Origin of the sequence: Pseudomaricurvus alkylphenolicus (genome assembly GCF_011683955.1) — a bacterium.
GTDB lineage: Bacteria > Pseudomonadota > Gammaproteobacteria > Pseudomonadales > Cellvibrionaceae > Pseudomaricurvus > Pseudomaricurvus alkylphenolicus.
Map to the genome: position 1 here is coordinate 171,751 of NZ_JAAQPI010000008.1, position 55,919 is coordinate 227,669.

At 55.7% G+C, this 55,919-nt stretch carries 60 protein-coding genes (2 of these 60 only partly in view); 37 read left to right on the plus strand and 23 right to left on the minus strand.

The genetic code is table 11. The features are described 5' to 3' along the window. From HBA55_RS20225 to sbcB, 16 genes are all read left to right on the plus strand, one after another. Nucleotides 1-1,152, plus strand: partial view of an argininosuccinate synthase gene (locus HBA55_RS20225; RefSeq protein WP_166995163.1) — the 3' portion only. It extends 72 nt beyond the left edge of the window; 1,152 of the gene's 1,224 nt are visible here — the last part of the coding sequence; the start codon falls outside the window, past its left edge; its stop codon occupies nt 1,150-1,152. A gap of 281 nt (nt 1,153-1,433) precedes the next feature. After that, complete coding sequence (gene ccoN, locus HBA55_RS20230) at nt 1,434-2,876, plus strand: cytochrome-c oxidase, cbb3-type subunit I (protein ID WP_166995165.1); 1,443 nt, start codon at nt 1,434-1,436, stop codon at nt 2,874-2,876. Between the two features lie 11 nt (nt 2,877-2,887). Continuing rightward, nucleotides 2,888-3,499 (plus strand): cytochrome-c oxidase, cbb3-type subunit II, encoded by a 612-nt coding sequence (gene ccoO, locus HBA55_RS20235; protein WP_166995167.1) that lies wholly within the window; start codon nt 2,888-2,890, stop codon nt 3,497-3,499. Nucleotides 3,500-3,527: 28 nt separating this feature from the next. Beyond that, entirely contained in the window at nt 3,528-3,722 is a 195-nt protein-coding gene (locus HBA55_RS20240; RefSeq protein ID WP_166995170.1) for a cbb3-type cytochrome oxidase subunit 3, read from the plus strand. A 3-nt stretch (nt 3,723-3,725) separates the two neighbouring features. Continuing rightward, complete coding sequence (ccoP, locus tag HBA55_RS20245) at nt 3,726-4,625, plus strand: cytochrome-c oxidase, cbb3-type subunit III (protein ID WP_206019890.1); 900 nt, start codon at nt 3,726-3,728, stop codon at nt 4,623-4,625. A 272-nt stretch (nt 4,626-4,897) separates the two neighbouring features. Then, nucleotides 4,898-6,340, plus strand: a complete 1,443-nt coding sequence (gene ccoG / locus HBA55_RS20250) for a cytochrome c oxidase accessory protein CcoG (RefSeq protein ID WP_166995172.1) — start codon at nt 4,898-4,900, stop codon at nt 6,338-6,340. Between the two features lie 66 nt (nt 6,341-6,406). Beyond that, nucleotides 6,407-6,970 (plus strand): FixH family protein, encoded by a 564-nt coding sequence (locus tag HBA55_RS20255; protein WP_166995175.1) that lies wholly within the window; start codon nt 6,407-6,409, stop codon nt 6,968-6,970. After that, nucleotides 6,967-9,375, plus strand: coding sequence for a heavy metal translocating P-type ATPase metal-binding domain-containing protein (locus HBA55_RS20260; protein ID WP_166995177.1), 2,409 nt, complete (start codon nt 6,967-6,969; stop codon nt 9,373-9,375). The genes HBA55_RS20255 and HBA55_RS20260 overlap by 4 nt, the downstream gene beginning before the upstream one ends. Nucleotides 9,376-9,465: 90 nt before the next feature. Continuing rightward, nucleotides 9,466-9,663, plus strand: coding sequence for a cbb3-type cytochrome oxidase assembly protein CcoS (gene ccoS / locus HBA55_RS20265; RefSeq protein ID WP_166995179.1), 198 nt, complete (start codon nt 9,466-9,468; stop codon nt 9,661-9,663). A 53-nt stretch (nt 9,664-9,716) separates the two neighbouring features. Further along, complete coding sequence (locus HBA55_RS20270; protein ID WP_240946185.1) at nt 9,717-10,508, plus strand: sulfite exporter TauE/SafE family protein; 792 nt, start codon at nt 9,717-9,719, stop codon at nt 10,506-10,508. A gap of 28 nt (nt 10,509-10,536) precedes the next feature. Then, complete coding sequence (gene gloA, locus HBA55_RS20275; RefSeq protein WP_240946200.1) at nt 10,537-10,920, plus strand: lactoylglutathione lyase; 384 nt, start codon at nt 10,537-10,539, stop codon at nt 10,918-10,920. A 163-nt stretch (nt 10,921-11,083) separates the two neighbouring features. Beyond that, nucleotides 11,084-11,608, plus strand: a complete 525-nt coding sequence (locus tag HBA55_RS20280; RefSeq protein WP_166995183.1) for a cyclic nucleotide-binding domain-containing protein — start codon at nt 11,084-11,086, stop codon at nt 11,606-11,608. 142 nt (nt 11,609-11,750) lie between these two features. Beyond that, nucleotides 11,751-12,398 carry a ParA family protein gene (locus HBA55_RS20285; protein WP_166995185.1) on the plus strand — a complete coding sequence of 216 codons (648 nt, stop codon included), beginning with the start codon at nt 11,751-11,753 and terminating at the stop codon, nt 12,396-12,398. Between the two features lie 187 nt (nt 12,399-12,585). Next, the gene (locus tag HBA55_RS20290; protein ID WP_166995187.1) at nt 12,586-14,151 is read left to right on the plus strand and encodes a SulP family inorganic anion transporter; all 1,566 of its coding nucleotides are present in this window, start codon (nt 12,586-12,588) and stop codon (nt 14,149-14,151) included. 157 nt (nt 14,152-14,308) lie between these two features. Next, nucleotides 14,309-14,812 carry an aminoacyl-tRNA deacylase gene (locus tag HBA55_RS20295; RefSeq protein ID WP_166995189.1) on the plus strand — a complete coding sequence of 168 codons (504 nt, stop codon included), beginning with the start codon at nt 14,309-14,311 and terminating at the stop codon, nt 14,810-14,812. Nucleotides 14,813-14,896: 84 nt separating this feature from the next. Continuing rightward, nucleotides 14,897-16,318 carry an exodeoxyribonuclease I gene (gene sbcB, locus HBA55_RS20300; RefSeq protein WP_166995191.1) on the plus strand — a complete coding sequence of 474 codons (1,422 nt, stop codon included), beginning with the start codon at nt 14,897-14,899 and terminating at the stop codon, nt 16,316-16,318. 17 nt (nt 16,319-16,335) lie between these two features. Here sbcB and HBA55_RS20305 read toward each other — a convergent pair whose 3' ends face one another. Next, nucleotides 16,336-17,244, minus strand: coding sequence for a DUF2971 domain-containing protein (locus HBA55_RS20305; protein WP_166995193.1), 909 nt, complete (start codon nt 17,242-17,244; stop codon nt 16,336-16,338). Nucleotides 17,245-17,468: 224 nt separating this feature from the next. On the opposite strand from HBA55_RS20305, the gene HBA55_RS20310 reads away from it, so the two are divergent. Then, the gene (locus tag HBA55_RS20310; protein WP_166995195.1) at nt 17,469-18,479 is read left to right on the plus strand and encodes an aspartate carbamoyltransferase; all 1,011 of its coding nucleotides are present in this window, start codon (nt 17,469-17,471) and stop codon (nt 18,477-18,479) included. Nucleotides 18,480-18,568: 89 nt separating this feature from the next. Here HBA55_RS20310 and HBA55_RS20315 read toward each other — a convergent pair whose 3' ends face one another. The 4 genes from HBA55_RS20315 to HBA55_RS20330 form a co-directional block, all read right to left on the minus strand. Beyond that, entirely contained in the window at nt 18,569-19,075 is a 507-nt protein-coding gene (locus tag HBA55_RS20315) for an EF-hand domain-containing protein (protein WP_240946186.1), read from the minus strand. Between the two features lie 162 nt (nt 19,076-19,237). Beyond that, nucleotides 19,238-20,518, minus strand: coding sequence for a response regulator (locus tag HBA55_RS20320; protein ID WP_166995197.1), 1,281 nt, complete (start codon nt 20,516-20,518; stop codon nt 19,238-19,240). Between the two features lie 81 nt (nt 20,519-20,599). Further along, entirely contained in the window at nt 20,600-21,682 is a 1,083-nt protein-coding gene (locus HBA55_RS20325) for a DUF3549 family protein (protein ID WP_166995199.1), read from the minus strand. A 95-nt stretch (nt 21,683-21,777) separates the two neighbouring features. After that, nucleotides 21,778-22,311, minus strand: a complete 534-nt coding sequence (locus tag HBA55_RS20330; protein WP_166995201.1) for a YchJ family protein — start codon at nt 22,309-22,311, stop codon at nt 21,778-21,780. Nucleotides 22,312-22,489: 178 nt separating this feature from the next. On the opposite strand from HBA55_RS20330, the gene HBA55_RS20335 reads away from it, so the two are divergent. From HBA55_RS20335 to HBA55_RS20345, 3 genes are all read left to right on the plus strand, one after another. Next, entirely contained in the window at nt 22,490-23,674 is a 1,185-nt protein-coding gene (locus HBA55_RS20335) for a 1-acyl-sn-glycerol-3-phosphate acyltransferase (protein ID WP_166995203.1), read from the plus strand. A gap of 147 nt (nt 23,675-23,821) precedes the next feature. Next, complete coding sequence (locus HBA55_RS20340) at nt 23,822-24,991, plus strand: acyl-CoA dehydrogenase family protein (RefSeq protein WP_166995205.1); 1,170 nt, start codon at nt 23,822-23,824, stop codon at nt 24,989-24,991. A 26-nt stretch (nt 24,992-25,017) separates the two neighbouring features. Next, nucleotides 25,018-26,145: an acyl-CoA dehydrogenase family protein gene (locus tag HBA55_RS20345; protein ID WP_166995207.1), complete on the plus strand. Its 1,128-nt coding sequence runs from the start codon at nt 25,018-25,020 to the stop codon at nt 26,143-26,145. A gap of 20 nt (nt 26,146-26,165) precedes the next feature. Here the strand turns inward: HBA55_RS20345 and HBA55_RS20350 are convergent, their stop codons facing one another. The 6 genes from HBA55_RS20350 to HBA55_RS20375 all read right to left on the minus strand — a co-directional run bounded on the left by HBA55_RS20350 (nt 26,166) and on the right by HBA55_RS20375 (nt 32,899). After that, entirely contained in the window at nt 26,166-27,080 is a 915-nt protein-coding gene (locus HBA55_RS20350; protein WP_166995209.1) for a GGDEF domain-containing response regulator, read from the minus strand. Between the two features lie 120 nt (nt 27,081-27,200). Continuing rightward, on the minus strand, nt 27,201-27,602 hold the full coding sequence (locus HBA55_RS20355; protein WP_166995211.1) for a nucleotidyltransferase-like protein: 402 nt from the start codon (nt 27,600-27,602) through the stop codon (nt 27,201-27,203). A gap of 41 nt (nt 27,603-27,643) precedes the next feature. Then, entirely contained in the window at nt 27,644-27,820 is a 177-nt protein-coding gene (locus tag HBA55_RS20360) for a hypothetical protein (RefSeq protein WP_166995213.1), read from the minus strand. Nucleotides 27,821-28,025: 205 nt separating this feature from the next. Further along, nucleotides 28,026-29,333: a ribonucleotide-diphosphate reductase subunit beta gene (locus HBA55_RS20365; RefSeq protein WP_166995215.1), complete on the minus strand. Its 1,308-nt coding sequence runs from the start codon at nt 29,331-29,333 to the stop codon at nt 28,026-28,028. A 71-nt stretch (nt 29,334-29,404) separates the two neighbouring features. Continuing rightward, nucleotides 29,405-32,305 (minus strand): ribonucleoside-diphosphate reductase subunit alpha, encoded by a 2,901-nt coding sequence (locus HBA55_RS20370; protein WP_166995217.1) that lies wholly within the window; start codon nt 32,303-32,305, stop codon nt 29,405-29,407. A 384-nt stretch (nt 32,306-32,689) separates the two neighbouring features. Next, nucleotides 32,690-32,899 carry a hypothetical protein gene (locus HBA55_RS20375; RefSeq protein WP_166995219.1) on the minus strand — a complete coding sequence of 70 codons (210 nt, stop codon included), beginning with the start codon at nt 32,897-32,899 and terminating at the stop codon, nt 32,690-32,692. 31 nt (nt 32,900-32,930) lie between these two features. Here HBA55_RS20375 and HBA55_RS20380 point away from each other — a divergent pair, with 31 nt between their 5' ends. Next, the gene (locus HBA55_RS20380; RefSeq protein WP_166995221.1) at nt 32,931-33,116 is read left to right on the plus strand and encodes a hypothetical protein; all 186 of its coding nucleotides are present in this window, start codon (nt 32,931-32,933) and stop codon (nt 33,114-33,116) included. 11 nt (nt 33,117-33,127) lie between these two features. Here HBA55_RS20380 and HBA55_RS20385 read toward each other — a convergent pair whose 3' ends face one another. The 4 genes from HBA55_RS20385 to purM are packed head-to-tail and all read right to left on the minus strand — an operon-like array spanning nt 33,128 to nt 36,154. Continuing rightward, on the minus strand, nt 33,128-33,616 hold the full coding sequence (locus HBA55_RS20385) for an FKBP-type peptidyl-prolyl cis-trans isomerase (protein WP_166995223.1): 489 nt from the start codon (nt 33,614-33,616) through the stop codon (nt 33,128-33,130). 25 nt (nt 33,617-33,641) lie between these two features. Then, the gene (locus HBA55_RS20390) at nt 33,642-34,385 is read right to left on the minus strand and encodes a DUF3108 domain-containing protein (protein ID WP_166995225.1); all 744 of its coding nucleotides are present in this window, start codon (nt 34,383-34,385) and stop codon (nt 33,642-33,644) included. 32 nt (nt 34,386-34,417) lie between these two features. Beyond that, nucleotides 34,418-35,077 carry a phosphoribosylglycinamide formyltransferase gene (gene purN, locus HBA55_RS20395; protein WP_166995227.1) on the minus strand — a complete coding sequence of 220 codons (660 nt, stop codon included), beginning with the start codon at nt 35,075-35,077 and terminating at the stop codon, nt 34,418-34,420. Between the two features lie 3 nt (nt 35,078-35,080). Continuing rightward, nucleotides 35,081-36,154, minus strand: coding sequence for a phosphoribosylformylglycinamidine cyclo-ligase (purM, locus tag HBA55_RS20400; protein ID WP_166995232.1), 1,074 nt, complete (start codon nt 36,152-36,154; stop codon nt 35,081-35,083). 172 nt (nt 36,155-36,326) lie between these two features. Here purM and HBA55_RS20405 point away from each other — a divergent pair, with 172 nt between their 5' ends. Further along, complete coding sequence (locus HBA55_RS20405; RefSeq protein ID WP_166995234.1) at nt 36,327-37,451, plus strand: DUF2066 domain-containing protein; 1,125 nt, start codon at nt 36,327-36,329, stop codon at nt 37,449-37,451. 54 nt (nt 37,452-37,505) lie between these two features. Next, nucleotides 37,506-38,234, plus strand: a complete 729-nt coding sequence (hda, locus tag HBA55_RS20410; RefSeq protein WP_166995236.1) for a DnaA regulatory inactivator Hda — start codon at nt 37,506-37,508, stop codon at nt 38,232-38,234. 12 nt (nt 38,235-38,246) lie between these two features. On the opposite strand, the gene sppA is transcribed toward hda, so the two are convergent. The 4 genes from sppA to arsC are packed head-to-tail and all read right to left on the minus strand — an operon-like array spanning nt 38,247 to nt 41,445. Then, nucleotides 38,247-40,094: a signal peptide peptidase SppA gene (sppA, locus tag HBA55_RS20415; protein ID WP_166995238.1), complete on the minus strand. Its 1,848-nt coding sequence runs from the start codon at nt 40,092-40,094 to the stop codon at nt 38,247-38,249. Further along, the gene (locus tag HBA55_RS20420; RefSeq protein WP_166995240.1) at nt 40,091-40,480 is read right to left on the minus strand and encodes a DUF2069 domain-containing protein; all 390 of its coding nucleotides are present in this window, start codon (nt 40,478-40,480) and stop codon (nt 40,091-40,093) included. Before HBA55_RS20420 ends, sppA begins: the two co-directional genes overlap by 4 nt. Before the next feature lie 11 nt (nt 40,481-40,491). After that, the gene (gene wrbA / locus HBA55_RS20425; protein ID WP_166995242.1) at nt 40,492-41,097 is read right to left on the minus strand and encodes an NAD(P)H:quinone oxidoreductase; all 606 of its coding nucleotides are present in this window, start codon (nt 41,095-41,097) and stop codon (nt 40,492-40,494) included. Between the two features lie 3 nt (nt 41,098-41,100). Beyond that, the gene (gene arsC, locus HBA55_RS20430) at nt 41,101-41,445 is read right to left on the minus strand and encodes an arsenate reductase (glutaredoxin) (protein ID WP_166995244.1); all 345 of its coding nucleotides are present in this window, start codon (nt 41,443-41,445) and stop codon (nt 41,101-41,103) included. A gap of 45 nt (nt 41,446-41,490) precedes the next feature. Between arsC and HBA55_RS20435 the strand changes: the two genes are divergently transcribed. From HBA55_RS20435 to HBA55_RS20445, 3 genes are read left to right on the plus strand one after another with little or no spacing between them, the layout of a single operon-like run. Then, nucleotides 41,491-42,825: a YihY family inner membrane protein gene (locus tag HBA55_RS20435; protein ID WP_166995247.1), complete on the plus strand. Its 1,335-nt coding sequence runs from the start codon at nt 41,491-41,493 to the stop codon at nt 42,823-42,825. Continuing rightward, nucleotides 42,791-43,285, plus strand: a complete 495-nt coding sequence (locus HBA55_RS20440) for a TlpA family protein disulfide reductase (protein WP_166995249.1) — start codon at nt 42,791-42,793, stop codon at nt 43,283-43,285. Before HBA55_RS20435 ends, HBA55_RS20440 begins: the two co-directional genes overlap by 35 nt. Continuing rightward, nucleotides 43,278-43,547: an acylphosphatase gene (locus tag HBA55_RS20445; RefSeq protein ID WP_166995251.1), complete on the plus strand. Its 270-nt coding sequence runs from the start codon at nt 43,278-43,280 to the stop codon at nt 43,545-43,547. The genes HBA55_RS20440 and HBA55_RS20445 overlap by 8 nt, the downstream gene beginning before the upstream one ends. A gap of 10 nt (nt 43,548-43,557) precedes the next feature. Here HBA55_RS20445 and HBA55_RS20450 read toward each other — a convergent pair whose 3' ends face one another. After that, nucleotides 43,558-44,169 (minus strand): lytic transglycosylase domain-containing protein, encoded by a 612-nt coding sequence (locus HBA55_RS20450; protein WP_166995253.1) that lies wholly within the window; start codon nt 44,167-44,169, stop codon nt 43,558-43,560. 24 nt (nt 44,170-44,193) lie between these two features. Next, complete coding sequence (locus tag HBA55_RS20455) at nt 44,194-45,921, minus strand: proline--tRNA ligase (protein ID WP_166995255.1); 1,728 nt, start codon at nt 45,919-45,921, stop codon at nt 44,194-44,196. A gap of 127 nt (nt 45,922-46,048) precedes the next feature. Here HBA55_RS20455 and HBA55_RS20460 point away from each other — a divergent pair, with 127 nt between their 5' ends. Next, nucleotides 46,049-46,498 (plus strand): HIT domain-containing protein, encoded by a 450-nt coding sequence (locus HBA55_RS20460; protein ID WP_166995257.1) that lies wholly within the window; start codon nt 46,049-46,051, stop codon nt 46,496-46,498. Between the two features lie 144 nt (nt 46,499-46,642). On the opposite strand, the gene HBA55_RS20465 is transcribed toward HBA55_RS20460, so the two are convergent. Together HBA55_RS20465 and HBA55_RS20470 are read right to left on the minus strand one after the other, a co-directional pair. After that, complete coding sequence (locus HBA55_RS20465; protein WP_166995259.1) at nt 46,643-47,074, minus strand: HU family DNA-binding protein; 432 nt, start codon at nt 47,072-47,074, stop codon at nt 46,643-46,645. A gap of 273 nt (nt 47,075-47,347) precedes the next feature. Then, entirely contained in the window at nt 47,348-48,463 is a 1,116-nt protein-coding gene (locus tag HBA55_RS20470; protein ID WP_166995261.1) for an HD domain-containing phosphohydrolase, read from the minus strand. A gap of 185 nt (nt 48,464-48,648) precedes the next feature. Between HBA55_RS20470 and HBA55_RS20475 the strand changes: the two genes are divergently transcribed. The 10 genes from HBA55_RS20475 to tolA form a co-directional block, all read left to right on the plus strand. Further along, nucleotides 48,649-48,906 (plus strand): FmdB family zinc ribbon protein, encoded by a 258-nt coding sequence (locus HBA55_RS20475; RefSeq protein WP_166995263.1) that lies wholly within the window; start codon nt 48,649-48,651, stop codon nt 48,904-48,906. A 74-nt stretch (nt 48,907-48,980) separates the two neighbouring features. After that, nucleotides 48,981-50,744, plus strand: coding sequence for an aspartate--tRNA ligase (gene aspS, locus HBA55_RS20480; RefSeq protein ID WP_166995265.1), 1,764 nt, complete (start codon nt 48,981-48,983; stop codon nt 50,742-50,744). 27 nt (nt 50,745-50,771) lie between these two features. Further along, the gene (locus HBA55_RS20485; protein ID WP_166995267.1) at nt 50,772-51,503 is read left to right on the plus strand and encodes a YebC/PmpR family DNA-binding transcriptional regulator; all 732 of its coding nucleotides are present in this window, start codon (nt 50,772-50,774) and stop codon (nt 51,501-51,503) included. A gap of 164 nt (nt 51,504-51,667) precedes the next feature. After that, nucleotides 51,668-52,186: a crossover junction endodeoxyribonuclease RuvC gene (gene ruvC / locus HBA55_RS20490; RefSeq protein ID WP_166995269.1), complete on the plus strand. Its 519-nt coding sequence runs from the start codon at nt 51,668-51,670 to the stop codon at nt 52,184-52,186. Nucleotides 52,187-52,270: 84 nt separating this feature from the next. Beyond that, complete coding sequence (ruvA, locus tag HBA55_RS20495) at nt 52,271-52,900, plus strand: Holliday junction branch migration protein RuvA (RefSeq protein WP_166995271.1); 630 nt, start codon at nt 52,271-52,273, stop codon at nt 52,898-52,900. A 49-nt stretch (nt 52,901-52,949) separates the two neighbouring features. Beyond that, nucleotides 52,950-53,990, plus strand: coding sequence for a Holliday junction branch migration DNA helicase RuvB (gene ruvB, locus HBA55_RS20500; RefSeq protein WP_166995273.1), 1,041 nt, complete (start codon nt 52,950-52,952; stop codon nt 53,988-53,990). A 51-nt stretch (nt 53,991-54,041) separates the two neighbouring features. After that, nucleotides 54,042-54,455, plus strand: a complete 414-nt coding sequence (gene ybgC / locus HBA55_RS20505) for a tol-pal system-associated acyl-CoA thioesterase (protein WP_166995275.1) — start codon at nt 54,042-54,044, stop codon at nt 54,453-54,455. A 4-nt stretch (nt 54,456-54,459) separates the two neighbouring features. Further along, nucleotides 54,460-55,146 carry a protein TolQ gene (gene tolQ, locus HBA55_RS20510; protein ID WP_166995277.1) on the plus strand — a complete coding sequence of 229 codons (687 nt, stop codon included), beginning with the start codon at nt 54,460-54,462 and terminating at the stop codon, nt 55,144-55,146. A 12-nt stretch (nt 55,147-55,158) separates the two neighbouring features. Further along, nucleotides 55,159-55,584, plus strand: coding sequence for a protein TolR (tolR, locus tag HBA55_RS20515; protein WP_166995280.1), 426 nt, complete (start codon nt 55,159-55,161; stop codon nt 55,582-55,584). 7 nt (nt 55,585-55,591) lie between these two features. Further along, a protein-coding gene (gene tolA, locus HBA55_RS20520; protein WP_166995282.1) for a cell envelope integrity protein TolA crosses the window boundary here: on the plus strand, nt 55,592-55,919 show its 5' portion. It continues 518 nt past the right edge of the window; 328 of the gene's 846 nt are visible here — the first part of the coding sequence; the start codon lies at nt 55,592-55,594; the stop codon falls past the right edge of the window.

The following is a 55,919-nucleotide window of genomic DNA, read 5'->3' on the forward strand; positions in this document are numbered from 1 at the left end:
CAAGAGACCTACAACTGTGAGGTTGTGACCTTTACCGCCGATATCGGCCAGGGCGAAGAGGTTGAGCCAGCTCGCGCCAAAGCCGAGGCCATGGGCATTAAAGAGATCTACATTGACGATCTGCGCGAAGAGTTTGCCCGCGACTTTGTTTTCCCCATGTTCCGTGCCAATGCCATTTACGAAGGTGAGTACCTGTTGGGTACTTCCATCGCGCGCCCACTGATCTCCAAGCGCCTGATTGAAATTGTCAATGAGACTGGTGCAGACGCCATCTCGCATGGCGCTACTGGCAAGGGTAACGATCAGGTACGTTTCGAGCTGGGTGCCTATGCACTCAAGCCTGGTATTCAGGTGATCGCCCCCTGGCGGGAGTGGGATCTGACCTCCCGCGAGACCCTGATGAAGTATTGTGAGGATCACCAGATCCCGGTGGACTACGCCAGTAGCAAGAAAAAATCCCCTTATTCCATGGACGCCAACCTGCTGCACATCTCATACGAGGGCGGCAATCTGGAAGACCCATGGTGGGAAGCGGAAGATCCGGAAATGTGGCGCTGGACCGTCGCTCCGGAAGAGGCTCCGGATGCTCCGACTTATCTGGAGCTGACCTACGAAAAAGGCGACATCGTCGCCATCGACGGCAAGGCCATGAGCCCTGCCGAGGTCATGGAATACTTGAACAAAGTGGCCGGCGCCAATGGCGTGGGTCGATTGGATATCGTTGAAAACCGTTACGTGGGCATGAAGTCCCGCGGTTGTTACGAAACCCCAGCGGGTACCGTGATGCTGAAAGCACACCGCGCTATTGAGTCCCTGACTCTGGACCGTGAAGCCGCGCACCTGAAAGACGAACTCATGCCCAAATACGCCAAGCTGGTTTATAACGGCTACTGGTGGAGCCCCGAGCGCAAGATGCTGCAGGCGGCCATCGATGAGTCCCAGCAGGTGGTGAACGGCGATGTGCGTGTGAAACTGTATAAGGGCTCTGTCAGCGTCGTCGGACGTCGCTCCGAAGACAGCCTCTTTGACGAAAAGATTGCTACCTTTGAAGACGATGCCGGTGCTTATGATCAGCAAGACGCCGCCGGCTTTATCAAGCTTAACGCGCTGCGCATGCGCATCGCCGCCAATAAAGGTCGCGACCTGAGCTGAAAACCGTAACAAGCGTAGTGTAAAAACCGGATAGGAAGCTGTTGTGCGAGGTATCCCCGTGAAGGTGCCTCGCCCGGAGCCAACCCTCCCCACCTTGTGGATACGACTTTAGTACCACCCAGGACCTAACTTGGGTGTGACTTGATTCGTATCAAACACTTGTGGGGTAGAGGTCGGCACAATAGCGCCCGAGCTTGGGGTGGGCCGTGTCCGGATGAGCCGAGTAGCCAGAATTCAGAAACTAAACTTCCTCACTATTACAACCATTTAGGATCGTCACTATGAGTAGTAACCTGTCGACGGCTGCCGAGCAGCCGACATATGACTACAAGATAGTACGCCAATTTGCTGTCATGACCGTCGTTTGGGGCGTGGTCGGGATGGCTGTAGGGGTACTGATTGCCGCCCAGCTGGTTTGGCCGGACTTGAATGATATCTTGCAGCCATACACACACTTTGGACGCCTGCGTCCCCTGCACACCAACGCGGTGATCTTTGCGTTTGGTGGTTGTGCTCTGTTTGCCACGTCTTACTATGTGGTTCAGCGCACCTGCCAGACGCCGCTGTTCGGTGGCATCCTGGTGCCGTTTACCTTCTGGGGCTGGCAGCTGGTGATTGTGCTGGCGGCTATTACCCTGCCACTGGGCTACACCTCCGCCAAGGAGTACGCTGAGCTGGAGTGGCCGATTGATATCCTCATCACCGTAGTGTGGGTGTCTTACGCGATTGTGTTCTTTGGCACCATCGTCAAGCGTAAAACCTCCCACATCTATGTGGCCAACTGGTTCTACGGCGCCTTTATCGTGGTGATTGCGCTGCTGCACGTGGTTAACTCCATGGCGGTACCAGTCAGCTTCACCAAGTCCTACTCCATGTACTCCGGTGCCATGGATGCGATGATCCAGTGGTGGTACGGCCACAACGCGGTGGGCTTCTTCCTGACCGCCGGCTTCCTGGGCATGATGTACTACTTTGTACCCAAGCAGGCAGGTCGCCCGGTTTATTCTTACCAGCTGTCCATCGTTCACTTCTGGGCGCTGATCTCTCTGTATATCTGGGCCGGTGCTCACCACCTGCACTACTCTGCGCTGCCTGATTGGGCCCAGAGTCTGGGTATGGTGATGTCCCTGATCCTGCTGGCACCTTCCTGGGGCGGTATGATCAACGGCATCATGACGTTGTCCGGCGCCTGGCATAAGCTGCGCACGGATCCGACCCTGCGCTTCCTGGTGGTGTCTCTGTCCTTCTACGGTATGTCCACCTTTGAAGGCCCGATGATGTCCATCAAGACCGTTAACGCCCTGTCCCACAACACCGACTGGACCGTGGGTCACGTACACTCCGGTGCCCTGGGTTGGGTTGCCATGATCTCCATCGGTGCGGTTTACCACTTGTTACCGGTACTGAGCGGCCGCAAGGAAATGTGGAGCGTTCGCCTGATCAATACTCACTTCTGGCTGGCCACCATCGGTACGGTTCTGTACATCGCCGCCATGTGGGTGAACGGCATTATGCAGGGTCTGATGTGGCGCGCCTTTAACGCCGATGGCACCCTGACCTACAGCTTCGCCGAAGCGGTTGAGGCCAGCTACCCCGGTTACTTTGTGCGGGTTCTTGGCGGCGCCTTCTTCCTGTTGGGTATGCTGTTGATGGCCTATAACACCTATCGCACTGTGGTTGAGTCCGAGGACGAAGCCGCCGACGCACAGCCGGCCGCCGCCTAAGGAGAGACACTGTGAAGAATCATGACATTGTAGAAAAGAACATTGGCCTGATGGTGCTGCTGGCAATTGTTGCTATCAGCTTCGGTGGCCTGGTGGAAATCGTGCCGCAGTTTTTCCTCAAGGAAACCACGGAACCGGTTGAGGGTCTCAAGCCCTGGACCGCAGTGGAACTGGAAGGCCGCGACATTTATATCCGTGAGGGTTGCCACGTCTGCCACACACAGATGATCCGTCCTCTGCGCGCCGAGGTGGAACGTTACGGTCACTACTCCGTTGCCGGTGAGTCCGTATACGATCACCCCTTCCTGTGGGGCTCCAAGCGCACCGGTCCGGACCTGGCCCGTGTCGGTGGTCGTTACTCCGATGAGTGGCACAAGGCTCACCTGTACAACCCGCGCAACGTCGTGCCTGAGTCAAACATGCCGGAATTCCCCTGGCTGTTCGACAACATTCTCGATGGCAAAGACACCGGTAAGAAAATGGCCGCACTGCGTTCCGTTGGCGTGCCTTATACCGATACCGACATCGAGGGTGCAGAAGCCGCGGTTAAGGGTGTGACCGAAATGGATGCACTGGTGGCTTACTTGCAGCAGCTGGGTACCCTGCTGCAGCAGAAGCGCTAATTAAAGCCTGAACATAGCGAGAGACGTCATGGACTTAAATACACTGAAAGGTTTGTCCACGGTTTTTGTGATGATTGCCTTTATCGGCATCTGCTGGTGGGCGTTCGCCCCCAGCCGCAAAAAGCAGTTCCGCGACGCGGCCAACTTGCCCTTCGCCGATGACGTCGAAGCCAATCAATCGAAGCTTCATCGTGAAGACGATGAAGACAAAAAGGCAGGATAAATTATGAGTACTTTTTGGAGTCTTTGGATCATCGTCCTGACTTCGGTCAACCTGGCGCTGATCTTCTGGGTACTGATGGCCAACCGCAAGGTAGCGGTCAGTGACGAAGCCGATCCGGAAAACAAAACCACCGGCCACGTTTACGATGGCATTGAAGAATACGACAACCCGCTGCCGAAATGGTGGTTCCAGATGTTTATCGGAACCTTTATTTTCGGAATTATCTATCTGGTGCTGTACCCGGGCATGGGTAGCTTTAAGGGCGTGTTGGGCTGGACCTCTCACAACCAGCTGGAGCGTGAGCAAGAGAGAGCCGACGAACAATACGGTCAAATCTTTGCCCAGTTTGCCGCCATGCCGGTGGAAGAAGTGGCCGAAGATCCCCGCGCACTGAAAATGGGCGTACGTATGTTCGCCAACAACTGTGCCGTGTGCCACGGTGCGGATGCCGGCGGTAACTACGGCTTCCCGAACCTGACAGATGGCGATTGGCTGTACGGCGGCTCCGCCGAGCAGATCAAGCACAGTATCACCCACGGTCGCGCCGGCAACATGCCTGCCTGGGGTCCGATCATTGGTGAGGAAAATGTGGTCGCCTCTGCGGAGTATGTTCTGTCTCTGTCCGGCCAGGAACACGATGCTGAATTGGCTGCCAAGGGCCAGGGTGTCTATGCCGCCAACTGTGCCGCTTGTCACGGTGCTGACGGCAGTGGCAGCCAGATTGTGGGTGCACCTGACCTGACCGACGACGTATGGCTGTACGAAGGCGATGCCAAGGGTATCCGCCACTCCATTCGTAACGGTCGTTCCAATGTGATGCCGGCCCAGGGCGAGATGCTGCGTGAAGAGAAAATTCACCTGCTGACCGCCTACGTTTACAGCCTGTCACAGGACATTGAGTAACACCGGGTGATTGCTGACGGACGTCAGAACTGAACCCAATGCAAAGCCCCGATAACGGGGCTTTGTTGTGTCTGGGGCTTGGACAGAAGAGATAAACTGTCTAACACTTGCGTTTAATCAACTGAATTTTCATAACTTTAGGTTATTCTAATATAACGATTAGCGATATCAGACATCATGGCTGCACTGGCATCAGGCCGGATCAAAAGAGTCGCCAGCTGCGCGTTTGATCGACGACCAACCCGATTAGCTGTAATTACAGGAGTGGTTCCATGGGCGAGAAAATCCCCACGGTGGAAGAAAAATCCGGCGAAGAAGTGCGTTATCGCATGCTCTATGACTCCAATGGGCGAGTCTATACCCGTAAAATTTCCGGTTTTTACCAAAAAATTCGTCGTTATACAGGCCTGCCACTGATCATCGGTTTCCTGCTGATGCCGTGGTTCACCATCGATGGCCGTCCGGCCATGTTATTCGATTTGCCCGAGCGCAAATTCCATATTTTGTGGATGACCTTCTGGCCCCAGGACGGCATGCTGCTGGCGTGGTTACTGATCATTGCCGCTTTTGCACTGTTTACCGTAACGGTATTGGTGGGGCGTGTGTGGTGTGGTTTTACCTGCCCGCAAACCGTGTGGACGCTGATGTTTATCTGGGCGGAGCACTTTTGCGAAGGTGATCGCAACAAGATGATCAAGCTCGACAAGCAGGGCTGGAACCTTGAAAAAGTGCTGCGCAAAGGCGGTAAACATGGTCTCTGGATATTAATTGCCTTTATCACCGGGGTGACATTTGTCGGCTACTTTACGCCAATCCGCGAGCTCTTGTTGGGCTTTGTGCCTTCGGTGGATGCCTCCGGTTTTGTCGGTTTTAATATTCATCCGGCCGCTGCCTTCTGGACATTGTTTTTTGCGTTTATGACTTACCTGAACGCCGGCTGGATGCGCGAGCAGGTGTGTAAATACATGTGTCCCTATGCCCGCTTCCAGTCGGTGATGTACGACACCGATACCCTGGCGGTGCACTACGATGCCGCGCGCGGTGAACACCGTGGCCCCCGCAAAGCGCAGGAAGATTATCGCGCTGCCGGAAAGGGGGACTGTATTGATTGTTCCTGGTGTGTTCAGGTATGTCCGGTGGATATCGATATTCGCGATGGTCTGCAGTACGAGTGCATTAACTGCGGTTTATGCATCGACGCCTGTGATCAGGTCATGGACAAGATGAACTATGACAAGGGCCTGATTCGGTTTACCTCAGAGGATCAACTGGAAAACGGCGCGACCCATTTCCTGCGCCCACGCCTGTTCGGTTATTCGCTGGCGGTGCTGGGTATGATCGCGGCCTTCGCCTATACCGTGGGAACCCGCCAGCCTGTATCGGTGGATGTGATTCGCGATCGCGGCGCCAGACTGTACCGGGTCAGCAACGACGTTGTGCAAAACGTCTATACGGTAAAAATCAATAATATGGATCGTCGTGCCCATAGCTACAACATCACTGTGGAAGGCGAGCACGGCGAAGACTTCCGTATTCGCGGTTATCGCGCCCTGGAGCTGGAAGAAGGGGAGATCTTTACTTTGCCGGTGCGCGTATCGGTACCCCGCGACCAGTTGCAAACGTCAAAGAACACAATCTACATGACGGTGACCGCCAAGGATGACAGTTCCATCACCGCCCGGGAGGAAGCCAGCTTTATCGGGCCGACAAAATAACCATCGGGGGCGAGCGCGATGCTGGTACACTATCGCCCCCTGAAAATACTGACTATGACACACGCTATGACTTCACAAGATCCCAATCAGCAAGACGAAGGCCCCTGGTATAAACAGCCCTGGTGCTGGTTCGTGCTGGCACCGCTGATTGCGGTGATGCTGGCCTGGATTCCCTTTATGACCATCGCGGTTAAAGATGCCGATGACGTTGTTATCGACAACTACTACAAAGAAGGCCGCATGATTAACCAGCGCTTTGACCAGGATCAGAGGGCGCAACAGCTGGGTCTGACCGGCGAGCTGTTGATTGATCTGGAAGTGGGTGAGGTGATCCTCAAGCTGGGTAGCCGCCAGCCCGACGTGGTGCTGCCCGAGACTATTGCCCTGCATCTCGACCACCCGGTGGAGGCGGACAATGACCTCACGCTGGAGCTCAAACACTCTTATGCCGGCCAATATCGGGCCGATCTGGAACAGCGTATCAACCATCGCTGGTATCTGCGCCTGGAACCCGTCAGCGATGCTGAAAGCAAGGCTGATTCCGAAGAGAGGGCCATGTCGGATTGGCGCCTGACCGGAGAAATCGATCTCGCGCGCGGACAAAGATTGGTCTTTGGTGACGCCGAGTGACAACCGCTTCAGACTGCTTCCACTGTGGGCTGCAGGTTCCCCCGTACAGTGATTTTCGGCTTGCCATTGACGGCCAGCAGCGGGACTTTTGTTGCCCCGGTTGCCAGGCCGTGGCTGCCGCTATTGTGGATGGCGGTCTGGAGCAGTTTTACCGTTTCCGCACGGCCAGCGCCACCAAGCCCGAGGAGCGGGCGGTTTCAGCGAAGCGTTTTGAAGTCTACAACCTGGCCGAGGTCCAGTTGGAGTTTGTCCATGCGCTCGGTGAGGATCGACTGCAGGCATCATTGCTGCTTGAGGGCATCACCTGTGCGGCTTGCGTTTGGCTGATTGAGCATCATCTTGGCAAGCTGGCCGGTGTGATGTCGGTGCGGGTTAATGCCACTACCCATCGTTGCCTGGTTGACTGGCAACCCAGCCAGATTGATTTAAGCGATGTTATGGTCGCTCTTGAGAGTATTGGTTATCACCCTATTCCGGCGACAGAAGATCGCCAGCAAGCCATGCGCCAAACGGAAAGTCGCCGTGCCCTGATGCGATTGGCGGTGGCCGGTTTTGGCATGATGCAGGTGATGATGGTGGCCGTGGCTCTATACAGCGGTGCCGATGCCAGTTGGGAGGGTTTCTTTCGCTGGCTCAGTTTTATTATCGCCACGCCGGTGGTGTTTTTCAGTGCCCGTCCGTTTTTTGCCGCCGCCAAGCGCTCGCTGCTTACCCGCCATCTGACCATGGACGTGCCTGTGTCGCTGGCAATTGGTGGTGCGTATTTGGCCAGTACCTGGGCGACAGTGTTCGGAGGTGGTGAGGTGTACTTCGATTCGGTGTCGATGTTTACCTTTTTCCTGCTGCTGGGACGCTACCTCGAAATGCGGGCGCGCCATCGTAACGGTATTGCCAGTGATCGTTTGGCGCAACTGCTGCCGGTGACAGTAGAGCGCATGGATGCCGATGGTGGGTGGCAGCCCTTGCCCTTGTCCGGTGTCAGTGCGGGTGACCTGATTCTGGTGCCTGCCGGAACCACCATCGCCTGCGATGGAGTGGTGGAACAGGGACGCAGTGCAGTGGTGGAGACCCTGCTGACCGGTGAGCCGGATGCGATCGATAAGCAGTCCGGCGACCAAGTGATCGCAGGCACCCTCAATACTGACAGCGCGTTGCAAATCCGGGTGAGCGCAGTCGGTGCCTCAACTCGTCTGTCCGCCATCGAGCGCATGGTAGAGCAGGCGCAACAGGATAAGCCCGCTCAGGTGGCTATGGCGGATCGTCTGGCAGGCTATTTCGTCGCAGCGGTGCTGGTGGTCTCTGCGGTGGTTGGGGCTGTCTGGTGGCAATTGGAGCCGGGCCGGGCGGTATGGGTGACCTTGTCCATTCTGGTGGTAACCTGTCCTTGTGCCTTGTCTCTGGCTTCTCCTGCCGCACTGACATCCGCCGTGGGGTGGCTAAGGCAGCGGGGATTGCTGGTCACGCGAGGGCACGTGTTGGAGGGGCTCAATCATATTGACCGGGTGATCTTCGATAAAACCGGAACTCTGACGTTGGGCAGTCCCCAGGTGGTCTCCGTGGTGTCCGCGGATGACGCCATTGATGAAGCCCGGCTGCTGGAGATCTGTGCAGCCCTCGAAACCGGTTCTACCCATCCTATCGCAAAGGCCTTTGCGCCCTATGTCTCCGGCGTGGAGATGGATAACGTCGAGCAGACAACCGGTGCCGGCGTCAGCGGGGTGCTGGAAGGTGATCACTATCGTCTCGGCAAACCCGCATTTGCCTGCGCGAAAGAGACTATTGCTCAGCCTGAAGGTCAGGGGCAATGGTTGCTGTTGTCTCGCAACCAAAAACCATTGGCCTGGATTCAGTTGCACGATCAGTTGCGTGAATCGGCACTGCCCCTGGTAAAAGCTCTGCGGGCCAGGGGGCTGAGTCTGGAACTGCTGAGCGGTGATGCAGAAGCGGAAGTCTCGCGGGTGGCCGCTGAGCTGGAGTTTGAACATTGGCGCTGCAACTGCAGCCCGGACGACAAGCTTGCGCATATTCGCGACCTGCAAAATCGGGGGCAGCAGGTGATGATGGTGGGCGATGGTATCAATGATGTGCCGGTGCTGAGCGGTGCTTTTGTGTCGGTTGCCATGGGCGGCGCTACAGACCTGGCTCAGACTCGTGCCGATAGTGTGCTGCTGGGGCGCGATCTGCGCGCACTGGCCAGAGCCTTCGACTGCGCCGCGCTGACCCGCCGGATTATCCGCCAGAACCTCAGTTGGGCAATCATATACAATCTGCTGGCGCTGCCCCTGGCGGCGGCCGGCTGGATTCCGCCCTGGGCAGCCGCGATCGGCATGTCGCTCAGTTCGTTGGTGGTGGTGGGCAATGCGTTGCGTATTGGCCGCCGTTCTCCGGAGGCAACTGCTGTTTGAGGGCAATCGCCCCAATAGCGTAAAATATAGCCACTCATTGATTAAACAAACCTGGTCTGAACTGCGGCGAAAAGCCGCATTGGAAACCCGATGGAAAGCCTATATCTTCTCGTCCCGGTGGCTCTGATCTTTCTGGCCATCGCTATTAAAGTACTCTTTTGGGCGGTCAACAGTGGTCAGTACGACGATCTTGATACCGAGGGACACCGGATTCTATTTGATGAACAACCCGGAGATGCCCCCGTTTCAGAGGATAAATCCGAGTCCTCCAAGCGCAGTGATAGCTGAGCACCTTTTTACTTTCAGTTAAGACTTTTCAACAACACGGACCCTTTAACGGCTTGTTTTTCGACTTTCTCAATGCCACGGATCTTCTGTGGCTGGCCCCATTCGCGGCGGCTTTCAGCATTGGCTTTCTTGGGGGTCTGCATTGCATCGGTATGTGCGGTGGTGTGATGGCGGCACTCAGCTTTTCATTGCCTGCCGAGGCCCGAGCGCGCCGCTGGGGATTACTCCTGTCATACAATGCCGGGCGCATCGGCAGTTATTGTCTGATCGGTGCGCTGGCCGGCCTGCTCGGTTTCCAGCTTTCCGGCGGACATGGCATCAGTGTATTGAGGCTGTTTGCCGGATTGCTGTTGATTGCCATGGGGCTGTATCTGGCCAATTGGTGGCGTGGCCTGGTGTGGCTGGAACGGGGGGGCAGTCTGCTCTGGAGGTACCTGCAGCCGCTGGGTAAATCCTTGATGCCCGTGCGCACTCCCGGGGCGGCATTGTTGTTGGGTGGTTTGTGGGGCTGGCTGCCCTGCGGGCTGGTTTACACTGCCTTGGCCTATGCCTTGGCTCAGGCCGATGGATTGGCGGCAATGGGAGTGATGCTGGCCTTTGGTCTGGGCACCCTGCCATCGGTACTGGCCGCGGGTGTATTTGCCGAGAGGTTGAAGGCCGTCACGCAACGGCAAAGCTTGCGTACCATCATGGCGCTGTGCATTATGGCTTTCGGGCTCTGGACCCTCTGGGCGACGGCCCAGCACGCAGGGCATGCGGGCCACGGTGGGCACGCCGTTCATTCGCAACCCGCTGCCTCTGAGTCAGAGCCTGAGGATGCACACAAGCACCACCATCATCATTGATGGTTCTACCGACAAAGGAATTGAATCCATGCGTCTACTTCACACCATGCTTCGGGTCGTCGACCTGGAAGCCTCCATTGCCTTTTACACCGATATCATGGGTATGACTCTGCTGCGTCGCAAAGACTATCCGGAAGGAAAATTTACTCTGGCCTTCCTGGGGTATGGCGATGAAGCTGCCAACACGGTCCTGGAACTCACCCACAACTGGGATACCGACAGTTACGATCTGGGTACGGCCTATGGTCATATTGCCATTGAAGTGGACGACGTCTATGCCGCCTGCGAGCGGATTCGCAATGGTGGGGGCAAAGTGGTGAGAGAAGCCGGTCCCATGCAGCACGGCTCGACTATTCTGGCCTTTGTTGAGGACCCGGATGGTTATAAAGTTGAGCTGCTAGGATCAAAGTAGTCTATATTTTTCCGAAGAAAAGTTCGGAAAGCTTGTCTAAGATAATAATTAGAAGGATGTTTTAGGTGCCATGGGGTTTTAGTGAATTGTTGCACCGCCAACATCCAGGCAGATTTCGTTAGCGGGAAGCCTCAAGCGCTGTCCCGCCCGGGAGCACATTGGAATGTCAGAACATGTCCCTCGCGAACCACTGCTGGAAGTGGAAAAGGTTTTGCCGATTCTGGATAAGATTTCCATCTTCGGCGGCCTCAATGAATCCCAGCTCTATCAGATCTTCAAGCGCCTGAAGCAGGTTCACTATCAGGCGGGAGAAACCATCTTTGAAGAGGGCGACAGCGCCTCTTATATCTACATCGTGCAAACCGGCAAGGTGGATCTGGTGTTCAATTGCGGTGACCAGCCGGTTCTGAAGGCGGAGCTGCCGCCCGGCACCTGCTTTGGTGAAACCTCCGTCATCGGCATTCAGCCCCATTCAGCCTCGACCATCGCTATGGAAAAGACGGATTTGCTGGTGCTTTCAGGTGAGGCTCTCAACGAGCTGTTTGAGACAGACAAGACCTTGTTTTCCATGCTGATCCTGAATATTGCCCGTGAGTCCTGTCGTCGTCTCTACAAGACCAACCGGCAACTGGTGGAACAACTGGTGCAGTATCCACCGGCTGCGGGGTCAGGTATTCAAGGTTACTAGCGGATTCGTGGCTCATTGCCCACTGCCGGGCCCCAAAAATCGTTCCTTTATTTTCCTTCACTCTGGCCGACATCCTCTTATCGCACTAAGATAGCGATTCCTGATACAGCCGTTCGACAGCAATGGGGGAACCCGCCCGGGCATGAAGCAGATTTTTGTCGCCAACCCCAAGGGAGGCTGTGGTAAGACGACGCTCGCCACCCAGCTGGCCAGCTACTTTGCCAGCGAGGGCATCCAGGTGGCGCTGCTGGATCACGATCGCCAGCAATCGTCTCTCGATTGGCTCAAGGCCCGCCCCGACAGCTGTGCCCCCATTGTGCCTATCGCCGCTTTCCGTGGTGACAACGCCGCTCTCGAGAAGTTCGACTACCTGATCCACGATATGCCCGCCGGATGCGAGGTGGACGACATACGCCGCCACTGCCTGGGCCCATGCAAACTGGTGATTCCCATGCTGGCCTCACCGACAGACATCAAGGCAGGGGTACGCTTCTTGATGGCGCTCAATCGCAGCGATTGGGTGGCCCAGTCTCAGGTGGATATCGCCATGGTCGCCAATCGGGTGCGCACCAATACCAACTATTACAAGGTGCTGTCGGCGTTTCTGGAGCAGGTGAATATGCCGCTGGTGGCCAGTATCCGCGATACCCAGAACTATATCCGGGCCATGGACAACGGCGTCAGCATTTTTGACCTGCCTCGCTCGCGGGTTTCGTCGGATCTCAAGCAATGGCAGCCACTGCTGCAGTGGCTGCAGGCCCAGACCGAAACCGAACTGGAAACCGCCTGAACAACCCGGCTCCTCCCCAGGCCATTCTCTTCTATCCGGGCCAAAACACCGCCCCAAATTGGCGCACTGATTTTGATCTGGTTAATAAATGGCCAGAAGACTTGGAGCTGTCATAGGAGTCTGCTAGTATCGCGGCCTTTTATTGCCAGGCTGCCCTGCGGGGAGCCCAAATCCCCGAGACACCACGATGTTCAAGCTGATTACCTCCGATCAATATAATGTCAAAAATGACGTGCTGTCGGGTTTTACCGTCGCCCTGGCGCTGGTTCCCGAAGCGGTGGCCTTCGCCTTCGTGGCCGGGGTGGAGCCGATGGTGGGCCTCTATGCCGCCTTTATGATGGGGTTGTTGACGTCTGTTTTTGGTGGTCGCCCGGGCATGATCTCCGGTGCCACGGGGGCTACCGCTGTGGTGATGGTGGCACTGGTGGCCGGCCACGGCGTTCAATACCTGTTTGCCGCGGTGGTGCTGGCGGGGGTGATCCAGATACTGGCCGGGGTGCTCAAGCTGGGTAAATTTATCCGTATGGTGCCCCACCCGGTGATGCTCGGTTTTGTGAACGGGCTGGCGATCGTGATCTTCCTGGCTCAGCTGGGCCAATTCAAGGTGGAAGTCACCGATGGCGAAATGGCGTGGATGCAGGGGGAGATGCTCTACACCATGGCGGGCCTGATCTTTATTACCATGATGATCATGCACTTCCTGCCCAAAATCACCACCGCTGTGCCATCCGGTCTGGTGGCGATCATAGCAGTCACGCTGGCGGTTATGGGGCTGGATCTGGAAGCTCGTACCGTGATCGATTATGTGCGTGATATGTTGCCGGCCGATCAGGCAGCGGACGCAACACTCAAAGGGGAGTTGCCGAGCTTTGCCATTCCGGCGGTGCCCTTCAACCTGGAGACCTTGAGCATTATTCTGCCGTATTCCTTTGTCATTGCGGCCATTGGTCTGATCGAGTCGCTGCTGACACTGACTCTGATTGATGAGCTGACCGACACCCGGGGTCGTGGCAACCGTGAATGTATTGGCCAGGGTATCGCCAACACCACCAATGGCTTCTTTGGCGGCATGGGTGGATGTGCGATGATCGGCCAGTCCATGATCAACATCAATTCCGGCGGTCGCGGCCGCCTGTCGGGTATCACAGCCGCCCTGGTACTGCTGGGCTTTATCCTGTTTGGTGCCAAGTACATAGAGATGATCCCACTGGGGGCATTGGTGGGCATCATGTTTATGGTGGTCCTGGGCACCTTCGAGTGGTCCAGTTTCCGCATCATGCGCAAGGTGCCGTTCACCGACGCTTTTATTATTGTGCTGGTGTCCGGTGTGACCGTTGTCTTCGATTTGGCCATCGCAGTGATTGTGGGTGTGATTGTGTCGGCGCTGGTGTTTGCCTGGAAGCACGCTCAGCATATTCAGGCGGATACCTACGAAGATGAGAATGGCTACAAAGTGTACGATCTGCGTGGTCCGATTTTCTTCGGCTCTGTCAGCAACTTCAAAGAGTTGTTTGATCCCAAAGACGACCCAGAGCACGTTGTGATTGAATTCAAGCGTTCGCGGGTCAGTGACCATTCCGGTATCGAGGCCCTGGATGCCTTGGCTGAAAAGTACAAAGCTCACGGTAAAACGCTGCATCTGCGCCACCTCAGCCCCGAGTGTCGCCGGCTGCTGAAAAAGGCGGGCAACCTCTGCGAAGTCAATGTGCTGGAAGATCCCAAGTATCACGTTGCCACCGACGTGCTGGCTTAAGGTTATGTATTGGGGGCTTAAGGCTGTTTTATCTTGTGCTTAAGGCTCTTAATTATAGGTTTCGGGCCTGTTAGAGGATTGCGATCTTTCAGGCCTGGCCCCCAAAGAGCGGGGCTATACTTCCTGTAGGTCTACAGATGACAGCGGGAGGTGACCCATGGCCATGACCTTTTTGCCGGCAGAATCCTATCTGGCGGAACATCAACTCAAATTCGATACTCTCACCCATCCGCAATCGGCGACGTCCATGCAGACGGCCCGTCTTGCTCATATTTCCCCGGCGCAGATGGTCAAGTCTGTGATTCTGTGGAATGGCGACGGCTATCTGATGTGTCTGTTGCCCGCCTCCCATGTGCTGGTGCTCAGCTGGGTGGATCGCGAAACGGGACACAAGCATCGCTTGGCCACAGAGGAAGAGCTGGCCAAGCAGCTGAGAGGCTGCGAGCCTGGTGCTGTGCCGGCACTGGGGCAGGCATTTGATATGCGGGTGCTATGGGATCACTGCCTTAAACAATTGGACGACGTGTATTTTGAGGCGGGTGATCACAAGCGGCTGATTCATATGCGCGGTGCGGAGTTTATGTCGCTGCTTGATCAGGAGTCAGCGATATCGCTGAGCTGCTCCTCCGACAGCATGGAGTACTACCAGCATATCCACTAGGCAACATATCCACTAGGCAGCCTATTCACCAGCAGCTCTAGTGTTACACTGCGTCCTTGACTCTTTGGGGCAGGGCGCAGTGATATGAAAACACTCTATTGGCACGATTATGAGACCTGGGGCGAGGTGCCTGCCAGGGACAGAGCCTCTCAGTTTGCCGGTATCCGCACCGACGAAGATCTGAATGTGATCGGGGAACCGCTGGTGGAGTACTGCCGGCCCACTGACGATGTCTTGCCAAAACCGGAGGCCTGTCTGGTCACCGGTATCAGTCCCCAGAAGGCGCTGGCGGAAGGCCTGCCGGAACCTGAGTTTATCGCTCGTATCCACGCGGAGCTTTCGGTGCCGGGAACCTGCGGTGTCGGCTACAACACACTGCGTTTTGACGACGAAGTGACCCGTTATACCCTCTATCGTAATTTCTATGACCCCTATGAGCGTGAGTGGCGCAATGGCAACTCGCGTTGGGACATCATCGATATGGTGCGTCTGACAAAAGCCCTGCGCCCGAATGGCATTGAGTGGCCCAATCACGATGATGGTCGCCCCAGCTTTAAGTTGGAGCATCTCACCGTCGCTAACGGCATCGGCCATGAAGCGGCTCACGATGCCCTGTCGGATGTGCATGCGACCATCGCCGTGGCACGGCTGATTCGCCAACACCAACCGGCACTGTATCAGCATGTTTACGATCTGCGCAGCAAACAGAAGGTGGCAGCGCTGATTGATTTGCATGAGCGTAAGCCGCTGTTGCATATCTCTTCAATGTTCCCGGCCGAAAATGGTTGTGCCGCTGTGGTGGCGCCACTGGCCATGCATCCGGTCAACAAGAATGGGGTGATTGTGTGTAACCTGTCGGTGGATCCGACCCCGTTGTTGCAGCTCAGTGCGGAACAGATTGCGGAGCGGCTCTATACCCGTACAGAAGATCTGCCGGAAGGTGAGCAGCGCATACCTCTCAAGCTTGTACATACCAATAAATGTCCGGTGCTCACCACGGTGAAGTTGCTGGACAGTGGCTCGGCCAAACGCTTGAATATTGATCTGCAGCGGTGTGAACGTCACTGGCAAATGCTCAGGCAGGTGGACCTGCGTTCCAAACTGCAGGCCGTTTACCAGACTTCCAATTTTGAAGCTTCCAGTGACCCGGAGCAGCAGCTCTACGATGGCTTTCTTCGGGATGCGGATAAAGCCATGTGTGCCCGGGTGCGTGCGGCCGACACGCGCGCATTTATGGCGCAGCGCTTTGACTTTGAGGACTCGCGTCTGGATACCCTTTTGTTTCGCTATCGAGCCAGACACTTTCCTGACAGTCTGACGGAAGTCGAGCGCGATCAATGGCAGCAGTGGCGCCGAGGTCGATTGACGGATCCTGCCTTTGGGGGTGGAATTACGATCAGCGAACTGGAGCAAAGGATTACTGCTATCCGGGCTGAACGTAGTCTGGACGCTGGGCAGCAGAAGTTGCTCAACGATCTGGGGGAATATGCTCGCAGTTTGTTGTAGTTCTCCGGCTCAGACTACTAACGCTTGCCCAGGCGTTCGAATTCGATTTCGTATTTACCCGGTGTTGTCTTGGCCTGGAACAGCTTGACCGGACCGAAATTTTCCCGTGCCAGCTGCTCCAATTCCCGTTTGGCTTCGATGGGGGTTAAGGCACCGAAATAAATACTGTGCAGATCGCTGGCATCGAATCTGATGTCGTCATACCACTGTGAGTCCAGCCGGTTATAGCTGCCGGCCTCTTCCTTGATGTGTTGCAGGCAGCGCCATTCACTCTCGGGCGCGCGATAGGCGGGTTTTGCAATAAATTTTTCCAGGAAATGATCCTGAGCTCGGTAGCTGGAGGCACCCAGAATTACGGACAGTTCATCTCTGAGGTTCGAGATTTCCGGCCGTGGTGCCCGATAGTTGACCCGGCGGGGCTTTTCCAGGGCCGTGCCCTCGCCACAGTGAAACCGCAGCGCGATACCCTGGTGCTGTGCTGCAAAGTGTTGCCAGGCCACCGGGTTGTCCGGCCTGGCGGTAAAACAGCAGATGCGCAGGGTCCGTGTGAAGCGGCGCCAGTCTTCCATCATGCCGTCGATAACCTCCTGGCGGCCATCCGCCACCTGGCCTAACAGCTCGCCAAGAACATCATAGGCTTCCTCCGGCGAGGAGAAGCGCTCCTCTGCCCGCCAGCGCCGTACTGCATTGATCAGAGGGGTGTTGCCGCTGGGTTCGTCCGGTGCAAAAATCATGGCCGACGCGGCTCTTACAGCCGCCTGCAACAGGCGTTTGCCGTCAAAGCCCAGTTGCGAGCGGTGATCCAGTTCAAATGGATCGGAAAACAGAGCGGGGGAGCTCCAGCGCAGACGCCTGGAGGCGAGTATCTGTTTGCCGGTCTCTGCATTGCAAAATTTGACCAGGGTGTCCGGGGTTTGGCTTGCCACTCGTGATCCTATGATTGTCTGGTTATTGGCTTGTCTGAATTGTCGGGGCTGCCGATGGAGGATGTAAGGATTATCGGCTGTCGCCTGAATTTCTTTTGTGCCGTCCGTCTGCTATGCCAGCGGACAGTCTAATCGCCATTTTTCCATGGTGCAAAGTTCCCGCCGGAGCTACAATACGCCGGTTTTTTTATCCCCGCAGTCGCGATTACCCCTCAGGAGGGCCAATGGATTTCACCGGCGCACATATTTTGTCCATTAAGCAATTTGAACGGGCGGATATCGAGCGGGTATTCCAGGTGGCGGATTCCATGGAGCCCTACGCGCTTCGCCGGCGCGTGACCCGGGTACTGGAAGGGGCCATTCTCGGCAATATGTTCTTCGAGCCCAGTACCCGTACCAGGGTCAGTTTCGGGGCGGCCTTTAACCTGTTGGGTGGCGAAGTGCGCGAAACCACCGGTTTTCAGAGCTCCGCGATTGCCAAGGGAGAGTCGCTTTACGATACCGCTCGGGTGTTGTCCGGTTACAGCGATGTGATTTGTATGCGCCATCCCGAGTCGGGCTCTGTGGCGGAGTTTGCGGCGGCCAGCCGGGTACCCGTGGTAAATGGCGGCGACGGCACCAACGAACACCCCAGTCAGGCCCTGCTGGACCTGTACACCATCCGCAAGGAGCTGGCGGACAAGGGGCGCCAGGTCGATGGCCTGCGCATCGCCATGATCGGTGATCTCAAGTATGGGCGTACCGTTCACTCGCTTTGCAAGCTGCTGTGCCTGTTTCAAAACATCCACGTTACTCTGGTGTCGCCGCCAGAACTGGCCATGCCGGCTGAGCTGGTGGAAGAGATGCGGGCAGCGGGCCACGATGTGCAGATCTCCGAAGACCTGATGCATGGCATCGGACATGTGGATATTGCTTATGCCACCCGTATCCAGGAAGAGCGGTTTTCCTCCAAGCAGGAGGCAGACCAGTATCGCGGCCGCTTTCGTCTTAATCAGGCCATTTACACCCAGTATTGCGAGCCCAATACGGTCATCATGCACCCGCTACCACGGGATTCCCGTGCCGACGCCAATGAATTGGATAACGATCTGAACCTCAATCCCAATCTTGCCATCTTCCGCCAGGCCGATAACGGGGTGTTGGTGCGCATGGCGCTATTTGCCCTGATTCTGAATGTGGCCGACCAGGTGGATCGGCATTCGCGGGAAGTGAACTGGTATTCCGGCCGCCGATAGCCCATAGAAAGGCTCGCAGTAGCCCTTTAATTGGCTCCAAGCCTTACGGGAAGACAGGTGGCGTTTTAGTCGGGTGGAATGAACCTGGATTACCAATCCAGGCTGGTGCGGACGCACAGCCAAAGCAGACAGTACTGATTGTCTTCCTTGCTCTGCTTTGCCTCGTCCTGCGTCATTTCGTGAGGGCTCAGGGCACCGTCGCCATTGGCATCGATGCTGGCAAACATCCCCAGGAAGGAGGCGTATTCTTCCTGGCTCACCAGGCCGTCGTGATTATCATCCAGCTTGAGAAAGCGCGCTTTGAGCAGTGCCTGGCGCTTGGACTGGTCCATATTCTCATATTCGCTGAAGCTGACATCACCGCTGCCATTGCGGTCCATGCGATTGAATAGCGCCAGCTTTTTGTGGGTGATTTCCTGCTGGGTAATGCGGGCATCGCCATTGAGATCGTACTTGGCCATGAGCCACTGGGGTTCTGCTGCCTGAAGTTTGTCATCTGCCTGAACAGTCATCGAACAGAGGATCAGTAGCGAAGCGCCGAAAACACCCTTGATAGGTTTTAGCAGGCTTGATCTCAAAATCGATAGAAGTGGCATATTTTTATTCTCGGCAGCTATAAAAACCAGTGCAAAGTGTAAGGCTTTGTTGTGACGAGATATAGCCAAAAATTTGCGGAGTATCGCAATTTTTAGATCGTTTTGTTCTCAGGCTGGACAGTGATATAGCAGGTTGAGGCTTAATCGTTCAAATGCACAGGCCTAGTGCAAAAAGCGGTTAATTTTGGCCAGCACCTTGTTCTCATCCAGGGGTTTTTCGAGACATTCGTTCGCCCCTACCTGCTTGCCCAGACGCAGCTGCTCGGCGCGGTCCTCAGCGGAGATCAGGATGATTGGCAGGCCGGAGGTTTGTGGCAGCCGACGCAGTTCACGGCACACCTCCAGCCCATTGAGCCCCGGCATGTGAATGTCCAGCAGCAACAGATCAGGCTGTACGTTGCGAGCCAGTTCCAGGCAGTCTACGCCGTTCTCTGCGGTCACAATATGGCAGTGTTCCTGCAGCTGCATGGTCAGCAATTGCAGGGTGTTGGGGTCATCGTCCACCACCAGGATGGTTTTGCCGGGTCCGGCCTCTTCAGCGCTGACGCGGTTTCGCCCATCGGTTTTTGACTGGTATAGCATATGATCGGCGTGTTTGATCAAGTCTTCCAGCTGGCGACCGGTGGTATAGGAGCAGGTCGCAATGCCGATGCTGCAGGTGACGTGCTGGTTTGTCGGGGATTTTTCGTGGGGTATGGTCAGGTCCAATACCGCCTGGCGAATGTTGGCACCGACCTGTCGCGCTCCGCTTAGCGGGGTGTTTGGCAGCAGCACGACAAATTCTTCGCCACCGTAGCGTGCAAGTATGTCAGAGGGCCTTGGCAGGGCATTTTGCAGTGCCGAAGCAGCCTGCTGCAGGCAGCGATCGCCGGCGGGGTGCCCATAGTGGTCGTTGTAGAGTTTGAAGTGATCTATGTCCAGCATCAGCAGGGATACGGGCTGGCCACTGCGTTTTGCCAGTGACCACTGCTGGCGAGCCATTTCGTCAAATGTGCGGCGGTTAAAGAGTTGAGTGAGGCCGTCGCGCTGGCTCAATCGCTCCAGCTTATCGTTGGCTTCACGCAGTTGATCGCGCATTTCGGCAATCCGGGCCATGGCGCGAATTTTCGCTTTCAGGATAATGCTGCTGATGGGTTTGCTCAGGTAGTCGTCTCCCCCGGCTTCGATACCTTCTTCAACACTGCGGTCATCCGTCTTTCCGGTCACAAAAATAATCGGAATCCAGTGATCGCCCAGCCATTCGCGCATCAGGCGTGTGGTTTCAAAACCATTCAGGCCCGGCATTTCCACATCCATGATGATCAGATCATACTGATTGTGCTCCATCATTTGCAGGGCCTCTTCGCCGGACTGGGCCACATGAGGGGTATGACCTGCATCACTGATGTAGCCGCACATAGCGTGTCGAATAGAGGGACTGTCTTCAACCAGGAGAATTTGCATAGGTTTCCGCTGTTGTGGATGATTACCGGCTCTATCGGCAATCATAGTTCCAAATTCAGACAATGCTATCCATTGCTGGGTTCACTGGGACGGATTGAGCAGGCCTCCAATTGCGGCGACAAGTTCCGGACTGCGTTCAGGATGTCTAAACAGCGTAAGAATATGAGGACGTATTGCCGGTATAAATAAAAGGTCTGAGAGAACCCGGTTAAAGCTGTCCTGACCATGACGACTGATGGCTTCCAGCAACCCCAGGCCCAGAGTGGTGTCGCATAGATCCTGCGGGCATCGGGTGGCGATAGCGGCAAGCACTTCAATGTATTCAGCGGCATTGGAGTGAAGCACCCGTAACAGGGTGCGCTGACGAAGTTCCAGCGCCTGGCATTGGGATAAGGCTCGAATCAGGGCCGCGACCAACTCAATATCGGGCTGCTCGTCTTTTTCTATTTCATGCACAAGTCTGCCCTGGAGGGCTTTGCCCAGCGCGCCATTGACCGACTCGTTCTCCAGGCACAGACACAAACTGGTGAGCGGACGATTGGGCATATCGACCATCGCCTTGATCAGTTCGGTCTGATGGTTGTGCCATTCAACCGCGACGTCAGCCAGCCCCTGTACGCCCAGGTGCTGCCACTGGCTCAGCTCCCCTCGCAGGTAATCGCTGGCAGCGGTGTAATATTGACTGGGTGGCAGCTTGAGCAACTTGCTGACTCTGGCATGAACTGCGGCCTGGCGCTCCGGGGTGGGTTTAAACACGAAGGGATTTCCTTCCAGCACCGCCGCGAGCTGTTTTCCAGATTCTTCGTTGTCGGAGAGTGAGTCGTCTTTCGCTGCCTGCAATACCTCCAGGTTACCGCCGATGGCGGTTAACAGCTGCTGTAAGAACCGGTCTCTCTCCGAAGGCACCAGCAGACCCTGTTCGTCCAGCGGAAAACGCAGGAACCAAAGCAGAGGCAGCTCGGGGGTTTGGGGGTCCCAGAAGAGCAGACCCAGCCAGGCCTGATGCAGATAGGGGGCCGGGTAGGGACGTTTTAAATCTTCCACCTCGCGGAACAAGCGTTCGTCCAACTCCTGAATATGACGGCCCAGGTCAAAGTAGCGGGCTGACATCCCCATTGCGTCTAACAAACGGCCTATACTGCTGATCCCATTGCTGTTAACCATGGTTGGTGAGGTTCCTGTTGGCTGCATAAATCGGGGCGCCATTTTACTGGTTTGTTGCAGTGGTTGCAGCAGGGGCAATCCCCAACGTCGACCTTTTAGGGACCACAGCAACGTTTGAACTTGCGACCGCTGCCACAGGGGCAGGGATCATTGCGACCGACTTTATCCGCCTTGGGGTATTCTCCATCAACGAAATACCAACGCCCGTCGAGTTTGCGAAAATGCGAGTGTTCTCGGTGGCATTGTAACTCGTTCCCCTGGGGACCTTTCAGCCCCTTTGACTTGTCGAGGAAGTAGGCTGAAAACTCCACCCAGCCTTCAGTATCGTTGCGTGAGCCTTTGGTCGTGGCGTGGATCACCAGCTGACGCCATTCATTCTGCTGCGCCCACTGCCTTACCTGTGTGGCATCCACCTGTGCTCGCGCCTGCGGCCACCAAGTGTCCATCAAGTAGTCGATAGCGCCCGCAGCATGGGCGCTGTAGCGGGCTCTCATCAGGCGCTCGGCTGTCGTCGCCTGACGTTCTCCCCGATGCAGTGGCGCACAGCAATCTTCATAACTCAGAGGAGAGTTGGGATTGGAACTGGCGGTATGGCCACAGGGGCAGGGCTGATTGGCTTCAATGGGCATGAGCGGTGGTATTTCCGAGCTGTTTTCGGTATTTTGGCAGGCTATTTTTGTCCGGGTAGGCCATTTTAGAGGCTGTCGTTTAACGCCTGTAGGCAATGATGGTCAGGCAGAGCGCTAGAATGCCATCGAATGCCGCCGTCGCCAACTGTCCGGAGGATAACAAGAACGTTTAGGCACAATGACACAATTCGACGATATTCGACCCTTTAACGACAGCGAAGTGGCGGCGGCGATCGCCAGGGTGCTGGATTCTGCGGAGCTGATCGACGGGGTATCCCGGCTGCGTTTTCCGCGTCTGACCCAGGCTTTGCCCTGGTTGCTACGCCCACTCATCAAGCAAGTGTTGCGCCGTCAGTTTCGGCAGGTATCCAGCGTGCGTCAGGTGCAGGAAATAGTTGCTGTCTACCTGCGTGGCATGATTGGAAAAAAGGTTGATCAACTGACCTTTTCCGGACTCGACCATCTCGATCGCTCCAAACGTTACCTGTTTATCAGTAATCATCGTGATATTGCGATGGATCCCGCATTCGTGAATTGGGCGCTTTACCTGAACGACTTTGATACCGTTCGTATTGCCATTGGCGATAACCTTCTTACCAAACCTTATGTGTCGGATCTGATGCGGCTGAACAAGAGTTTTATCGTGAACCGTTCCGCGTCCAGTAATCGCGAGAAATTCAAAGCCTCAAAGCATCTATCCTCGTATATCCATCACTCCATCAACGAGGAAAACAGCAATATTTGGATTGCACAGCGCGAGGGACGGGCGAAAGATGGCCTGGATGCGACCAATAGCGCGATAGTCAGTATGCTCGCGCTCAGCCGACCTAAGTCTGTAGATTTTGCAGACTTTGTACGTGAACTCCATATCGTACCAGTGGCGATTTCTTATGAGTGGGACCCCTGTGATTCGGCCAAAGCCAATGAACTCTATGCATTTCAGCAGCAAGGCAGCTACGAAAAGCAAGAGCATGAGGATGTCGCCAGCATTGCTGCCGGTATCGCCGGTGAAAAGGGGTGTGTGCATATCGCCTTTGGTGAGCCGCTGAATGCCGACTTTGACAGCACGGATGCTGTGGCAGCGGAAATTGACCGACAAGTCTGGGGCAACTATGTCCTGCACCCGAGCAATCTGCTGGCTTATGAGAGACTGCACGGTCATCTTCCCGAGCTGCCGGTTGGGGCAAAGGCTACCGCTTTCGAACCCGATCGCTTTAACCTCCAGCGCCAGGAATTGGAGCGACGCCTGGCTCTGGTACCTGAGGCGCAACGGGATATTTTCCTGGGTATTTATGCCAACCCTGTGGTCAACAAGCTGCCGTCGACCCCGGCCTCCGGCGATCGCGGCCCGGCCGCTGCTTGATAGAAAAAGCCCTATAGCTTGAGCGCTGCCGCCCTCTCGGCAGCCCGCTTTCCCTGCTAATCTTAATTTCAGTGATTCGGAGCTACTGAGGCTCCGGGTGTGACTTTGATACCAAACCACCCAGCAATAACTGAGAGAGACAAAACAGTGGATACGACTTTTTCAGCAGAGGATCTCGCCTTTCGCGACGAGGTTCGGGCGTTCCTGACCGAAGCCTACGATGATGATCTCAAAGCCAGACTGGCCGATAAAGCAACCTACAAGGAAGCTCAAATAGAATGGCAGCGCCGAGTCAATGCCAAAGGATGGGCGGCGCCCGGTTGGCCTGCCGAATATGGTGGCTGTAGCTGGAGTGCCACGCAAAGCTTTATCTATGAAAACGAGCGCTCTGCTGCAGGTGCGCCGGATATGTTGCCCTTTGGATTGAAAATGGTCGCGCCGGTCATTTACACCTTCGGCAACGATGAGCAGAAACAACGATTCTTGCCCCGCATTTTGAACAGTGATGATTGGTGGTGTCAGGGATATTCCGAGCCGGGTGCCGGATCTGATCTCGCCTCTCTGAAAACCCGAGCTGAGGTGGATGGTGACGATTACATCGTCAACGGCGCTAAAATCTGGACCTCCTACGCTCAATACGCAGACTGGATTTTCTGCCTGGTGCGAACGGATTCTTCAGGCAAGAAACAGGACGGCATCAGCTTTCTGCTGATCGATATGAAGACTCCGGGTATCAAAGTGAATCCGATTATCGGAATCGATAATCGCCACACATTGAACGAGGTCGAGTTCAACAACGTGCGTGTCCCCAAAGCCAACCTGATTGGTGAGCAGGACAAGGGTTGGACCTATGCCAAAGCTCTTCTCGCCCATGAACGCACGGCAATTGCCGGCGTGGCTGCATCGAAAAAAGAGCTGGCGGAAATTCGCGAGATTGCCGGGCGGGAGTTGTCTGGCGGTATCGCCCTGAGCAGTGATCCCTTGTTCCAGAAAAACCTGACGGATATTGAGATCGAATTGATGGCTCTGGAATATACGGAATTGCGAGTGCTGGCAAAAGCAGCGAGCGGCGCACACCCCGGACCGGAATCTTCGCTGCTGAAAATCAAGGGCACCGAAATTCAGCAGGCTCTGCAGAAGCTGCGGCTCGATGTGGCTGGCCACTATGCGGGCATCCAAACGGAGGAAGCCGTCGGCAATGAGTACGCCGACAAGGCCCGTGTTGACTACATGTACGGTCGTGCGGCTACCGTTTATGGCGGATCCAATGAAGTTCAGAAAAACATCATTGCGAAATTCGTCCTGGGTTTGAAATAAGCGGCGAAGATAACGGAGTTTTGACCATGAATTTTGATTACACCGAAGAACAAAACATGCTCAAAGATAGCGTTGCGCGCTTTGTGCAAGATCAGTATGACTTCGAAGCCCGCTGCAAAGTGGCGGCATTGGAGGAAGGATACAGCGCGGACAACTGGAAGACGTTTGCCGAGCTGGGTTGGTTGTCCATTCCCTTTGCCGAAGAACACGGTGGTTTTGGCGGCAATGTTGTGGATACCATGCTGCTGATGGAAGAGCTGGGTAAGGGGCTGGTGCTGGAGCCGTTCCTGGCCACAGTTGTGCTGTTTGGGGGCCTGTTGAGTCGTGGTGCAGCAGATCAGCAGCAATATATCGGCTCGGTGATTGAGGGCAGCTTGCAAGGCGCTTTCGCATACGCTGAACGTCAGAGCCGATTCAATTTGAATGATGTTGCCACTCAGGCAATCGCCAATGGCGACGGTTATCGTCTCAACGGCGAAAAGATTGTGGTGCTCAATGGCGCCGTGGCGGATAAGCTGATTGTTTCGGCGCGGACCTCTGGATCACAGTTGGACAGTGCCGGTATCAGTCTGTTTCTTGTCGATGCCAATGCCAAAGGTGTTGCACGCCAGGGTTATCGCATGATGGATGGGCAAAAGGTGGCGAATATTCTGCTTCAGGATGTTGAGGTCACATCGGCTGATCTGGTGGGTGAATTGGACCAGGGGTTGGCGCTTATGCAATCCGTGATCAGCGAAGCCACCGTCGCCGTGGGCGCTGAGGCGGTTGGCATTATGGATAAGCTGCAGGCAACGACGGTGGAGTACACGAAAACCCGTGAGCAGTTTGGAGTCGCCATTGGTTCGTTCCAGGCACTGCAGCACCGCATGGTGGAAATGTTTATGGCCTGCGAGCAAACCCGCTCTCTGTTGTACCGTGCAGCTTGTTCACAGTCGGCAGATCAGGCACAAGCGGATCGCGATGTCCTGGCATTAAAGGTCATGGTCGGACGAGCCGGCAAACTGGTGGGCGATGAGGCATTCCAGCTGCACGGCGGGATTGGCATGACCGATGAGCTGGATGTCGGGCACTATGTCAAACGACTGATGATGATCAATACGCTCTTTGGTGATGCCGACTTCAGTCAGCAGCGTTTTGCCGAATTGGCCGGGTGATATTGAACAGGCCGTGCGGGTCAGGCGGGCTCCATATCCCCGCAGACCCGATTGCGGCCCTGTTCTTTGGCCTGGTAGAGCAATCGGTCTGCACGGCGCAACATCTCATCAAAATCCTGATCGCTGGCGCTGATGGTGGTTGTGCCGAGGCTGATGGTAAATGAGATGTGATTATTTTCGAAGCAAACCCGGTGCTGCTCAGCGGCGCTTCTCAATCGTTCTGCTACCGCCAACACCCCTTCTGCATCGGTATCCGGGCAGCAGATCGCAAACTCCTCACCACCGAAACGGCCCACTATTTCCGAGCTTCTTCCCACCTCTTTACACAGATCTGTGAGAGCGATTAATGCCTGGTCGCCACCCGGATGACCATACTTGTCATTGATGCCTTTGAATTTATCCACATCGAGCATAATCAGGGATACCGGGCGCCCATGCCGTCTTGCTTTGGCGAACTCCGCGTTGGCCAGATGCAGAAAGTGGCGCCGGTTGTAGACTTCTGTCAGGGGGTCCAATGACGCCAGCCGTGCCAGCAGGCTATTGGCCTCGCGAAGTTGCCGCTGGCTTTCCTGCAGGCGCAGTGCCGAGCGCATGCGCGCCGCCAGAACCGGGTAGATAAACGGCTTGGTCACGTAATCATAGGCGCCGACATCGAGGGCATCGATAATGGAATCGTCGTCGTCATTGGCGGACACCATAATAACGGGAATATTGCGCGACTCGGCACTGGCCTGAAGGTGTGTGAGCGTCTCGGTACCGCTCATGCCCGGCATCATAAGGTCCAGCAGAATCAGATCCGGGTGTTCGTCAGCGGTAATCTGAAGGCACTGTTCACCACTGCGGGCAGACAGGACCTGATGGCCGTCGTCCTCGAGGTTGAAGCACAGCAGTGTTATGTTGTCTTCAATATCATCAACAACCAGAATTTTGGCCATTCAAGTTCCGCGCAGTCAATTGTTGCCAGAAAGTATAGTAAAGAAAGCCCGATTGCGACTACTGTCCCGTTATTAATGCTTGAAGGAGTATTAGACCCGGCATTAGTGAGTGGACCCGATCTACTCAAAAGCCTCCCGTTGGTGCAGTAACAGGGCCTGGGCAAAAATCAGGCTGTCCTGCTGGTCAAACAGCTCCTCGTTGGGGAACAGAGGTTGTGGCCGATCACAGCGAGTAAACAGATCCTCCTGATAGTTAAGTGGATCCAGATGCTCAATCATATATTCCAGCACATCGATGATGACCTTCTGCCAGTCGTCCTGCTGCAGCAGGTGCAGGGGGCAGTTGAACACCAAATGATCGATCATCGCGGTAGTCGGTTTGGCCAGTCGGGGCTGAATGGCATGTATTTCATCTCGCAGGTGTTTGATAATCCGCGCCACCTGGCGATAGCGATTATTCGCAGAATAGGTGGTTGTGGGTTCATGGACGCGGTGATGCTGTGAAGTGCTAAGTCCTCTCACGATCTCCATCTCCGTTGGGATTGCCGGTCGTAGGTTGCTGCTTAGTGCAGAGTGTCGTCAGTTTGGCCGTCGATGAGGGGTGGGGCAGTTGGTGGTGCGCTGTTGGTAATATCATGCTTCAGGCGCTTAACCACTTGGGTTAACACGTCGAGCGTTTGGTCCAATTGATCCAAAGTGATCAGGATGTCCTCATTGTTGAGGCGTGGCTGTTGGTTCATGATGTTTCCCTCGGTGTTTCAGCCAACCGCAATTCGTCGGCACGGCTGAGCAGTCAGTTGCCATCAGTATGGCAAAAGCCTAGTGCTCCAGCGGTGTTTGCTGGAGCGGGGATCAACTGCAACAGCGATTCGCTGTTTAATCCCGAGGCAATTCTTTTGGTTTCTCCCCCTATCGCTTCGATCAAGCGGGAGGGGGAGCAGCGGATCAATCCCAGCTCAGGGCGCCACCTGTCTGGTATTCAATCACGCGGGTCTCAAAGAAGTTTTTCTCTTTGCGCAGGTCCATGATTTCGCTCATCCATGGGAATGGGTTTTGAACCCCCGGGAACTGCTCGGGCAGACCCAGCTGTGCCAATCTGCGGTTGGCAATAAACTGCAGGTATTCTTCCATCATGGCTGCGTTCATGCCCAGTACACCACGAGGCATGGAGTCGCGGGCGTAGGCGATTTCCAACTCGGTACCTTCCAGAATCATCTGGGTCACTTCTTCCTGGAACTCGGCGCTCCACAGATGCGGGTTCTCCAGCTTGATTTGGTTAATCACATCGATACCAAAGTTCAAGTGCATGGATTCATCGCGAAGAATGTACTGGAACTGCTCTGCAACACCGGTCATTTTGTTACGGCGACCCATGGACAGAATCTGGGTAAAACCGCAATAGAAGAAAATACCCTCGGTAACGCAGTAGAAACCTACCAGATTGCGCAGCAATTCCTGATCGGTTTCGGGGGTGCCTGTCTGGAAGTGGGGGTTGGAAATGCCCTGTGTATGGTCGATGCTCCAGGCTGCTTTTTTAGCAACGCTGGGGACCTCGCGATACATATTGAACACTTCGCCTTCGTCCATACCCAGGGATTCCACACAGTACTGGTAGGCGTGCGTATGAATGGCTTCTTCAAAGGCCTGGCGCAACAGGTACTGGCGTGCTTCCGGGTTGGTGATATGGCGGTAGATGGCCAGAATCAGGTTGTTGGCAACCAGGCTGTCAGCGGTAGAGAAATAGCCGAGAGAGCGCATGACAATGCGACGTTCGTCTTCGGTGAGGCCGTCGGCACTTTTCCAAAGGGCGATGTCCGCCGTCATATTCACTTCCTGGGGCATCCAGTGATTGGCACAGCCGTCCAGGTATTTCTGCCAGGCCCAGTCGTATTTAAATGGCACCAGCTGGTTGAGATCGGCGCGGCAATTAATCATGCGCTTCTCATCCACCTCAATTCGAGCCGCTCCCATTTCCAGCTCTTCGAGTCCTGGAGTGGGGTCCATGTCGGCAACTGCGCGTTGCGCTTTTTGTACGGCGGTTTCGTCAGCTGCAGGTGCCGTCTTGGTTTGCTCTTCAGCGGTGGCCGTATTCACGACAACGGGCTCGGCGGGTTCTGGCGCCGTGTATGCAGGGGCTTCCTCTTTTACGGTTGGCTGCTCAGCCGTCTGTTGCAAAACGGGTTCTGCAGGTTGCGGCGCAGCGGGTGGTGGCGTAACTGTAGAGTCTTCTTGGTAATCATCCCAGCTCAGCATGTCTATTTTCCTGTGTCTAATCCTGTTTACTGTTCCTGACGGTCTTTCTGTCGGTTGGCTCTAGCCGCCGCTTATTGACAAGCTTCGCAGTCCGGGTCGTCCAAAGAGCAGGCTTTGGGTACCGGTGCAGCTTCTGCCGGTGCAGCAGCGGTAGCGGCGGGTGCGGCCGCAGAGACTGCATTCAGTGAGCCGGTTTCCACGGTGGATTTCTCCGTGGAGGTGGCCGCCAGTGCGCGCAGGTAGTAAGTCGTTTTCAGGCCGTGATACCAGGCCATGCGATAGGTGATATCCAGTTTCTTGCCATTGGCACCGGCAATGTAGAGATTGAGGCTCTGGGCCTGGTCAATCCACTTCTGACGGCGACTGGCTGCATCCACAATCCAGCGGGGCTCTACTTCAAACGCTGTGGAGTAGCGAGCCTTGAGTTCGGCCGGAATGCGATCGATTTTTTGTACAGAACCCTCGTAGTACTTCAGATCGTTGACCATCACAGAATCCCACAGACCAAGGGCTTTCAGTTCGTGCACCAGGAAAGGGTTCACGACGGTGAATTCACCGGACAGGTTGGATTTCACGTACAGATTCTGATACGTGGGTTCGATAGACTGAGATACGCCGGTAATGTTGGCAATGGTCGCAGTGGGGGCAATAGCCATTACATTGGAGTTGCGCATGCCCTGGGTTTTGACTTTCTCACGCAGGCTGTTCCAGTCGAGAGTCTGGCTGCGATCAACCTTGATGTAGTCTTCACCGCGGTTGCGGGCGAGCAGTTCAATGGAGTCGATTGGCAGTGTGCCCTTGCTCCACAGCGAGCCTTCGAAGGTGGAATAGGCACCGCGTTCTTTGGCCAGCTCACTGCTGGAATCAATCGCGAAGTAGCTGATTGCTTCCATGGAGCGATCGGCAAATTCCACCGCTTCCTGAGAGCTGTAGGCGTAACCCATTTTGTACAGAGCGTCCTGGAAGCCCATCAGGCCCAGGCCAACGGGACGGTGACGCATGTTGGACGTGCGCGCCGCCTCAACAGAGTAGTAGTTGATGTCGATAACATTATCGAGCATACGTACCGCAGTGCGCACGGTCTTTTCCAGCTTGGCGTGATCGAGCTGGCCATCCACCACGTGTTGAGCCAGGTTCACTGATCCCAGGTTACAGACAGCGATTTCGTCGCCTGCAGTGGTGTTGAGGGTGATCTCGGTGCAGAGGTTGGAGGAGTGCACTACACCCACATGCTGCTGCGGGCTGCGCAGGTTACAGGCATCCTTGAAGGTAATCCATGGGTGGCCGGTTTCAAACAGCATGCCCAGCATTTTGCGCCACAGGTCGATCGCTTTTACGCGCTTGAACAGTTTCAGTTCGCCGCTGGCCGTTTTGCGCTCGTACTCTTCGTACTTTTCCTGGAAGGCCTGGCCCACCAGATCGTGCAGCTCGGGCACATCATTGGGGGAAAACAGGGTCCATTCTTTGTCGTCGAACACACGCTTCATAAACAGGTCGGGAACCCAGTTGGCGGTGTTCATGTCGTGGGTGCGACGGCGATCATCACCAGTGTTCTTGCGCAGCTCCAGAAATTCTTCGATATCCAGGTGCCAGGTTTCAAGGTAGGCACAGACTGCCCCTTTGCGCTTGCCGCCCTGGTTAACCGCCACAGCGGTATCGTTGGCAACTTTCAGGAAGGGAACCACACCCTGGGATTTGCCGTTAGTGCCTTTGATATAGGCGCCCAGAGAGCGCACAGGGGTCCAGTCGTTACCGAGGCCGCCCGCCCACTTGGAAAGCATGGCGTTGTCCTGCATGGCACCATAGATGCCGTGCAGGTCATCGGGTACGGTAGTCAGGTAGCAGGAAGACAGCTGCGGACGCAGTGTTCCGGCATTGAACAGCGTCGGTGTGGAGCTCATGTAATCGAACGAGCTCAGCAGCTGATAGAACTCAATGGCACGCTGCTCGCGGTTGGGTTCATTGTAGGCGAGGCCCATGGCAACCCGCATAAAGAACACCTGTGGCAGCTCGAAGCGCACGCCTTCTTCGGAGTGAATGAAGTAGCGGTCGTAAAGGGTTTGCAGGCCCAGGTAGCTGAACTGCAGGTCGCGAGAGGCGTCCAGCGCGGCGCTCAGCTGTTCCAGGTTGTAATCCAGCAGATTGGGCGAGAGCAGTTCCAGCTCAACGCCTTTGCGGATATAGGCCGGCAGGGTCTGGGCGTAGATGCCGACCATCTCAGTTTGGGTGGCGGACTCCGCCAGACCCAGGAAGCTCAGAGCCTCGGCGCGCAATTTATCGAGCAGCAGGCGGGCGGTGGCGTAGGAGTAATTAGGCTCCTTTTCCACCAGTGTGCGCGCGGTGATCACCAGGGACGTGTTCACGTCTTCCAGGGACACGCCGTCGTAGAGGTTGCGCATGGCTTCGTCGAGAATGTCTTTGGCTTCGACGTCTTTGAGGCCGGCGCAGGCCTCCTCGACAATGGTGCGGACGCGACGGATATTCAGAGGCTGTCTCTCGCCGGAGGGCATCACCACGCTGATGGTGGGGTATTCACTGTCCGCTTCCTGGTCGGCCTGGTTCTGGGCGCGCAGGCGTGCATGTTCTTCGCGGTAAAGAACATAGTCGCGAGCGATTTTCTGCTCGCCGGAACGCATCAGGATCAATTCCACCTGGTCTTGAATGTCCTCGATGTGCACGGTGCCGCCGGAAGGCATCCGACGTTTGAAGGTGGCGCTAATCTGGCCACTCAGCGAGGCGACGGTTTCGTGTACGCGGCTGGATGCGGCAGCGGTTCCGCCTTCGACGGCCAGAAACGCCTTGGTCATGGCGACGGAGATCTTGCTTTCATCATAGGGCACAACAGTGCCGTTGCGTTTGATGACCCGCAGTTGGCCCGGCATGGTCGCCGTTACCGGCGTCGCGCTGGGCTGCGGGGTGGAGGGTGTAGCCTGGGGTGCTGGGGTTGCTGTCACATCAGTGTCAGTTTGCATGTACGTCTCCGCGTATTGTGCGTTGCATGTTGAGAGTTAAATTCATTAAACGGCAATCCGCCCCGCGCCTGTACACACGGGACTGAATTACATCGATCAACTGTTTAGATATCGGGTCGCGTCCGACAGGGGCTGGTTGATCAGCCGCTCTGCCGGTGAGGCCAGGCCCTCGCTGTTATTGGTGATGTTTAATCCGGTGAAACTCTTGGGTCTGATAAATGGGGCTGTTAAATCTTTACCAGGCCCTTAATCGACTAAACACCTATATATTGGGGTTGGCCAGAATTTGGATACAAGATAATGCGGTTGAGGGGGCAATGCAAGGCGATAAAGATGGTGATTTCTTGTGGATAAAATGTGCGTAATGAAATAAGTCAGTAACCACTAATCCTGAGTGCCAAGTCCAGCCGGCCCCTGTGGATATGTTTGGGGTGTTGGCAATGCCATATAACTTTTTCTAATAAGATCAAATTCTTTTATTTTGCTTATCTTGTGGTTTAAAATTTGATCACCACTAGATGTTGTGTTGTGCAAAAAGAAATGAGTGGATTGCGCCGCAGGCACATGTTGCCCACTGATGTTAGAATCTGCCATTACGACGACGTCTGAATAGCCGGAGTAGGGAATGGGCGATGTAGTGCAGTTCAAGCGGCCAACAGCGGCCCAGAAACACAAGGGCAAAACCCTGTGTCGCAGCGGTTTTCACAAGTGGAAGGTGGTGCAGGAAAAGCAGTTTGACGTCAAACAGGGCAAATTGGTGACCATTCATGAATGCCAGCGATGTGGCGAAAGAAAGGTCACCAGCCAATAGAGGCCGCGATTTTAATGGTCGTGGCCACAGCCTTCGGCGCCGTGAACGTGTCCGTGCTGCAGCTCTTCTTCGGTGGCGTCCCGAATCTCCATCACCTCAACCTCAAAATGCAGATCCACACCCGCCAGCGGATGGTTGCCATCGATGGTAATGGTGTCTTCCTCTACATCGATCACTTCGACAATCTGCATGCCCTGGGCTGTCTCGGCGTGAAACTCCATGCCCACTTCAATATTGTCGATGCCGCCAAACATGCTGCGGGGCAGCTCCTGGATCAGCTCCGGATCCTTGTCGCCATAACCCTGTTCAGGTGCAACCACCAGTGACAGCTTGTCACCCACGGACTTGCCTTCAAGGGCTTGTTCCAAACCGGGTACCAGGTTCTGATGGCCCTGCAGGTACGCCAGTGGTTCCTGGCCCTCCGAGCTGTCCAGGGTTTCGCCCTGCTCGTTTTTGAGGGTGTAGTGAATCGTTGCGACTTTGTTGGTAGTAATGGTCATCGTAGAGCCTGTGGTGGTTGCTGGGCTAGAGTCCCGTAACGGGAATCCCATTGAGACTGGCGGAGGCCAGATTAATTTCGTAGTGTTTGCCGTCTTTTTCAGTCTGTTGGATGCGCACGACCAGATGATCCCAGTCCCGGGCCAGCCAAAGTAACGTCACGCGTTTGCTGCCTTCCCGGACTTTTCTTACTTTGACGACGTTGAGTCTTCCCACGGCCGTCTGCAATTGTTCTTCCCCGAGAACTTCAAAGCGGTAGGTCTTCAGGCGTCCGCCGTCGGCAATGGCGTAGCTCAGCTCCGGATCATTCTCGCGAGTGTGCCTGTTTAGCAGGTCGTGACGCAGCTGCAATTGGTAGCTGAGCTTGTCCATTGCCTGCGGGGGAATACTCATGCTCCAGGGGCGCTTCTGGACGTTGTTCACCACGGTGAGCTTTTGCCAGTCGAAATCCAGGTGAGCCTCCCGATCACGGCCCAGGCCCGTGCGGCTATAGCTATAGCGCTCGGGTACCAGATGACCTTCCCGGTTCCAGTTAAACTGGCTGACTTCTTCGATGCGGGCCAGCCACGAGCGGGCCGCAAAACGCAGTTCCTGGCCGCCATTCTCCAGTTCGCGCAGCGTGCGGGTGGCGGTAATGCTCAAGCTGCCGTAACGGGCTTCGTAGGTGGCTTCGAACGGTTTGGGCAGTTCAGCCCGGGTCACGCCTGCCATCAAAAGACAACAGGCCAGCAGGCTGCGCCACAGAAAGTGATTGCAAGGCATGTTGGCCATAAATACAGCTTCCCGTCAGTTCCCGACAGCGATCAATTGCGGCTGTCGATAATGTGGCCGCTGTCGGGAAGTGTCTCTCCGTCAAGCAGGCTGCGCCCCTGAGCCATACGCAGCCGTCCCTCAGAGAACCAGCGTGCCGCCAGGGGGTATATCACATGCTCCTGCACCTGCACTCGCTTGGCGAGAGTTTCCGCCGTGTCTTCGGGCAAAACCGGGACAACGGCCTGGACGACGTTGGGGCCGCCGTCGAGTTCAGCCGTGACAAAGTGTACCGTCACTCCGTGGCAATCATCACCGGCATCCAGAGCCCGCTGGTGCGTGTGCAACCCCTGGTACTTTGGCAGCAAAGATGGGTGAATGTTCAACATGCGCCCTGAATAATGTTGAGTAAAGCCTTCCGTCAGGATGCGCATAAAGCCCGCCAGGATAACGAGATCCGGCGCATAGGCGTCGATTTCCCGCTGCAGGGCCTGGTCAAACAGCTCGCGACTGTCAAAGCCGGTGTGGTCCAGTACCTCTGTTGGAATACCGGCAGCCGCGGCCCGCTCCAGCCCATAAGCGTTGGGGCGGTTGCTGATCACTGCGCTCAGGTTGGCCGGTAACTCACCCCGATCATGGGCGTCAATCAGTGCTTGCAGATTGGTGCCGCTGCCCGAGATGAGCACCACAATATTGGGGGTGGAGTTGGCCATGGATCAGTTGATTCCCTGCAGCTCGACCCGCTCTTCATCACCCTCAGCCTTGGCGATGGTGCCGACCACAAAGGCGTCTTCGCCACAATCGCGCAGCAGGGTCAGGGCCTGGTCCTGTTGTTGCGCCGGAACAGCGATGATCATGCCGACACCGCAGTTAAAGGTGCGGTACATTTCGTAGGCTTCGACATTGCCCTGCTGCTGCAGCCACTGGAACACCGGTGGAATGGTCCAGGCATTGGTGTCGATCACTGCTTTGCAGTCTTCAGGCAGGACGCGCGGGATATTTTCCTGCAGGCCGCCGCCGGTAATGTGAGACATGGCGTTGACCTGTGATTCTTTGATCAGGCGCAAAAGCGATTTGACGTAAATGCGAGTGGGTTCCAGCAGGGCTTTGCCCAGGGGACGGCCATCAATGTCGGTGTCCAGATCGGCGCCGCTGACCTCTATGATCTTGCGAATCAGCGAGTAGCCGTTGGAGTGGGGGCCGCTGGAGGCTATGCCGATCAATACATCGCCTGCGGCCACTTTGCTGCCGTCGATGAGCTCGGATTTTTCCGCAATGCCCACGCAGAAGCCGGCCAGATCGTAGTCGTCACCGTCATACATGCCAGGCATTTCGGCAGTTTCGCCGCCCACCAGAGCACAGCCGGCCTGCTCACAGCCATCGCCGATGCCGGAGACCACGTCGGCGGCCACGTCCACATTGAGTTTGCCGGTGGCGTAATAGTCGAGGAAAAACAGCGGCTCTGCACCGGCGACAACCAAATCGTTGACGCACATGGCAACCAGATCGATGCCAATGGTGTCATGAAGATCCAGATCCATGGCCAGTCGCAATTTGGTACCAACACCGTCTGTGCCCGATACCAGCACCGGTTCGCGATACCCGGTGGGCAGCTCAAACAGGGCGCCGAAGCCACCCAGGCCCGCCATAACGCCGGGGCGACGGGTGCGTTTGGCCACCCCTTTGATGCGCTCTACAAGGGCGTTACCGGCGTCAATATCGACGCCGGCGTCTTTGTAACTCAGGGATGTGGATTGGGGCTCGGAAGCGGGGGACTGTTTGTCGCTCATGGAATCTGCGGCTCGGCTCGTGAAAAGCCGGACATTCTACCAGCTATTCTGTGTGCATTGAAATTGCACAGCGCCACATATTAAAGACCGGTCAGGTATTGGCGACCGGTCATAGCGGCAGGCATAATGGCGACCTGTTCAATTCAAGGCGCATCTATCAAGGAGTTCGCTCTTGTATCGCTTATGGAAACCCGCCTTCGCCGCGCTTGTGTGCCTGCTGTTGGTGCTCGCCACCGCTCAGGCCGAAGTGGTAGAGGGCCTGTATCGGCAGCAGATACTGGTACAGAGCCAGGGGGATGCGGAAAGGCGTGAGGCTGCTTCCCGGGCACTGGAGTCTGTGCTGGTGAGGGTCACAGGTCGCACGGATATCATGCAGCAACCGGCGGCAAGCCAGCTGGCAACTCGAGCAGGCCAATTGCTGGAATCCTATCGCTATGAAACCACCACTGAAACACTGCAGCAGGGAGACGAGCAGCTGCCCGCGTCCCGGCTGATACTGACATTTTCACGGGCCGCCATCGACAATACTTTGCGCCGCGCCGGGCTGCCGATCTGGCCTGATAATCGTCCGTCTGTACTGGTGTGGCTGGTGAAAGACGACATTAATGGCGGTCGCCAACAGGTGTCGCTACAGGAGCCGGGTGAGCTGACCGCAGTGGTGGCTGAGGTGACCGCATCCCGCGGTTTGCCGGTGGTGGTGCCACTGTTGGATCTGCAGGATCAACTGTCCATCAGCGCCGATGATCTCTGGCGGCTTGATGGAGAGAAAATCCGAGCGGCATCGGCTCGCTATGGGGTCGATGCGATTGCCATTGGCCGCTACAGTCAGACCTCATCGGGACGTTGGCTGGGGGCCTGGTCGTTGCTGCACAAACAGCGTATGGAAGTGTTCGACAGTCACAGCGACCAGGGTGAGGCGGCGCTGGTGGCCGCCGGTCTCGACGCCATCGGCACCTATCTTGGCAACGCTTACGCCATTGTTTCCAGCCCGGATACTCGCGGTGGCGTACTGCTGCAATTACAGCAGGTGCAGAGCTTTGCCAACTATGTGGATGCGCTGGATTACCTGGAGAGCATGGCCGTTGTGCGCCAGCTTGAGCTAATCGCATTGAGGCATAGCAATCTTTGGGTGTATCTGCATACCGAGGGCGAAATCGATGCCCTTCTCGATGCCCTCGCCCTGGATAGACGCCTGATGGCTCCCGCCAAGGATCCCGGTGTGATTGCTTTGCCGCGACAGAGTACCGCCCCCCTCGGCAGCTGGGAAAACCCCCTAAGATTTCGCTGGCCAGGTTAACAAACATCGATTTAGACAGTATCCTTAGCGCCTGTTCTTACCGCTGTTGTTCCCATGAGTCGCACACGTTCCAACCCATTGCCTAAACAGTTGTCGCTGAGCGTGCACCTGAACGATGAAGCTACGTTCGATAACTTCTTCATCCGTGAAGGGCAGGTGAATGCACAGGTGGTGGCCACGTTGAAGTATCAGCTGCAACCGATGGGTGAACAGTTTGTGTTTCTGTGGGGTGCCACGGGTGTTGGAGTGACACATCTTTTACAGGCATCTTGTCTCAAGGCTCAGCAGGAAGGCGCCTGCAGCCAGTATCTGCCACTGACCGAACTGGTGGGGTATGACCCGGAGCAATTGCTCGAAGATCTGGAGCGGCTGGATCTGGTCTGCCTTGACGGTTTACAAGCTGTCCAGGGACTGCCTGAATGGGAGCGGGCGCTGTTTCGCTTTTTTAATGTCATGCGCGACAGCGGTCGCCGTCTGGTGATGGCCGCCAATTGCGGCCCCCGAGAGCTCAGTGTCAATCTGCCGGATCTGCAGTCTCGACTCAACTGGGGGCTGGTATATCAGGTGCAGCCTCTGCGCGATGACGATAAATGTCGGGCGCTGCAAATGAGGGCCAGGGCCAGAGGGCTGGAACTCAGTGACGAAGTGGCTCAATTTATCATGCACCGGGTGTCGCGCGATTTGCACGAGCTGTTCGAGTGCCTGCATCGCCTGGACGATGCATCGCTGGCCGAGCAGCGTCGCCTGACGATTCCCTTCGTCAAACAGACTCTGGGCCTCTAACCTTACTAAGGACTAGGGCGCCATACACTCCAGACACTGGGCGTATACCGCGTTCGGGTCGTTCATCTGCATCAGCGTTGCGAGTGGGCGCAGCTGCTGTTCCAGCAGTCCAAGCCCGGTTACCAGGCCGGACTGTGCAAAACGCTCAGCGATGCCACTACTGGAAAACTCATCGGCCAGCTGTTGCGCCAGCTGTTCACCCGGCGACAATGGAATTTCAATTTCTTCCACATCAAACTCAGTCAGTCCGGCTTTAGCCGCAGCGGCCGCCAGTGTTTGCTGCAGGTCTCCCAGCTGGTCAATGAGCCCCAGTTCCTGGGCAGCCCGTCCGGTCCATACCCGGCCCTGGCCCACCGTATGGATCTGGGCGCTGGTGCTTTGTCGCGCCTGCGCCACCAGGTCGAGGAAGCGCTGGTAAATGTTGTTCACACTCTGTTGCAGGATGATTTCCGCCTGGGGAGACAATGGGCGGTCGACCCGCAGTGCGCCGGCCAAATCCGTGGTGCCGACGCCATCGGTATGAATGCCGAGTTTCTGTAAGCTGTTTTCCAGGGTGGGAAAAGCGCTGAAGACTCCAATGGAACCGGTGATGGTGGTGGGCGTGGCCCAGACTTCATCGGCGCCCATGGAAATCCAGTAGCCACCGGATGCGGCCACACTGCCCATAGAGACAAAAATGGGGATGCCGGCTTTGCGCGTCACCTCAAGTTCCTGCCGTATCAATTCCGAGGCGAAGGCGCTGCCACCACCGCTATCGACCCGCAACACCAGGGCTTCGATATCGTGCTCCTCTCTGGCGGAGCGAATCAAATCAGACAGAGTATCGCCACCGATGTTGCCCGGCGCCTGTTCACCATCGAGGATAACGCCTCTGGCGACGATCAGACCGACCTTCTTGTGCCTGGCGGTCGCTTCGGACAGTGTCAGATACTCGCGGTAATTCAGTGCGCGAAAGTGTTGATTGTCAGCGTCTTCACCCACCTTCTCGATCAGCCAGCGATTCTGCTGGTGATGAGTGGCGAGCTGATCAACCAGCCCCATTTCCCGGGCGGCGAGTGCATGGTCACCTTTATATTGTCTGAGGTGTTTGTCCAGTTGATTGACATAGTGGTCGATACTGCCTGCCGCCAGTTCCCGTTGCTGTTCCACTCGGGCAGTGTAGGTGCTCCAGAGTTCATTGAGCCACTGACCATTGTGTTCTCGGGAGGCGTCAGACATGCCGTCGCGCAGATAGGGCTCGACGGCGTCTTTATATTCTCCCACGCGAAAAACATGCATATTGAGAGACAGCTTTTCCAGTGCGCTGCGGAAATAGTTGCGATAACTTCCGTAGCCGGTCAGTATCACCGCACCCATGGGGTGCATGGTGATTTCGTCGGCGTAACTGGCGAGGTAATACTGCTCCTGGGAATAGGCATCGCTGACGGCGTATATCGGTTTGCCACTGTCTTTGAAGCGCTGCAGGGCCGAACCGATTTCTTCCAGCTTGCTCAGACCGCCGCCCACCAATTCATCCAGCTCCAGCACCAGGGAGGTGATTGCCGGGTCCGTCGCTGCCCGATCCAGTGCTTCAATAATGTCCCTGACGCGGGTTTCAGTCTCTCGCTGACTGCGCTGCTCGAGAAATTGCGTCATCGGGTCCACGTAACTGTATTGGTCTACCAGCAGGCCGCTGGGTGCCAGGTGGAGTGCAATATCCTTGGGCATTTGGCGGGGTTCTTCGGGTGCCAATGCCACAATTACCACCAAAATCAATAAGATAAAAATCACATTGGCGAGGCCGGTGCGGACCCAGGTGATGCCCTTCCAGAGGCCGGAGAAAAAGCGTCGGATGAAACCGGGTTGGTGGTCGGATTTCATGGGTGGACTCCTTGCTCGGCGTTGAGTGATTGTGCCTGCCAGGCCTGCAGCCAGCGGCTGGTCATCATGGCGCTGATAAACAGGATAACGCAGAGCAGTGTCTGCAGGTAATCGTTCCAGGCCCCGTTGGGCGCCATGGCATTGCTGACGCCGACGGTAAAGTGCATCAGGATCACAAAGCAGAGCCAGTTGTAGGTACGGGCATGTTGGCGCAGCATGCCCGGCACAAACATCAGCAGGCTCAGGCAGGGGATTAGCAGCAGCGTCCAGACAAATCTTTCATCCAGCAGGCTGGTGGTCAGGTAGAGCAAATTCAGCCCGATGACGCAGGCCAGGCTGGTGGCCTCACCCGTCTTCAGTCTGGACGGTTTGGGTGGCAGATTCACAGGAACTCCATCTATTTAAACTGTGGGGCGAGGGCCCGGGCGATGTTTGCCACTCGTTTGCCCAGTGCCTGGTTCAGGCGTTGTTCTTCGTCACTGATGCTCAGTGAATTATCGGCACCCGCAACGTGGGAGGCGCCGTAGGGGGTGCCGCCGCTGCGGGTTTGCATCAGGTCCGGCTCGCTGTAGGGGAGTCCGACCATCACCATTCCATGGTGCATCAGCGGTGTCATCATACTGAGCAGGGTTGCCTCCTGGCCTCCGTGCATACTGCCGGTGGAGGTAAATACCGCAGCGGGTTTATCAATCAGCGATCCGTTCAGCCATAAGCTGCTGGTGCTGTCGAGAAAGTGCTTGAGCGGCGCGGCCATATTGCCAAAGCGTGTGGGGCTGCCCAGTACCAGGCCGCTGCAATCGCGGAGATCCTCCAGCGAGCAATAGAGAGCCCCCTGGTCAGGTATGGGCTCCAGGGAGGCTTCGGTATCTGGCGAAACCGGGGGCACGGTCCGCAGTCGTGCCTCCATGCCGGTTACCTGTTCAACGCCCCTGGCGATATCGTGGGCCATCGCCGCAGTCGCGCCGTGGCGCGAGTAGTAAAGCACCAGGATGTAAGGAGCCATCGCTTAAATCAGCTCCAGCACATTTTCCGGTGGACGGCCCAGTACGGCTTTATTGCCCTTGACCACAATGGGACGTTCAATCAGCTTGGGTGTGGCAACCATGGCTGCAATCAGTTGTTGCTCGCTGAGATCGGGGTTCTTGAGGTCGTTTTCCTTATAGGCATCCTCACCTTTGCGCAGCAGTTCCCGGGCAGAGATGCCCAGCTTGGACAGCAGTTCAGCAAGCTGCTCGGCGCTGGGGGGAGTTTCCAGATACAGAACCACTTCAGGCTCGACTCCGTTTTCCTGCAGCAAGGCAAGGGTATTGCGGGACTTGGAGCAGCGGGGGTTGTGATAAATGGTGACCATTGACGAATTTTCCTTTATGTTCCTCTTAGCAATCGGGCTATTGTAATGGTAACCGACACACAACACTATTCACCCTCGGATTCAGGTTATATGCCCGGGTTACACAGTCTGACAAATCTCCGCCAAATGGATGCTCGCCAGTTATGGCGGTTTCTGCGCTTTGTGGCAGCGCAATACAGCGAGCGTGGGTGCCGACAACAGGCAGCCGCACTGACCTATATGACACTGTTTGCCATAGTCCCCACCATGACGGTGATTTTTACGATGTTCTCCCTGTTTCCGGCGTTTGAGGGAATGGCTGGTCAGCTGGAGGGATATCTGTTCCAGTACCTGCTGCCGGATTCCGGTCTGGATGTGCGCGAGTATCTGACCGAATTCACCACCCAGGCCCGCAGTCTCACGCTGGCGGGGATATTGATGCTGGTGGTGACCGCTTATCTGATGATGAAAAGTATTGAGTCCACCTTTAACGACATATGGGGCGTTATCGAGGCGCGGCGCGGGTTATCGAATTTTCTGCTGTATTGGGCGGTACTGAGCCTGGGCCCCTTACTATTGGGGCTGGGATTGGCCATCAGTACCTTTCTGCTGTCACTGCAGTACTTCGTTGATGACTATGACAGCCTCGGAATTGTGCCCACGGTATTTGGTTTTTTTCCCTGGTTACTGACCTGTATGGCCTTTACGTTGTTGTTTGTGGCGGTACCCAACTGCAAGGTACCTTTCAAAGATGCCTTGGTTGGAGGCGTGCTGACCGCAATTTGTTTTGAACTGTTCAAGGACCTGTTCGGCCTGATTGTGGCTAACAGCAGCTATAAAGCCGTATACGGTGCCTTTGCAATGGTGCCGCTGTTCCTGCTATGGATTTACATCCTCTGGATGATTGTCCTCGCCGGTGCGGTTCTGGTGCGTGCCCTGTCCGCCTATCAAGGCACAATTGAGCGCACTCAACATTCGGATCTGATCGCCGCGTTGCAAGTGTTGTGGCAATTGCGGCAGGGGGCGCAGATTGGCAGACCTATATCTCTGGACCAGCTTCTCGCGGTAGGGGTGGAATCCGAACAGTGGCGGCGACTGCGCAATATGCTGCAGCGCCAGGGTATTATTACACTCACTCAAAATAGCGATTATGTCTTGTGTCGCGACCTGGAAACTCTGTCGCTGCAGCAGTTGGCCAGTTTGACCGGTGTCGGAGATCAGCTGCCGCCATCGGAACTCAGGTTGGATGGAGATCCCTGGTTTAAGGCGGTGTCAGAACGTTTGCAGGCGTTGGATCGACATCGCCACCGCGAGTTTGATGTGTCTGTGGAATCCTTATTACGTGACGATCATGAGGAAGACAGAAATGTTGCGACGTCTCCGCGTTTGCTTAAGCCTTAGCGGCATTTTATGGCTGCTGGTGCTGACGGGATGCGACGGCAAAGTGTATGAAACCCAAAGTGGTGATCATCTTCGCTGGAGTGAGTTGCGCGGGCAATGGGTGTTCATCAATTACTGGGCGCTTTGGTGTAAGCCCTGCAGAAAAGAAATGCCGGAACTGAATGCCTTTGCAAGGGAAGCGGGTGTGACCGTGCTGGGTGTGAATTATGACCTCCCTCAGGGGGAAGAGCTTAAACGCCAGTCCCGGGCCTTGGGTATAAGCTTTAATGTCCTGCGTCAGGATCCGGCGCAGTCTCTTGGTTACCAGCGTCCGCAAGTGTTGCCGGCCACCTATGTTTTTGATCCTGAGGGCAACTATCGGGGGGTGTTGGTCGGGCCGCAAACGCGGGATTCGTTAGCCGTTTGGCTTGTGGATGAGCGCGAGCTGGCGTCCACACAACTTGGAGTGAGCAATGAGTGAGACTGTGCAGGGATGGGTCAGCGGGCGTGTGCAGGGAGTGGGGTTTCGATACTTTGTGCAGCGCTGTGCCGAGGCAGAAGGGCTCGAGGGTTATGCGGTCAATCTTCCCGACGGGCGCGTCGAAGTGATATTGCAAGGGCCTTCCGCCCGCGTGGAGAAGGTTCAGCGTCAAGTGGAGCAGGGGCCGAGTGCATCGCAAGTGGATGAAGTTTCCTGGCAGTCGGCTCCGCCGTACCCCCATCGGGGTTTTCGCATGGGATGATCTGGAACGCCTAGCGCCAGTGTTGGCTCCAGGTATCCATCACTTTGCGGGGGTAGGTGTTGCGGCCGTAGCTGCCGTTGTAGCGAGCCAGGGCTTCGATCAGGCGCCCGTCGGCCCGATCCAGATAGTGTTTAAGGATGGTGCAGCCATATAAAAGGTTGGTGTCGATATCAATCAAGTTGTCATCGGGCCGGCCGATTTCCCGTTTCCAGAAGGGCATGATTTGCATCATGCCCTGAGCGCCTACGCGGGAAACCGCAAAGCGATTAAAGCCGCTCTCTACCTCAATCAGCGCCAATACAATCTCAGGCTGCAGACTGGCGCGGCGCGCAGCGCGGTGAATCCGGCGCAGCAAATCCAGTCGTTCAGACGGGCTCTTTACAAATCTGGCCAACTTGTCTTGTTTTGACATCAGCCAGACTTCGGCATCATAGCGATCTTCAAAACTGTCGCTGGCTTCGATGGTGGCTTTCAGTGAGGCACGCAGCTGGGGGTCGATGCCCTGTTGGGGCTGGGCAAGGGTATTCTGGGTACATCCGAACAGCACCAGTCCCAGCACCAGCAAGAGTCTGCGCAGCTGATCAGGCCGGCAAAGTCTGGTGGAGAAACGGGAGCTGTTCATCAGCGTTTGAAAACAACTTGGCGCCTAGACGCCGATCTGAGTTTCCAAAAAGGACATCAGTTCAGTCTCGGGGATGTCCTGTTTTTCAGAATCTCGGCGGCTCTTGAATTCCAGAGTGCCGGATTCAAGGCCTCGATCACCTACCACAATGCGGTGGGGAATGCCCATCAGTTCGGTATCGGCCAGCATGACACCCAGGCGCGCTTTTTCCTCATCCATAAAGAGAACCTCGTAACCCCGGTTGACCAGAGTTTCGTAAAGTTCTTCGCACTTGGCCCGTACTGCATCCGATTTGTGCATATTGATGGGAATAACGGCAACCTGGAAGGGGGCAATCGCTTCGGGCCAGATGATGCCGTTGTCGTCATAGTTTTGCTCAATGGCCGCTGCAACCACCCGGCTGACACCGATACCATAGCAGCCCATGGTCATCACTTGCTCTTTGCCGTTTTCATCCAGCACGCTGGCGCGCATGGCTTCACTGTACTTGGTGCCCAGCTGGAAAATGTGGCCCACTTCGATGCCGCGTTTGATTTCCAGCGTGCCCTCGCCACAGGGGCTCGGATCACCAACCACCACATTGCGAAGATCAGCGATAGTGGGTATCGGCAGATCACGCTCCCAGTTAACACCGGTAAGATGGTAACCCTCCTTATTGGCGCCACAGGCAAAATCAGAGAGGTGGGCGACGCTGCGATCGATAAAGGTGGGTATCGCCAGCCCAACGGGGCCCAAGGAGCCAATGCCGCATCCCAGTTCAGATTTAATGCGCTCTGCCGGGGCCATGGTCAAGGGGCTTGCAACCTGCTCCAGTTTCTCTGCCTTTACTTCATTGAGCTCGTGATCGCCTCTCACAATCAACGCAACCAGGCCCTGATTGCCGTCTTCATCTTCGGGTGCCAGAACAATCAGCGTTTTCACCAGCTGGGACTTGGCAATCTTGAGGTTATTGCTGACATCCTCGATTGTATGCTGCCCCGGGGTGGCCACTTCGGCCATCTCCTGAGTTGCTGTCGTTCTCTCCCCGGTGGGTGCAACCGCTTCGGCCAACTCGACGTTGGCGGCGTAGTCGCTGCCACTGCTAAAGGCGATATCGTCTTCACCGCTGTCGGCCAGCACATGAAACTCGTGGGAGCTGGAGCCACCGATGGAGCCCGTGTCCGCCAGTACCGGGCGGTAATCCAGGCCGATACGGTCAAAAATATTGCAATATGCCGTATGCATACGGTCATAGGTATCCTGCAGGCAGGACTGATGCAGATGGAAAGAGTAGGCGTCCTTCATGGTGAATTCCCGCGAGCGCATAATGCCAAAGCGGGGGCGCACTTCGTCACGGAATTTGGTCTGAATCTGGTAAAAATTGGCCGGCAGTTGCTTGTAGCTTTTGAGCTCATTTCGGATCAGGTCTGTGATCACCTCTTCGTGGGTTGGACCCAGGCAAAAAGGGTTCTCGTGGCGATCAGTAATACGCAGCAGCTCGGGACCATATTGTTCCCAGCGACCGGACTCCTGCCAGAGCTCTGCGGGCTGCACAACCGGCATTAATACTTCCTGGGCATCCGCCGCGTCCATTTCTTCGCGAACGATGTTCTCCACTTTGCGTAAAACCCGCAATCCCAGCGGCAGCCAGGTGTATAGACCAGAGGCAAGCTGGCGGACCATGCCGGCTCGCAGCATTAACTGGTGGCTGACGGCGACCGCGTCCGAGGGGGTCTGCTTGAGGGTGGCGATAAGGAAACGGCTTGCACGCATGGGAACTGGCTATCTCTTGCTGTTAAGTTGGGCAGGGTCGGTTGAATCTGGCAACTGATCCTAGGTAATTTGTTTCAGGAGGAGTATTCTACGGTGGTTAACGGGTTGGGGAAAGGAGGAAACCACGATGTCCGAACTCGATGTACAGCAAAAGTTTGAGCTGGATCCGCAGCTTGCGGCGGATACAGTGTTGCTGGGGGAATTCCCGCTGTCTCTGGTGTTGCTGAGCCGCGATGCCAATAATCCCTGGTGTATTTTGGTGCCCAAAAGGCCCGGTAAACGTGAAATACATCACCTTGCCGCCATGGATCGTCAGCAACTGATGGATGAGTCCTGTCATTTGGCAGAGGTTATGGCCGATCTCTTTGTGCCGGACAAAATGAATGTGGCTGCTTTGGGCAACCAGGTCAGCCAATTGCACTTGCACCACATAGCGCGCTTTAAGGATGATGCGGCATGGCCGGGGCCAATCTGGGGTGTGCTGGAGCACAAAGACTACAGCGTAGAAGAGCTCGATGAGCGCGTATCAAGGCTGCGCAGCGCGCTGGCAGGTGGCCAGTTTACGGAGGCAAAGTAACCCTCTGATTCGGCTTTTATTCGAATCAGGGCCGGCATCAGCCGGGTATTGTGCTGAAGCGAAAGCAAAAAAGCCCCCGCGGAGGGTTCCAACGGGGGCTTTTTTCAAGTGCTCTTTGTAGGCACTCGTTTCGTCTGACTCAAATTACAGAGCCATATCCTTCAGCTTCTTCAGTGGGCGAACCTTAACCTGAACGGTAGCAGGCTTGGCGGCCACGTCCATGGTTTCGCCTGGTTTGAAGGGATTAGGTACATTCTTGCGGGCTTTGCGGGCAGGCTTCTTGATTGCAGAAACCTTCAGCAGACCAGGCAGAACAAACTCGCCAACGGCACGCTTCTTGATGTGACCTTCAATGATATCGCTGAGTTCATCCAAAACACTCTGAACCTGCTTCTTGCTCAGTTCGGTGTTCTCAGCAATCTGATTGAGAATCTGAGTTTTGCTGTAACGCTCCTTAACCGCTTTCACCTTTTTCTCAGGAGCAGCTTTCTTGGCAGCAGCTTTCTTGGCTGGAGCTTTCTTGGCAGCAGCTTTTTTGGCTGGGGCTTTCTTGGCGGTAGCTTTACGGGCGGCCATGGTTTTTTCCTTTGTTGTCTGGGGTAGTAGGTTTTTAACTTACTGCAGCGGCTTGATATTGAACCCGCAAGGTCGGTAAAAAAGCCTTGTTTTATAGGTTCAAACAGTCTGGGGTAACCGCTGAGGCTATGTATACAGGGTTGCAGGCGCGCAGGCAAGCAAAAAACCGCTAAAAACCCCATTTTTTAGGGTTTTTTCGGTGCTTTTTCGAAAAAATGCCTCGAAACCCCTAAAAAAGCAGGGTGTCAGGCACTGGTGCTCTTAGAAGGACTGCTAGTGCAGAGTAAATTCCCGCTTGGCGACCTGGTTGAAAATCTGCACCCAGGCGTCGTCAAATTGGCTGCCTGCCTGGCGATTTATTTCCAAAACAGCGCGAATCAACGGCCGTTTTTGTTCGGTGCGATAGGCGCGATTGTATCGACAGGCGTCATAGGTATCGGCAATGGAAAGTATCTTCGCACCATTACAAATATCCTTTGAGGTCAAAGCGTTTGGATAGCCGCTGCCATCACAGTGTTCGTGGTGTTGCAAAACCATAATGGCGGCTTCTTCCCATCCGCCCATCGATTGCAACAGATCTGCCCCCAGGCGAACGTGGTGTTGCATGCGCTGCCTTTCGGCTTCCACATAGCTGCTGTCTTTGTGCAACATGGATAGCGGCAAAAAGGGCATGGCAATGTCGTGAGCCATGGCAGCCATCAAAAGCTGCTCCGGAGGCTCCGCACGGTTGGCGTGCTCATTCATCAACAGGCTAAGCTTCGCAATACGGTCGGTATAACCTTTCCAAAACGGGGAGCGATGTTCGAGCGAGGGAATCAACTGGTGGACAAAGCGATGATCCGCATCGATGCGGATGCCCATCGCGGCGGCATCATCGAGCAGCGAGCTGTCGAGCGGCGGGGCTGGAAGTGGGTGCAGAGGAGATTGCGGGTCCAGCAGGTTCAGGCTTTTCTTGATGGCCACAGGGCGTTGCTGTGGATCTACCTGTGCAATTTGGGCGATGCTCCGGCAAATCTGTTGAAACTGTTCGAAGCTGATACCGCTGTTGCTGCCATGAATATTCTCATCGATCAGTGCCTTGGTCTTGTCCATCGCGAGTAAAACCACATCACTGAGCGAGTCGTCGTAGCGCAGTTGCCCGTGGCGAACTCCATCGAGGACATCCTCAATGCCCTGCAAAAGCGGACAGAGTTCCTTCAAGCCGATGTAAATCAGATTGCCTTTGATGGTATGTACGCAACGGAACAGGCTGTTTGTCAGTTCTGAGTCCGAAGGCGCCTTTTCCAGCTTGATCAGCAGATCCTCGCTGCGCTGATAGTGCTCATGAAAGTCATAAAAGAAGTCATCCACCAGCTCCATCTCGATATCTTGGGGTTGGGCAACAATCATAAGGCGGGCATCTCCCTTCATTGAGCACTGGGGCGGGGGCGGACTGGGGGCAGCTCTGACCGGATCCGGACCACCGCAAGCCTAAGCATAGACCATCAGTGGTTTAACCACCGCGGGAGGCTGGGTTATAATGCGCCGTTTTTCGTGGCAGAAGGGTTGTAGGAACGTAGTTATGGGACATAGTTATGCCGATTTATGAGTATGCATGTCGAGCCTGTGGGCATGCAATGGAGGCACTGCAGAAGATGAGCGCCCCCGCCTTGAAGGAATGTCCATCCTGCAAAAAGCCGGAATTGAGCAAAAAAATTTCGGCGGCCGGCTTTCGACTGTCGGGAGGAGGCTGGTATGAGACCGATTTCAAGACCGGCGACAAAAAGAAGAACCTGGCGGGCAGTAGTGCCAACAGCGGAGCGGCTGCCGGGGCCACGGCGGCCGCTGATTAAGGCTTCTATATATAGCCTGACAGCCAAAAACACGTATTAACCTTATTTGATTACTGACTTATAGGACCAAACTTATGCGCACCCACTATTGCGGCGCTCTCAATGCCTCTTTTATTGACCAGGAAGTTACCCTGTGTGGTTGGGTCGATCGTCGCCGTGACCATGGCGGCGTGATTTTTATCGACCTGCGCGACCGCGACGGCATTGTTCAGGTGGTGTTTGACCCCGATGCCAAGGAAAACTTTGAAATTGCCGACAAGGTGCGCGGCGAGTATGTCCTGCAGGTGAAAGGTCGGGTTCGTGCCCGTTCCGAGGCCACCGTGAACCCCAACATGGTCACAGGCGAAATCGAGGTCTACGGCCTGGATGTCACCATTCTCAATAGCGCCGAAACAACGCCTTTCCCTCTGCACGACAACACCGTTGGCGAAGATGTCCGCCTGAAGTACCGCTATGTGGATCTGCGCCGTCAGGAGATGCAGGAGCGCCTGCGTTTTCGTTCAAAAGTGACCAACGCCATTCGCAATTATATGGACGACAACGGTTTCCTGGATATTGAAACCCCGATCCTGACCCGCGCGACTCCAGAGGGTGCCCGTGATTACCTGGTGCCCTCACGCACTCATGAACACAAGTTTTTTGCGCTGCCGCAATCACCACAACTGTTCAAGCAGCTGCTGATGGTGTCCGGCTTTGATCGCTATTACCAGATTGCCAAGTGCTTTCGAGACGAAGATCTGCGTGCTGACCGTCAGCCTGAATTTACCCAGATTGATATCGAAACCTCTTTTATGGATGAAGAGCAGATCATGTCCGTGACCGAAGGCATGATTCGCAAGCTGTTTCAGGAACTGAAAGACGTGGATCTGGGCGAGTTTCCGCGCATGCCTTACGCTGAGGCGATGCAAAAATACGGTTCTGACAAGCCCGACCTGCGTATTCCGCTGGAACTGGTGGAGATCAAGGATCTGCTCAAAGACATCGACTTCAAAGTCTTCGCCGGCCCCGCCAACGACCCCAAATGCCGTGTCACGGCACTGAAGATTCCTGGCGGTGCGACCATTTCCCGTAAGCAAATCGACGATTACACCAAGTATGTTGGTATCTACGGCGCCAAAGGTCTGGCCTGGATCAAGGTCAATGAAATTGAAAAAGGCATCGAAGGTCTGCAATCACCGATCATCAAATTCCTGGGCGATGAAGTGACCATGAATGTCATGGAACGTACCGGTGCTGTTAACGGTGACATCGTGTTCTTCGGTGCTGATACCATCAAGGTGGTCAGTGAAGCCCTGGGAGCACTGCGCTGCAAAATCGGTGAAGACCTGGATCTGTACACCAGCGAGTGGGCACCTCTGTGGGTGGTCGACTTCCCGATGTTTGAAGAAGTTGATGGCGGTGTGACCTCTCTGCATCACCCCTTCACTGCACCTTCCTGTTCTCCGCAAGAGTTGGAGGCCAAGCCTCTTGAGGCCCTGTCCCGTGCTTACGACATGGTGCTGAATGGTTGCGAACTGGGTGGTGGTTCGGTGCGTATCCATGAGCGGGATATGCAGCAGACCGTGTTCCGGGTGCTGGGTATCGATGCTGAAGAGCAGCGTGAGAAATTCGGTTTCCTGCTGGACGCACTTCAGTACGGTGCACCCCCTCACGGTGGCCTGGCCTTCGGTCTCGATCGTCTGATCATGTTGATGACCGGCACTCACTCCATCCGTGACGTTATCGCTTTCCCGAAAACTCAAACCGCCCATTGTGTCATGACCGACGCTCCGGGTGAGGTGGACATCGCGCAGCTGCGTGAGTTGAATATCCGCCTGAAAAAGAAAGAAAACGCCTGATTCCATAGGAAAGTCGGAGAGGTTTGCATGGCCGGTCACAGTAAATGGGCCAATATCCGCCACCGTAAGGCAGCTCAGGATGCCAAACGTGGCAAGGTGTTCACGAAAATCATTCGCGAACTGGTGGTGGCCGCCAAGGGCGGCCCCGATCCGGCGGATAATCCGCGCCTGCGGGCCGCTGTTGATAAAGCGCTTGGCGCCAACATGAAGAAAGACACCATCGACAAGGCCATCGCCAGAGGCGCGGGCAATGCCGAGGGTGACAACTACGAAGAGCTGACGTACGAAGGCTATGCTCCGGGTGGTGTGGCGATTCTGGTCGAGTGCATGACTGATAATCGCAATCGTACTGTTTCGGAAGTGCGCCACGCTTTTACCAGGCGTGGTGGCAACCTGGGGACAGACGGTTCAGTGGCCTACCTGTTTTCCCGCCAGGGGCAGATATTCTTTGCTGAGGCTGATGAAGAGGCGCTGATGGATGCTGCTCTCGAAGCCGGAGCGGAGGATATCGAGACCAACGAAGACGGTTCTGCGCTGGTGGTTACCGCGTTTGAGGATTTTCTCAACGTCAAAGACACCTTGTCAGAAGCTGGCTTTAGGTCCGACAGCGCAGAGGTCACCATGGTGGCCTCAACCACCGTCCCCTTGGATAAAGACGCTTCAGAGAAAGTGATGGCCATGGTCGATGCCCTGGAAGACCTTGATGATGTCCAGAGCGTCTACACCAATGCCGAATTCGATGAAGCTGCTCTCACCTAAATTGTCCCTCAATAATGACCGGAGCCCTGCTGGGGCAGTCCAGTGGGTTCCGGGCTCTTCTTGCCACATCGTCTATTTGCCTTTTGATTTTCACCCTGCATCTTGACCTTGGGACTTGCCTCTGTGACACTACTGGATGAAAAAACAGTGGTGGGGTGGCGTCAATGGCGCTGATTTTGGGGGTGGATCCGGGTTCTCGAAAAACCGGATTTGGAATCATCAATAGCCTGGGCAGCAAAAATCATTATGTTGCCAGCGGAGTTATTCGCATCCCGGAAGTCCCCCTTGCCGATCGCCTCAAGATCATTTTTGATTCTGTCACTGAGATTATTGAAGAGTATTGCCCTCAGGAAATGGCGATTGAGCACGTGTTTATGGCCAAAAGTGCCGGCTCGGCTCTGAAACTTGGGCAGGCTCGTGGTGCCGCTATAGTGGCCGCGGTTAACCAGGATCTGCCGGTATCAGAATATGAAGCACGAAAGGTCAAACAATCAGTGGTGGGCAATGGAGCGGCGGATAAACATCAGATGCAGCACATGATTAAAACCTTGCTCAAGCTGCCGGCAACGCCCCAGGAGGATGCTGCCGATGCCTTGGGGGTAGCGATGTGTCATGCCAATTCCCAGCAGCATCTCATCCGGGTGGCCAGCGCCCGAAGCTTTCGGCGTGGCCGGATGGTGTAGCCCCTCCAGGCGCTGCAGAGGCAATATGCAGGAACAGATAGAAACAGACTGCAGGGTAATACCTGAAAAGAGGAAAATCTAAAGGTGATTGGTCGGATTCAGGGGGTCCTGTTGGGAAAACAGGCTCCGCAAATAGTCGTGGATGTCCAGGGTGTGGGATATGAATTGCTCGTGCCGATGACCACTCTCTATCAATTACCGGGGTTGGGTTCGCAGGTGACGCTGGTAACGCATTTTGCGGTCAGCGAGAATGCCCAGACACTCTATGGTTTTTTCGATAAAAAAGATCGCGAGCTGTTTCGAACGCTGATTAAGGTCAGCGGCGTCGGGCCCAAAATGGCGCTGGCGATTCTATCGGGTATGGAGGCGGGCCAGCTGGTCCAGTGTGTGATGCAGGACAACGTGGCTGCCTTGGTCAAAGTGCCGGGTGTTGGTAAAAAGACGGCCGAACGTCTGATTGTAGAATTGCGCGATAAGCTCAAAGACTGGCAGGCTGAACAGTCACCGCTTGCGGCCATGGAAGCAGCCAGTGTGCCTGGCGTCGACGATACGAACAGCAACGACATTATCGCCGAAGCGGAAAGTGCCTTGGTAGCACTTGGCTACAAGCCCACGGATGCCGCCAAGATGGTAACCGCCGTGCTCAAGGAGCAGGATGTCAATAGCAGTGAGGAGCTTATCCGCCGTTCGCTGCGAAGCCTGGCACCGGCCTGATTTAAACAGATTGATTTTCAGCAATACCTAAAACCGGAACCGCGATCCAATGATAGAAAAAGACCAGTTCTCCCAGGCGGCGCGCGTGATTGATGCGCAGCCAAAGGCTATGGAAGACGTGCAGGATCGTGCCGTGCGTCCGAAATCGCTGGCGGATTACGTGGGTCAGCCGGTTGTGCGCGAGCAGATGGAAATCTTTATCCAGGCCGCAAAGGGTCGGGCCGAAGCCTTGGATCACACCCTGGTGTTTGGACCTCCGGGGCTGGGAAAAACCACCCTCGCCAACATCATTGCTAACGAAATGGAGGTGGATCTCAAAACCACCTCAGGACCGGTGCTGGAGAAAGCGGGAGATCTCGCCGCCCTGATGACCAATCTTGAACCGGGGGATGTGCTGTTTATTGATGAAATCCACCGGCTAAGTCCCAATGTCGAGGAGGTGCTCTATCCCGCGATGGAGGATTACCAGCTCGATATTATGATCGGTGAGGGCCCGGCGGCCCGCAGTATCAAACTTGATTTGCCGCCGTTCACTCTCGTGGGTGCCACCACCCGAGCCGGCTTGCTGACCTCCCCGTTACGTGACCGCTTTGGCATTGTGCAGCGTCTCGAATTCTATAACGTCAAGGATTTGACCCACATCGTGTCCCGCTCCGCCGGTCTGATGGGTATTGATATTGACGAAAATGGCGCCTTTGAAGTGGCGCGCCGCTCCCGCGGAACCCCCCGCATTGCCAATCGCCTGCTGCGACGGGTTCGGGATTACGCCCAGGTAAAGGGCTCCGGGTTGGTCGACCAGCAAACCGCCGATCGGGCGCTCAATCTGTTAAACGTGGATGAGCAGGGCTTTGACCATATGGATCGACGCTTGCTGCTGGCGATGATCGAAAAGTTTGCCGGCGGACCGGTGGGTGCCGACAGCCTCGCTGCAGCTATCAGCGAAGAGCGGGACACCATAGAAGATGTGCTTGAACCCTATTTGATTCAGCAGGGTTTTATGGCAAGAACCCCACGGGGGCGGGTGGTAACCCCGCTGGCCTACGAGCATTTCGGCCTATCGATTCCGAAGCGTTTTCAGGACGAGACATAAGTCGTACACTGTGCTCTTTTGGCAAGGCCAGGGAGCCCGCGCGGCAGACATATGTCCGATCATCACTTTCCTCTTCGTGTCTATATAGAAGATACAGATGCAGGAGGTATCGTTTATTACGTCAATTACCTCAAATTTATGGAGCGCGGCCGCACCGAATTGATGCGTAGCCTCGGATTTGGCAAGGCAGCCATTCTCGAAGAAGGACGAATGTTCGTGGTTCACGGCGCCGATGTGCGCTACCTGAGGCCCGCACAATTGGATGATGAGTTGACGGTCGTCACCAGTATCAGTAAGTTGGCGCGCAGCTACCTGATTTTTCGGCAGCAGGTGGTACGCTCCGGGGAACCCTTGTGCCAGGGAGAGATCAAAGTGGCCTGTGTGGAACAGGCCAGCATGAAACCCGTAGCCATACCGGGAACGGTACATTCTGTATTAAAGCAGCAGTTTTCATTAAGGAAATAACAACATGGGCGAATCCGAGTCCCTGTCCATCTTTAGTTTGATTATTAATGCCAGCTTATTGGTGCAGCTGGTGATGCTGGTGTTGTTTCTGGCTTCGATTATCTCCTGGGTGATGATCGTACAACGGGGGCGCTACCAAAGCCGGGCCAAGTCTCAATTTGAGGAGTTTGAAAATACCTTTTGGTCCGGTATCGATCTCAACCAGCTTTACCGTCAGGGCAACAAGGGCAATCAAGGGGTGGATGGCGTTGAAAACGTCTTCCGTGCCGGCTTCAAGGAGTTTAGTCGATTGCGACAGCAGGGTGCGTCTGACCCGGATGCTGTGATGGAAGGTACCCAACGGGCCATGCGGGTGGCTCTGGCCCGTGAGGAAGAAAAACTGGAAGCCAATCTCTCCTTTCTGGCCAGTGTTGCGTCAGTGAGCCCTTATATAGGGCTGTTTGGCACGGTCTGGGGGATCATGAACTCCTTTCGGGGATTGGCCAATGTTCACCAGGCGACACTTGCCACCGTGGCGCCTGGAATCTCCGAGGCACTGGTGGCTACTGCCATGGGGCTGTTTGCCGCTATTCCGGCCGTTCTCGCCTACAATCGTTTTTCCCACCGTGCCGAGGTATTGATCAATGGATATCAAACCTTCGCCGAGGAGTTTTCCTCTATATTGCACCGGCAAGTGCACAGCCGACAGTAGCGGGGCGCCGGCATGTTCCATCGCAAGATTCGAAAAAAGCCCATGGCCGAAATCAATGTCGTGCCCTACATCGATGTGATGCTGGTATTGCTGGTGGTATTTATGGTGACGGCGCCTCTGTTAATGCAGGGGGTTAAGGTGGAGCTGCCCGCCGCCCCGTCGGCACCTTTGAGTGACCAGCAAGAGGAGCCTCTGATTGTTTCTGTGGATGCCAAGGGGCTCTACTACATCAATATCGGCAAGGATCAAAAAAGCCCTCGCCCATTAAAAGACATCAAGCAAGCGGTCGCCAAGGTGCTGCGACAAAAACCTACTACCACTGTGTTGGTGTGGGGGGACACCAGCGTGGATTATGGGCTGGTGGTTGGTTTGATGACGGCACTTCAGGGCGCGGGTGCCCAGTCAGTAGGGCTGGTTACCGAGCCTCCCGTACTTTGATTTACCTATGAGTCAGGCAGCTTTAATTGCATCGGAACGGCAGTTTGATCTTCGTCAGTGGCTGGCTGAGTACGGATTGGCGGTGTCGGTCTCCCTGCTGTTGCACGTTCTTATTGTCGTGCTGGTGGCTTGGGGCTGGGAGTCCGCTCCGGTGAGCAAACACAAGGTGACCCCCCGATTTATTGAAGCCAAACTGGTGACGGTGGAGGCCAAAACCCAGAAGCCCAAGGCAGCTCCCAAGAAGAATAAGGTGATCGATTTAACCGCCAAACGGCGGGAGCAGCAGCGACGGGAAGAGGCGGCTCGAAAGAAACGGCTGGCCAAGGAAAAGGCGG

Excerpts from the sequence above, each read along its gene's own strand:
- HBA55_RS20290 (WP_166995187.1), top strand. The coding sequence starts at position 12,586 with ATGTTCAAGCTGATTACCTCCGATCAATATAATGTCAAAAATGACGTG.
- ruvC (WP_166995269.1), top strand. The coding sequence starts at position 51,668 with ATGGCGCTGATTTTGGGGGTGGATCCGGGTTCTCGAAAAACCGGATTT.
- HBA55_RS20450 (WP_166995253.1), bottom strand. The coding sequence starts at position 44,169 with ATGAACAGCTCCCGTTTCTCCACCAGACTTTGCCGGCCTGATCAGCTG.
- HBA55_RS20455 (WP_166995255.1), bottom strand. The coding sequence starts at position 45,921 with ATGCGTGCAAGCCGTTTCCTTATCGCCACCCTCAAGCAGACCCCCTCG.
- HBA55_RS20475 (WP_166995263.1), top strand. The coding sequence starts at position 48,649 with ATGCCGATTTATGAGTATGCATGTCGAGCCTGTGGGCATGCAATGGAG.
- HBA55_RS20390 (WP_166995225.1), bottom strand. The coding sequence starts at position 34,385 with ATGGCCAACATGCCTTGCAATCACTTTCTGTGGCGCAGCCTGCTGGCC.
- HBA55_RS20325 (WP_166995199.1), bottom strand. The coding sequence starts at position 21,682 with ATGGTTAACAGCAATGGGATCAGCAGTATAGGCCGTTTGTTAGACGCA.
- ccoN (WP_166995165.1), top strand. The coding sequence starts at position 1,434 with ATGAGTAGTAACCTGTCGACGGCTGCCGAGCAGCCGACATATGACTAC.
- HBA55_RS20345 (WP_166995207.1), top strand. The coding sequence starts at position 25,018 with ATGAATTTTGATTACACCGAAGAACAAAACATGCTCAAAGATAGCGTT.
- ccoP (WP_206019890.1), top strand. The coding sequence starts at position 3,726 with ATGAGTACTTTTTGGAGTCTTTGGATCATCGTCCTGACTTCGGTCAAC.
- aspS (WP_166995265.1), top strand. The coding sequence starts at position 48,981 with ATGCGCACCCACTATTGCGGCGCTCTCAATGCCTCTTTTATTGACCAG.
- HBA55_RS20365 (WP_166995215.1), bottom strand. The coding sequence starts at position 29,333 with ATGCTGAGCTGGGATGATTACCAAGAAGACTCTACAGTTACGCCACCA.
- hda (WP_166995236.1), top strand. The coding sequence starts at position 37,506 with ATGAGTCGCACACGTTCCAACCCATTGCCTAAACAGTTGTCGCTGAGC.
- purM (WP_166995232.1), bottom strand. The coding sequence starts at position 36,154 with ATGAGCGACAAACAGTCCCCCGCTTCCGAGCCCCAATCCACATCCCTG.
- gloA (WP_240946200.1), top strand. The coding sequence starts at position 10,537 with ATGCGTCTACTTCACACCATGCTTCGGGTCGTCGACCTGGAAGCCTCC.
- arsC (WP_166995244.1), bottom strand. The coding sequence starts at position 41,445 with ATGGTCACCATTTATCACAACCCCCGCTGCTCCAAGTCCCGCAATACC.
- HBA55_RS20240 (WP_166995170.1), top strand. The coding sequence starts at position 3,528 with ATGGACTTAAATACACTGAAAGGTTTGTCCACGGTTTTTGTGATGATT.
- HBA55_RS20360 (WP_166995213.1), bottom strand. The coding sequence starts at position 27,820 with ATGAACCAACAGCCACGCCTCAACAATGAGGACATCCTGATCACTTTG.
- HBA55_RS20280 (WP_166995183.1), top strand. The coding sequence starts at position 11,084 with ATGTCAGAACATGTCCCTCGCGAACCACTGCTGGAAGTGGAAAAGGTT.
- HBA55_RS20375 (WP_166995219.1), bottom strand. The coding sequence starts at position 32,899 with ATGGCAGATTCTAACATCAGTGGGCAACATGTGCCTGCGGCGCAATCC.
- HBA55_RS20485 (WP_166995267.1), top strand. The coding sequence starts at position 50,772 with ATGGCCGGTCACAGTAAATGGGCCAATATCCGCCACCGTAAGGCAGCT.
- HBA55_RS20320 (WP_166995197.1), bottom strand. The coding sequence starts at position 20,518 with ATGCAAATTCTCCTGGTTGAAGACAGTCCCTCTATTCGACACGCTATG.
- HBA55_RS20350 (WP_166995209.1), bottom strand. The coding sequence starts at position 27,080 with ATGGCCAAAATTCTGGTTGTTGATGATATTGAAGACAACATAACACTG.
- HBA55_RS20295 (WP_166995189.1), top strand. The coding sequence starts at position 14,309 with ATGGCCATGACCTTTTTGCCGGCAGAATCCTATCTGGCGGAACATCAA.
- HBA55_RS20315 (WP_240946186.1), bottom strand. The coding sequence starts at position 19,075 with ATGCCACTTCTATCGATTTTGAGATCAAGCCTGCTAAAACCTATCAAG.
- HBA55_RS20465 (WP_166995259.1), bottom strand. The coding sequence starts at position 47,074 with ATGGCCGCCCGTAAAGCTACCGCCAAGAAAGCCCCAGCCAAAAAAGCT.
- HBA55_RS20460 (WP_166995257.1), top strand. The coding sequence starts at position 46,049 with ATGTCCGAACTCGATGTACAGCAAAAGTTTGAGCTGGATCCGCAGCTT.
- ybgC (WP_166995275.1), top strand. The coding sequence starts at position 54,042 with ATGTCCGATCATCACTTTCCTCTTCGTGTCTATATAGAAGATACAGAT.
- ccoG (WP_166995172.1), top strand. The coding sequence starts at position 4,898 with ATGGGCGAGAAAATCCCCACGGTGGAAGAAAAATCCGGCGAAGAAGTG.
- purN (WP_166995227.1), bottom strand. The coding sequence starts at position 35,077 with ATGGCCAACTCCACCCCCAATATTGTGGTGCTCATCTCGGGCAGCGGC.
- ruvB (WP_166995273.1), top strand. The coding sequence starts at position 52,950 with ATGATAGAAAAAGACCAGTTCTCCCAGGCGGCGCGCGTGATTGATGCG.
- tolR (WP_166995280.1), top strand. The coding sequence starts at position 55,159 with ATGTTCCATCGCAAGATTCGAAAAAAGCCCATGGCCGAAATCAATGTC.
- HBA55_RS20310 (WP_166995195.1), top strand. The coding sequence starts at position 17,469 with ATGGATTTCACCGGCGCACATATTTTGTCCATTAAGCAATTTGAACGG.
- HBA55_RS20385 (WP_166995223.1), bottom strand. The coding sequence starts at position 33,616 with ATGACCATTACTACCAACAAAGTCGCAACGATTCACTACACCCTCAAA.
- HBA55_RS20285 (WP_166995185.1), top strand. The coding sequence starts at position 11,751 with ATGAAGCAGATTTTTGTCGCCAACCCCAAGGGAGGCTGTGGTAAGACG.
- HBA55_RS20330 (WP_166995201.1), bottom strand. The coding sequence starts at position 22,311 with ATGCCCATTGAAGCCAATCAGCCCTGCCCCTGTGGCCATACCGCCAGT.
- HBA55_RS20445 (WP_166995251.1), top strand. The coding sequence starts at position 43,278 with ATGAGTGAGACTGTGCAGGGATGGGTCAGCGGGCGTGTGCAGGGAGTG.
- wrbA (WP_166995242.1), bottom strand. The coding sequence starts at position 41,097 with ATGGCTCCTTACATCCTGGTGCTTTACTACTCGCGCCACGGCGCGACT.
- HBA55_RS20370 (WP_166995217.1), bottom strand. The coding sequence starts at position 32,305 with ATGCAAACTGACACTGATGTGACAGCAACCCCAGCACCCCAGGCTACA.
- ccoS (WP_166995179.1), top strand. The coding sequence starts at position 9,466 with ATGGAAAGCCTATATCTTCTCGTCCCGGTGGCTCTGATCTTTCTGGCC.
- sbcB (WP_166995191.1), top strand. The coding sequence starts at position 14,897 with ATGAAAACACTCTATTGGCACGATTATGAGACCTGGGGCGAGGTGCCT.
- HBA55_RS20255 (WP_166995175.1), top strand. The coding sequence starts at position 6,407 with ATGACTTCACAAGATCCCAATCAGCAAGACGAAGGCCCCTGGTATAAA.
- HBA55_RS20435 (WP_166995247.1), top strand. The coding sequence starts at position 41,491 with ATGGTAACCGACACACAACACTATTCACCCTCGGATTCAGGTTATATG.
- tolQ (WP_166995277.1), top strand. The coding sequence starts at position 54,460 with ATGGGCGAATCCGAGTCCCTGTCCATCTTTAGTTTGATTATTAATGCC.
- HBA55_RS20380 (WP_166995221.1), top strand. The coding sequence starts at position 32,931 with ATGGGCGATGTAGTGCAGTTCAAGCGGCCAACAGCGGCCCAGAAACAC.
- sppA (WP_166995238.1), bottom strand. The coding sequence starts at position 40,094 with ATGAAATCCGACCACCAACCCGGTTTCATCCGACGCTTTTTCTCCGGC.
- HBA55_RS20470 (WP_166995261.1), bottom strand. The coding sequence starts at position 48,463 with ATGATTGTTGCCCAACCCCAAGATATCGAGATGGAGCTGGTGGATGAC.
- HBA55_RS20440 (WP_166995249.1), top strand. The coding sequence starts at position 42,791 with ATGTTGCGACGTCTCCGCGTTTGCTTAAGCCTTAGCGGCATTTTATGG.
- HBA55_RS20335 (WP_166995203.1), top strand. The coding sequence starts at position 22,490 with ATGACACAATTCGACGATATTCGACCCTTTAACGACAGCGAAGTGGCG.